We start from the raw sequence: 56,784 nt of genomic DNA, 5'->3' as shown, positions 1-56,784 counted from the left end.
CCATGGAGTAGGAAGGCATGTGCAGGACGGTAGAGCCGCCCGGCTGGCATACGCAAGGCGACACCGGCGATGTGCCTCGCATCCGCGGCTTCCGCTGGTGTCCCCGGGGACCGCGGGACGCGGGCCCCGCGCCGGTAGCGCTGCGCGGTTCAGTGCGGTTCAGTGCGGTTCAGTGCGGCTCTCCGCGGTTCAGAGGGCCTGCCTGCGGGTCAGGTGGGTGAAGGAGAGCCAGCCGGGGAGGACGGGCAGCCAGAAGGTCATCAGCCGGAAGAGCAGCACCGCCGGGGTGGCGATCTCCTTCTCCAGGCCGAAGGCGACCAGGCCCGCGAACAGGGCCGCCTCCACCGCCCCGAGCCCGCCCGGGGTGGGGGCGGCGGAGCCCAGCGCGTTGCCGGCGAGGAAGACCACCGCGATGCTCGCGTAGCTCAGCTCGCCGCCGAAGGCCCGGATCGAGGCGTCCAGGCACATCACGAACGAGACCGTCAGCAGCAGCATCCCGCCGATGCCGCTGAGCAGCTTCTGCGGGCGCTGGAGGACGTCCAGCATCCGGGGGACGACGCCCGCGAACAGCGCCCGCACCCGCTCCACGACGAACTTCCGCAGCACCGGGACCGCCGCCACGACCAGGGCCAGCACGGCCGCCGTCAGCAGCCCCGCGATCACCGTGCGGGACGGGGAGAGGGTCGGGGTGTGCTCCGTGCCCGTCAGATAGCCGAAGAACAGCAGCAGGACGATGTGGCACCCCAGGCCGAAGAGCTGGGACGCGCCGACGCTGGCGACCGCGTGGCCGGGACGGACCCCGGACCGCTGCAGGAACCGCGTGTTGAGCGCGACGCCGCCGACCGCGGCGGGCGCGACCAGCTTGACGAAGGAGCCCGCCACCTGGGCGAGCACCGTGCGCACGAACGGCACCTTCTCGGGCACGAAGCCGAGCAGGCTCAGCGCCGCCGCGACGTACGTCAGCGCGGCGAAGAACAGGGCCGCGGCCACCCACCCCCAGTCCGCCCCGCTGACGACCTGGCGGGGGTCCACATGGGTGAGCTGCGAGAGCAGGAAGTACGCGGCGAGGGCGCCCGCGACGAAGCTGACCACGGTGCGCGGCCTGACCCGCTCCAGACGGGCCGGCTCGACGGGCGCCTGCGGGCGCACCAGCAGCACCTGCCGGCGGATCTGCGAGAGCAGGTCCTCCTCGCGCGCCTCCTCCAGCGCGGCCATGACGGCCTGCTTCTCGGCCCGTTCGGCGTGCTTCTCGGCCCGCGGGGAGCGGCCGCCGGCGGCCTCCAGCTCCCCGGCCTCCCCTTCCCCGGCCGCCTCCCGGCCGGCGCGGGAGGCCTCGATGGCCGCCTCACGCTCGCGCTGGGCGCGCTCCTTGTTCAGCCGGCGCAGGGTGGCGCGGGTGTTGCGGTTGAGGGCGATCGGCTGGAGCAGCGGGAGGCTGTCGGCCACCGCGTCCGGGCCCAGCACCGCGACCGCCGCCGCGACCGAGCGCTCGGCGCCGGCGCGCAGGCCGAAGGTGGTCAGCAGCTGTGCGACGTCCATCCGCAGCACCAGGTCGCCGGCCGCGATCTCGCCGCCGCTGAAGTCGGTGAGGAACACCGTGCCGGAACGGTCCACCAGCACCGCGTCGTCCTCCAGCCGCCGGTGGGCGATCCGCCGCGACTGGAGGGCCTTGACCTGCCGCCAGACCGCCCGCATCAGCTCGTCGGTGATCTCCTCGTCCGGGAGGGTGTCCAGACCCCGTCCGTCGATGTGCTCGTAGACGAGCATCACCGCGTCGGGGCCCAGCTCGGAGGTGGCGATCAGCCGGGGGGCGTTGGCGCCGGCGGCGATGGCCGCGTACGCCAGCAGGGCCTCCTGCTCCAGGGCCTGCCGCAGCGACTGGAGGCTGCGGCGCTGGGTGATGCCGCGCAGCGCGAAGCGGCGCCAGGCGCGGTAGTAGAAGCCGTGCGCCTGCTGCTCGCGGTCCACGAGGATGACGTCGAGCGGAGGGCCGTCCTCCAGGGTGACCAGATAGCGGCGGCCCCGGTCGCTCTGCTCGGAGCGGTCGGTCTCGGGCTGGTCCTCGCGCAGCGCCCGGACCGGCTTGAAGCCGACCCGCCGCAGCCCGCCCAGCAGCTGCTGGGCGGTGGGGCGGACGTTGGGGGAGCCGACCGCGTACAGCGTGCCGTAGGCGACGGTCCAGCCGATCAGCACGGTGACCAGGATCGAGAACGGCGTGGTGTAGCCGCCGACCAGCACCGCGAAGGCGTCCAGCAGCAGCACGGCCCACAGCAGGACGCGCCAGCGGGGGCGGCGGGCCATGCCGACGGCCGTCATGTAGGCGATGACGGGCGCCAGGTAGCCGTGCACCGGGTCGGTGAGCCCGCCGTCCGGCGCCGGGTCGATCAGCGCGTTCCGGACCGACGGCGGTGCCTGCTCGGCGACCCACAGGTCGGTGGCGAGCGAGACGCCGTGCGCCAGGACGGCGGCGAGGACGCCGTCGGCGATCCGCAGCCCGTCCCGTTTGATCAGCCGCTCGACGGCGAAGGCGACCGGCACGATGAGCACGGCGACGCTGGAGGCGAACCCGGCGAAGCGGATCAGCAGCAGCGGCGCCTGCCCCGCGCCCTTGGCGATGTCCTGCTCCAGCCCCGCGGTGGTGCCGTGGGCGAAGGCGGCGACGGTCAGCACGACGGCGATGCCGAGGACGCCCAGCAGCAGCCGCATCAGGTCCGAGGGACGGTGCACCCGGGCGGGGAGGATCGGCTCGTCGCCGTCCAGGTGGTCGGGTCCCGGACCGCCCGTGCGGCGCAAAGCCGCATCGGAGCGGGGCCCCTCCCGCGGAGGGGGCCCGCCCTGCTCTTCGGTCTCTTTTTGCTCTCGTATCACCTGTCACCGCCGGGACGAATGGTGGCACGAGGGAGCCCGGGAGGGACGCACGAGGTCTCTTTTCTCCGCGGAAGGCGGATTTTGTGCGTGTCGCGGGGGCCCCCGCGCACCGCCCTCCGTGGCGGTACCCCCGCCGCGGGACGGTGAACCGGCGCGGGCCGCCGGCGGCGTGGGGCACCATGACGGCCATGGACGGGCCCGCCGGCGAGCTGCCGGAGTACGCGGAGAGGGTGCTGGCCGTGGCGGAGGGCATCCCGCCCGGCCGGGTGATGACGTACGGCGACATCGCCGAGTGGCTGGGGGAGGGAGGGCCGCGGCAGGTGGGCCGGGTGATGGCGCTCTACGGCGGCGCGGTGCCCTGGTGGCGCGTGGTGCGGGCCGACGGGGTGCTGCTGCCCGGCCACGAGCGGCGGGCCCTGGAGCACTACCGCCGGGAGGGCACCCCGCTGCGCGGGGACGCCGGGGGGCCGGGCGGCGCCCCCGGGGACGTGCGCGTCGACATGCGCCGGGCCCGCTGGGACGGCGGTGCGGACGGAGGTGCGGACGGCGCCGCCCTCTGACGGTCCCCGCACGGGTCTCCTCGCGCTCCTCACGCGCACCGGCTTCCGTCGCGGCGCCGCCCGTCCGGGCGGGGTGCGGGGGATGCGGACGGGACGGGCTGCGCCCCGGCTGCCGACTGGCGTACCGTCTGCACCATCCAGCACAGCGACCAGGACCGGCGATCCACGTGAGTTCCTCCCATAAGTCCGATACGTACCGTCTGGTGCGTACCCCGCCCGGTCCGGCGAGCCTCCCTGCCTTGGACGCACGGCAGCGCGCGGTGGTTGCCCACCGGGACGGGCCGCTGCTCGTCCTGGCCGGGCCCGGCACCGGCAAGACCACCACCCTGGTGGAGTCCGTCGCCGAGCGGATCCGGCGCGGAGGCGACCCGGAGCGCATCCTCGTGCTGACCTTCAGCCGCAAGGCGGCGGTCGAGCTGAGGGACCGGATGGCGGCCCGGATCCGGGGGACGGCCCCCCAGGCGACGACGTTCCACTCGTACTGCTACGCGCTGGTCCGGGCCCACCAGGACGCCGACCTGTTCGCCGAACCCCTGCGGCTGCTGTCCGGCCCCGAGCAGGACCTGCGCATCCGCGAGCTGCTGGCCGGACAGGCCTCCCTGGAGGACGCCGGGCGGGTCCGGGCCGGGTGGCCCGACGAGCTGCGCGCCTGCCTGACCACGCGCGGCTTCGCCGACGAGCTGCGGGCGGTCCTGGCCCGCAGCCGGGAGCTGGGCCTGGGCCCGGACGCCCTGGACGCCTTCGCCCGCCGCGCCGGCCGCCCCGACTGGCGGGCCGCGGCCGCCTTCATGGCCGAGTACCTCGACGTGCTGGACCTGCAGGGCGTGCTCGACTACGCCGAACTGGTGCACCGCGCGGTGCTGCTCGCCGAGCGGGACGACGTCGGGGCGCGGCTGGCCGCCCGGTACGACGCGGTCTACGTCGACGAGTACCAGGACACCGACCCGGCGCAGGTCAGGCTGCTGCGCGCGCTGGCCGGCGGCGGCCGCACCCTGATCGCCCTCGGCGATCCCGACCAGTCGATCTACGCCTTCCGCGGCTCCGACGTGAACGGCATCCTCGACTTCCCGACGACCTTCCGGCGGCGCGACGGCGCCCCGGCGCCGGTCGAGGTGCTGCGGGTCAACCGCCGCTCCGGCTCGGTGCTGCTGGAGGCCACGCGGCGGATCGCCCGCCGCATGCCGCTCACCCGGCTGCCCGCCGAGGCCGTCCGCACCCACCGCGAGCAGACCGCCGCCCGGGAGGGCGGCCGGGTGGAGGTCCACACCTACCCCACCCCCGGCTCCGAGCTGGACAACATCGCCGACCTGCTGCGCCGCGCCCACCTGGAGGAGGGCGTCCCGTGGCGGGAGATGGCCGTGCTGGTCCGCGCGGGCCACCGCACGCTCCCCTCCGTGCGGCGGGCGCTGACCTCGGCCGGGGTGCCGGTGGAGATGGACGGCGACGACGTCCCGCTGCGCCAGGAGCCGGCCGTCGTCCCGCTGCTGACCGCGCTGCGCGTGGTGGCCCGCGCCGCCGCGGCCGACACCGCGGGCTCCGCCGTCCCGGAGCCCTGGATCGACGTGGAGACCGCGCTCACCCTGCTGACCTCCCCGCTGGGCGGCATGGACGGCGCCGACCTGCGCCGCCTGGGCCGCGCGCTGCGCGAGGAGGAACGGGCCGCGGGCCGCGCCGTCCCCCGCCCCTCGGACGAACTGCTGGCCGAGGCGCTGTCCGAACCCGAGCGGCTGGTCGCGCACGACCCCTCCTACGCGCGCGGCGCCGAGCGGCTCGGGCTGCTCCTGCGCAAGACGCGCGAGGCGCTGGCCGGGGGCGCCACGGCCGAGGAGGCGCTGTGGCTGCTGTGGAACGACGGCCTCGACGACGACCGGGAGGGCAGGTGGCCCGCCCGGCTGAGGCGTGCCGCCGAGCGCGGCGGCGCCGCGGGCCGCAACGCCGACCGCGACCTGGACGCCGTCTGCGCGCTGTTCGCCGCCGCAGCCCGGGCCGAGGAGCGCGTCGGCGGACGCGGCGCGCTCAACTTCCTGGAGGAGGTGGACGCCCAGGACATCGCCGGCGACACCATCGCCCCCCGGGCGCTGCGCCCCGACGCGGTACGGCTGATGACCGCGCACCGCTCCAAGGGACTGCAGTGGCGGCTGGTGGTCGTCGCCGGGGTGCAGGAGGGACTCTGGCCCGACCTGCGGCGCCGCGGCTCCCTGCTGGAGGCCGACCGCATAGGCCGCGACGGGCTGGCCGAGCCCCTCACGCCCGGCGCGATGCTGGCGGAGGAGCGCCGGCTGTTCTACGTGGCGGCCACCCGCGCCGCCGACCGCCTGGTCGTCACCGCCGTCAAGGCCGCGGCGGAGGACGGCGACCAGCCCTCCCGCTTCCTGGCCGAACTCGGCGTCGAGCCCAGGGACGTCACCGGCCGCCCGAAGCGCCCGCTGTCGGTGCCCGCCCTGGTGGCCGAGCTGCGCGCCACCACCGTGGACCCCGAGGCCTCCCCCGCGCTGCGCGAGGCGGCCGCGAGGCGGCTGGCGAAGCTGGCCGCGCTGCGCGACGACGACGGCAACGCCCTGGTGCCCGCCGCGCATCCGCACCGCTGGTGGGGCCTGTACGAGCCGACCCGCTCGCGGGTGCCGCTGCGCGACCGGGACAAGCCGGTCGTCCTCTCGGGCAGTGCCCTGCACCAACTGGCCGAGGCCTGCTCCCTCCAGTGGTTCCTGGGCCGCGAGGTGAAGGCCGAGCCGCCCGCCACCGCCGCCCAGGGGTTCGGCAACGTGCTGCACGTCCTGGCCGACGAGGTCGCCTCGGGCGGCACCCCCGCCGACCTGTCCGTGCTGCTGGAGCGGCTGGACTCGGTGTGGGACTCGCTCGCCTTCGAGGCCCCCTGGAAGTCCCGCCAGGAGAAGGAGAACGCCCGCGCCGCGCTGGAGCGCTTCCTGCGCTGGCACGTCATGGAGCGGGACCTCGGACGCGAGACGGTCGCCACCGAGCACCGCTTCGACGTGACGCTGGAGGCGGGCGGCCACGAGGTCCGCATCCGCGGCACCATGGACCGCGTCGAGCGCGGCCCGGACGGCCGGGCGTACGTCGTCGACTTCAAGACGGGGAAGAACAAGCCGACCGCCGCCGAGGTCGAACGCCACCCCCAGCTGGCCGTCTACCAGGTGGCGGTGCGCGAGGGCGCCCTGGGCGACGCCGGCGGGCCGCCGGAGCCGGGCGGCGCGGAACTGGTCCACCTGCGGATCGGCGCGCCCAGGAAGGAGGGCGGCGACGAACTCCCGGCCGTGCAGCGGCAGCAGGCCCTGCCGTCCTACGGCGGGGACGGGGACTGGGTCGGCGGCCTGCTGGCCGACGCCGCGGGCCGTGTCCTGGACGAGCGGTTCACCCCCTCCCCCGGGCGGCACTGCGACACCTGCTCCTTCAAGGCGGCGTGCAGCGCCCGGCCGGAGGGACGCCACGTCGTGGACTGACGGCCTCCGCCGACCGGGTGTGACGGACTTCACCGGCCGCGGCGAACCGGGCGGGGAAGCCGGACCCGGACCGGACGAGTCCCCCGCTGCGGGTCAACTCTCCCCATAGCGGCCGGAGTTGACCCCGAGGCTGGCCGCCGGGCGCCCCGCGTCCGGCGGCGCCCGCCCGCCCCCGCAGGCGGACGCGCCGCCGCGGCTGTCGGCGGGTGGCGCTAGCGTCTTGCGGGTGCCCGCACAGCTCACCGACCCCGACGATCTCAGGCGGCTCCTCGGCATCCCCTTCACCGCCGAGCAGTTGGAGTGCATCACCGCTCCGCCCGCCCCGCAGGTCATCGTGGCCGGAGCCGGCTCGGGCAAGACGACGGTGATGGCCGCCCGGGTGGTCTGGCTGGTGGGCACCGGTCAGGTCGCGCCCGAGCGGGTCCTCGGCCTGACCTTCACCAACAAGGCGGCCGGCGAGCTGACCGACCGCGTGCGCAAGGCCCTGGCGAAGGCCGGGGTGCTGGATCCCGACCCCGCCGACCCCGACCGGACGCCCGGCGAGCCGCGGATCTCCACGTACCACTCCTTCGCGGGGCAGCTGCTGACCGAGCACGGCCTGCGGCTGGGGATCGAGCCCTCGGCCCGGCTGCTGGCCGACGCCACGCGCTACCAGCTCGCCGCCTCGGTGCTGCGCACCGCGCCCGGCCCCTTCACGGCGCTGACCAAGTCCGTCGGGGAACTCGTCCGCGACCTGCTCGCGCTCGACGCCGAACTCTCCGAGCACCTGGTGGAGCCCGGCAGGCTGCGGGAGCACGACACGGCGCTGCTGGACCTGCTGACCGGCGGCGGGGTGAAGCTCACCAACGCCGCCCTGCGCAAAGTGCCCGAGACCGTGCGGGGACGCCTGGAGCTGCTGGGGCTCGTCGAGGAGTACCGCAGGCGCAAACGCGAACGCGAACTGCTCGACTTCGGCGACCAGATGGCCCTGTCGGCGAAGCTGGCCCGCGACGTCCCCGAGGTCGGGCGGATCCTCCGCGACGAGTACGCCGTGGTGCTGCTGGACGAGTACCAGGACACCTCCGTCGCCCAGCGCGTCCTGCTCTCCGGCCTGTTCGGGGCGGGGGCGGCCCCGTCGGGGACGGCGGAGGGCGCCGGCCACCCGGTCACCGCCGTCGGCGACCCCTGCCAGGCGATCTACGGCTGGCGCGGCGCCTCCGTGGCCAACCTCGACGACTTCCCCGAGCACTTCCCCCACGCCGACGGCACCCCCGCCCGGCGGTACGCCCTGAGCGAGAACCGCCGCAGCGGCGGGCGGCTGCTCCGCCTGGCCAACACCCTGGCCGCGCCGCTGCGCGCCCGCCACGCCGGGGTGGAGGCGCTGCGCCCCGCCCCCGGCGCCGAGCACGACGGCCTGGTGCGCTGCGCGCTGCTGCGCACCCACGCCGAGGAGATCGCGTGGCTGGCCGACTCCATCGCCCATCTGGTGAACACCGGCACCCCGCCGGGGGAGATCGCCGTGCTGTGCCGTACCGCCGGGGACTTCGCCGAGATCCAGGGCGCGCTGGTGGCCCGCGACGTCCCCGTCGAGGTGGTGGGCCTGTCCGGGCTGCTGCACCTGCCGGAGATCGCCGACCTGGTCGCCACGTGCGAGGTCCTCCAGGACCCGACGGCCAACGCCTCCCTGGTACGGCTGCTCACCGGCCCGCGCTGGCGCATCGGCCCGCGCGACCTGGCCCTGCTGGGGCGCCGCGCCCGGCTGCTGGTGCCCGGCGGGCCCCGCACACCGGACGGGGAGGTGGACGTCGAGAAGCGGCTGGCCGCCGCCGTGGAGGGCACCGACCCGGCCGAGGTGATCTCCCTGGCCGACGCGCTCGACACCTTCCTGGACCCCGCCGGCCACGAGGACTCGCTGCCCTTCTCCCCCGAGGCGCGGGTGCGCTTCGCGCGGCTGGCCGCCGAGATAAGGGAGTTGCGGCGCTCGCTCGCCGACCCGCTGATGGACGTCCTCCACCGGGTGCTGTCCGTCACCGGCCTGGAGGTCGAACTCTCCGCCTCCCCGCACGCGGTGGCAGCCCGCCGGCGCGAGACGCTGGGGACCTTCCTGGACATCGCGGCCGGGTTCGCGTCCCTGGACGGGCAGTCCACCCTGCTGGCCTTCCTCGGCTTCCTGCGCGCCGCCGCCGAGTACGAGAAGGGACTGGACGGCTCCCTGCCCGGCGGCGAGAACACCGTGAAGGTGCTCACCGCCCACAAGTCCAAGGGGCTGGAGTGGAACGTGGTGGCCGTCCCCGGACTGGTGAGGAAGAACTTCCCCAGCGAACAGGCCCGCGAGTCGTGGCTCAGCCGGCCCAGGGTGCTGCCGCCCGCCCTGCGCGGCGACGCGGCCACCCTGCCGGAGCTGGGCGGCTGGACGTCCAGGGACCTGAAGGACTACGACGAGGCGGTCAGGGAGCACCAGTACACCGAGGAACTGCGCCTGGGCTACGTCACCTTCACCCGGCCCCGCTCCCTGCTGCTCGGCTCGGGCCACTGGTGGGGTCCGAGCCAGAAGACGCCGCGCGGACCCTCGTCGTTCCTGACGGCCCTGCGCGAGCACTGCGAGGCCGATCCGCGGCACGGCGAGGTCGAGCACTGGGCCGAGGAGCCCGCGGAGGACGAGGAGAACCCGGCCCTGGCGCAGGCGGCCGAGGAGCGCGCCTGGCCCCTGCCGCTGGACGAGGACGCCCTGGAGCGCCGCCGCGCCGCCGCCGAGCTGGTCACGGCCCACCTGGACGGACGGGACCGCCCGGACGCGGAGGCCGGGGCGGACGCGGAGGCCGGGGCGGGCGCGGAGGCCGGGGCGGACGTCCCGCCGGACGGACGCCCGGCGGACCGGACGCTGCCCCGCCCCCGGGCGGCGTCGGACGACGGGACGGGCGGCACGGAGGGACTGGACCCGGAGGAGGCGCGGCGCGTCGCCTCCTGGGACCGCGATCTGGACGCGCTCACCGCGGAGCTGCGCCGGGCGCGGTCGGGCGTGCGCGAGGTGCCGCTGCCGGCGTCGCTGTCCGCGACCCAGCTCGTGCGTCTCGCCGCCGACCCCGAGGGCTTCGCCAGGGACCTGGTCCGGCCCATGCCGCGCCCGCCGCGGCCCGCCGCGGCCCGCCGCGGCACCCGCTTCCACGCCTGGGTGCAGTCCCGCTTCGAGGAGCTGGAACTGCCCCTGCTCGGCCCCGACGAACTGCCGGGCGGCGAGGAGGACGAGGGCGGGTACGGGCTCGGGGACCCCGCCGGAATCGCCGACGAGCAGGACCTGGCCGCGCTCAAGGAGGCGTTCGCCCGCACGCCCTACGCCCACCGCACCCCCTACCGGGTCGAGGCGCCCTTCCGGATCGTGCTCGCCGGCCGGGTGGTCCGCGGCCGGATCGACGCGGTCTACCGGGACGAGGACGGCCGGGGCTTCGAGATCGTCGACTGGAAGACCGGGCGCACCAGGACCGCCGACCCCCTCCAGCTCGCCGTCTACCGCCTCGCCTGGGCCGAGCGGCACGGGCTGCCGCTCCAGGCCGTGCGCGCCGCCTTCCTGTACGTGCGCAGCGGCGAGCTGGTCCGCCCCCCGCACCTGCCCGGCCGGGCCGAGCTGGAGCGCCTGCTGCTCCACGGAGAGGACGGAAGCGCCCCTTCCGGTCAGGGGGGCGCGAGGCACGCCGCGGGCGCGGAGGGCGGGACGGGGGAGCCGGGCGCCCGGGAGGGCGCGGCGGCCGATTCCGGGACGGGCGGGACGGCCGGATAGGCTCGGGGCATGAGCGCCGCCCCGGCCGCTCGCGGACACCGCGGTCCGCGGGCGCACCACAGGCCGGTACCCCGTCCGCGGGGCCCGCGGGCACCCGGCCTTCCCCGCAGCCGGGCGCCGGACCGCCGCCACAGCCCGCACCCGAACCACCGCTCACGCCGCAGGGGAAGTTGGAAGCAGCCGTGATCACCTGGCCCGACCGCACCGAAGCCCACCGTCCGATCACGCTCACCGCCACCGGCGGCATCGACCGCGCCGCCCACCACCGGGTGGACGAGGCGTGGCTCGCGGCGGCCTGGAGCCACCCCACCACCCGCTGCTTCGTGGTCTCCGGCGGCCAGGTGCTGATCGAGGACACCGGCGACGGCCGTGCCGAGCTGGTGACCATGCCGTCCTTCGACGCCCCGCTGACCGAGGCGCACCGCTACTTCCTCGGCGTCGACGAGGACGGCGTGCGCTACTTCGCGCTGCAGAAGGACTCGCTGCCGGGCCGGATGGACGACGCGGCCCGCCCGGCGGGGCTGCGGGAGGCGGGCGCGCTGCTCTCCGAGCGCGACGCGCAGCTCGTGGTGCACGCGGTGGCCCTGGAGAACTGGCAGCGGATGCACCGCTTCTGCTCGCGCTGCGGGGAGCGCACGGTCATCGCCGCGGCCGGCCACATCCGCCGCTGCCCGGCCTGCGGGGCCGAGCACTACCCGCGCACCGACCCGGCCGTGATCATGCTGGTGACGGACGCCGACGACCGCGCTCTGCTGGGCCGCCAGATGCACTGGCCCAGGGGGCGCTTCTCCACGCTCGCGGGCTTCGTGGAGCCGGGGGAGTCCATCGAGCAGGCGGTCGTGCGGGAGGCCGGCGAGGAGGTCGGCCTGACGATCGGCGAGGTGGAGTACGTCGCCAGCCAGCCGTGGCCCTTCCCGTCCAGCCTGATGCTGGGGTTCGTGGCGCGCGCCACCTCCACCGAGATCCGGGTGGACGGGGAGGAGATCGAGGAGGCCCGCTGGTTCTCGCGCGAGGAGCTGCGGGCCGCGTTCGCCGCCGGCGAGGTCCTGCCGCCGTCCGGGATCTCCATCGCGGCCCGGCTGATCGAGCTGTGGTACGGAGAGCCGCTGCCGTGAGGGCCGTGCCGCGGCGGGTGCCGGAGCCGTCCTCCGGGCGGCCCCGCGGCCGCGGGCTCAGGCCTCCAGGCCCCGCAGCAGGACGGCGAGCCCCTCGCGGAACTCCTGCCCGGCGCTGACGTTCCGGGTGTGGCGTGCGGCCCGCGACAGGTGGGGGAAGTCGGCCGCGGGCGGTCCGGTGCCGGCGTCCCGGCCGGGCAGAGGGGCCAGGTGGTCGAGTTGGATCGCCCCGATGACGTGGGCGAGCAGACAGCGCAGCGCGACGGTCCGCCGCCCGTCCTCGAAGCCCGCCTCGGCCAGGACGGCCAGCACCGTCTCCGACCAGCGCAGCAGGCCGGGAGAGGTGTGCCGGTGGGTGAGCGTCAGCGGAACGGCGGACGGGTGGGCGGCCACGGCGTCGCGCAGCCGCACGGCCAGGATCCCGAGCCGCTCCCGCCACGGCAGCTCTGCGGGGGGCGGCTCGGCGGCGGCGGCGCAGATCACCAGCTCCACGACGAGTTCTTCGAGCTGCTCGCGGTCCTCCACGTACCGGTAGAGGGCCATCGTGCTGACGCCGAGCTCCTTGGCGACCGCGCGCATGGACAGCCCGGCGAGCCCGTCGCGGTCGATGACGGCGAGGGCGGCCGTGGCGAGCTGGGTGGGGGTGAGGGAGCGGGGACGAGGCATGACGGTTGACAGCGTACGGGATACGCCTACGCTGTTTCGTGTACGCCGTACACCTACGGCCTCACGCCCTGGAGGGTGCCCGATGCGCACGTCCCGGAAGCCGCTGGAACCCGGATCGCCCGTTCCCGCCCGTGAACTCACCTCCGTCTTCGGCCCGCCGGTGGCCGTGCCGGACCGCGAACGGCTGGTCCACCTGCAGTTCCGGCGGTTCGCCGGCTGCCCGATCTGCAGCCTCCACCTGCGGTCGGTGGTGCGGCGGCACGCGGAGATCGAGGCCGCGGGCGTCCGCGAGGTCGTGGTCTTCCACTCGCATCCCGAGGAACTGGCGAAGCACGCGGCGGACCTGCCGTTCGCCGTCGTCGCCGACCCTGACAGGCGGCTGTACGCCGAGTTCGGCGTGGAGTCGGCGCCCCGTTCCCTGCTCTCCCCGCGCGCCTGGCCGCCGATCCTCAGGGCGGTCGCGCGCAGCGCGCGGGAGATCGCCCGGGGACGGGAGCGCAGGCCGTCGGCCAGACCGCACGGCGGCCGGTTCGGCCTCCCCGCCGACTTCCTGATCGACGCCGGGGGCCGCGTCGTCGCCCGCAAGTACGGCGAGCACGTCTACGACCAGTGGCCGGTCGACGAACTGCTGGCCCTGGCGGCCCGCGCGCGGCGGACGGACCTCGCGGAGCGGGGGCTGTGACGGACCCCGGCGGAGCCGGACGGACTGCGGTTCCTCGCCGCCGCACGGCCGGGCGCCCGGGAACGCCGGGCCGCATCCCCGGTGCGACGGGCGTCACGGCGTCAGGGGGCGACCGGGACGCGGAGACCACGCACCCGTGGACGGCCGTACGCTCTCCGGCCCCGTCGCTGACCGGCTCGCCGGGCCTTCCGGCGCCCTGACCGTGGCGCCCGGAGGCTCCCGGGCCCGGGGGCGCGGCGGCCCGGCGGCGACCGGAGCCCGGAGGTCCGCTGCCGGGGCGGGTTCGCCCCGGGGACCCACGGGCGGCCGGCCGGAAGAGGTCCCGGGGACCGGCGGCCGGGACGGAGAGGCGTCTGACGGAGTGCCGGCCGCCGGCCGACGCGCACCACCGGCGCCGTGGAGCACCGGACCGCCGCGGCGGAGCAGGCCGCTTCCGCCGCGATCCCCTGACGCCCCGATCCCCTGACGCCGCGATCCCCTGACGCCCCGTTCGCCCGGCCTCCCGAGCCGCCCGGCGGCCGCCGAACCGGCCGCCGACCGGGTGCCGCGCGACGAGCCGGTCCGCCCCGTCCTCTCCGCCGGCGCTGTGCCGGACGGCCGCCGGGCACCGGCGGAACACCGCACGCCTCACCGCGTCCCGCGTCAGGACCGGACACGCGCCGCGCGGCCGGCTCGCCGGCCTCCGCCCGGTGCGGACGCACAGCGGGGCGGCCCCCACGGCTCCGCCGGCCGTGGGGGCCGCCCCGGAAACGGGCGCGCGCGGGCCCGCTCAGGCGCCGATCTTCTGCCTGACCTGTGCGATCGACGGGTTGGGAAGGGCCGAACCGTCGGGGAAGAGCACGGTCGGAACGAGCTGGTTGCCGTTGTTGACCTTCTCGACGAAGGCCGCGGCCTCCGGGTCCTGCTCGATGTTGACCTCGGTGTACGCGATCCCCTCGCGGTCCATCTGGCTCTTGAGCCGGCGGCAGTAGCCGCACCAGGTGGTGCTGTACATCGTCACCGTTCCCGCCATGGGTCCTCGCGCTCCTTCGTCTCGGCGTGTTGGCACCGGTGGAACGTCCGGCCGCCCGGGACCATTCCCGGGAACGGGCCCCGCCGCGGTGAGCCGCGTCTCCCCGGCGCCGTCCGGGCATCCCCGAAGCGCGCCGGGCGTTCCGCGGACTCCGCACGGGACGCCCCGCACGAGGAGCCAGGGGGCACGGGGAGGCGGAGAAGTACGCGGAGAAGTACGACGAACTCCCGCCGCCTGTGGACGGCGGTCACGGGCTTCTCCGGCGACCTGGCAGCATGGCGGGGTGACAGCAGCAACGCCCTCCCCTCTGTTCCCAGCCGTCCCCGACTCGCCGGACGCGGTACTCGAAGGGCTCGACCCCGAGCAGCGCGAGGTGGCCACGGCACTGCACGGCCCGGTGTGCGTCCTGGCAGGGGCCGGTACGGGCAAGACCCGGGCCATCACGCACCGGATCGCGTACGGGGTGCGGGCCGGGGTGTACCAGCCCGCGAGTGTGCTCGCCGTCACCTTCACCAACCGGGCGGCGGGGGAGATGCGCGGGCGGCTGCGCCAACTCGGCGCCGGCGGTGTGCAGGCCCGCACCTTCCACTCCGCCGCGCTGCGGCAGTTGCAGTTCTTCTGGCCCAAGGCGGTCGGCGGCGAGCTTCCACGCCTGCTGGAGCGCAAGGTCCAGCTCGTCGCGGAGGCCGCGGCCCGCTGCCGCGTCCGCCTCGACCGCAACGAACTGCGCGATGTGACGGCCGAGATCGAATGGGCCAAGGTCACGCAGACGGTACCGGAGGACTATCCGGCCGCGGTGGCCAAATCCGTACGCGAGGCACCGAGGGATCCGGCCGAGATCAGCCGGATCTACGGGCTCTACGAGCAGCTCAAGCGCGAGCGCGCGGCGATCGACTTCGAGGACGTGCTGCTGCTCACCGTCGGCATCCTGGAGGAGCGCCCGGACATCGCCGACACCGTGCGGCGGCAGTACCAGCACTTCGTCGTGGACGAGTACCAGGACGTCAGCCCGCTCCAGCAGAGGCTGCTGGAGTTGTGGCTGGGGGAGCGGAACTCGATCTGCGTGGTCGGCGACGCCAGCCAGACGATCTACTCCTTCACCGGCGCCACCCCCGACCACCTGCTGAACTTCCGCGCCCGCCACCCCGATGCCACGGTGGTGAAACTGGTGCGCGACTACCGCTCCACGCCGCAGGTGGTCCACCTGGCCAACGGACTGCTGGCCCAGGCGCGGGGCCGGGCCGCCGAGCACCGGCTCGAACTGGTCTCCCAGCGCGAAGCCGGGCCGGAACCGGTCTACACCGAGTACGCCGACGAGCCCGCCGAGGCCGAGGGTGTCGCCCACCGCATCCGGGAGCTGATGGACGCCGGGGTTCCCGCGAGCGAGATCGCGGTGCTCTACCGCGTCAACGCCCAGTCCGAGGTCTACGAGCAGGCCCTCGCCGACGCGGCGGTGCCCTACCAACTGCGCGGCGCGGAGCGGTTCTTCGAGCGCCCCGAGGTGCGCGAGGCGGGGCTCGCCCTGCGCGGCGCCGCACGCGCCGGCGGCAACGACACGCTGCTGGCCGACGCCGTCGGCCTGCCCTCCCAGGTGCGGGCGGTGCTGGGCGGCACCGGCTGGAGCTCCGAACCGCCCGCCGGATCCGGTGCCGTGCGCGAGCGCTGGGAGTCGCTGGCCGCCCTGGTGCGGCTCGCCGAGGAGTTCGCCGCGGCCCGGCCGCAGGCGACCCTGGCCGACTTCGTGGCCGAACTGGACGAGCGGGCGAACGCCCAGCACGCCCCCACGGTCGAGGGCGTCACCCTGGCGTCGCTGCACGCCGCCAAGGGCCTGGAGTGGGACGCGGTCTTCCTGGTCGGACTGACCGACGGGACGGTGCCGATCACCCACGCCAGGACGGACGAGCAGATCGAGGAGGAGCGCCGGCTGCTCTACGTCGGGGTCACCCGCGCCCGGCGCCACCTGTCCCTGTCCTGGGCGCTGTCCCGCTCGCCGGGCGGCCGGGGCGGGCGCCGCCCGAGCCGGTTCCTGGAAGGGCTGCGTCCCGGTTCCCCGGCGGGCGGCGGCCGCGCGGGCGGCGGGAGCGTCGAGCGCGGTGGTGCGGGCCGGTCGCGCAGGAGGCGCGGTCCGGCACGGTGCCGGGTCTGCGGGCGAACCCTCACCGACCCGGGCGAGATGAAGCTGATGCGCTGCGAGGACTGCCCCTCCGATCTCGACGAGGAGCTGTACGAGCGGCTGCGGGAGTGGCGCTCGGTCCGGGCCCGGGAACTGGGGCAGCCCGCGTACTGCGTCTTCACCGACAAGACCCTCATGGCGATCGCCGAGAACGTGCCCGACAACGAGGCCGAGCTGGCCCGGATCCCGGGCGTGGGCGGTCGCAAGCTCCAGCGGTTCGGCGCCGATGTGCTGGCCCTGTGCGCCGGTGAGGAAGTCGATGCGAACGTCCGTGCGGAAACCGGAGAGGGGTCACTCGTACAAGTGGACGAAGAAGTTCCGGAAAGTGTCACGGAGGCTGTTACGAATCTGCCGGAAAAATAGTTTGCGCGCGCCGTGCAAACCCTCATAGCCTTCCGGACATGGATGGAGGCGGGGTGACCCGTCTCACCCCGTCCATGCTGTACTAGCCCTTGAACATCCGGATCGGCCCACCGGGCCGGTCCCCCAGGACGCCGAGAGGAGGCGAGTTCCATGACCACCCTGATCACCAAAGAGCTGATCGGTCTTGAGACCGCCGCCTCCTGCCTGCTCGGCTCCAGCAGCCTGTCCGGCACCGGTGTCCTCGGTGTCACGGTCGCGCGTCCGGCGTCCCGTGTGGTCCTGCCGACCCGTGAGCGGGCCGAGGAGCGACCGACCCAGGCACCCGCGGCAGCAGCGGTGGCACAGGTGGATGCCCATGCCTTTACCGACGCGGTCAACGGTGCCGAAAACGGACAGAAGCAGTCGCAGTACCACACGATGTGGGCCTTCCGTGGGCTCGAACCCTGGAGAGATCCAGCCTGATCGGCGCGATCAGGTCGGCACCTTCCAGGGCCGCGGAACCCACACCGGGATCCGCGGCCCTTCTGTTTTCCCAACATGGCCCGGCCACCAGCCGGGGCGAAGAGACGACACAGACGAGGAACTCACCGCCGTGCACATCCAGACGCACGCCCCGTCAGTACAGCCCGACCCGATCCGACCGTCCGACACCACGGAGGACTCCTTGACAGCCCTCACCACGCTGACCGAGCTCGACGACGCCATCGAGCGTCTCGGTGTGGCCGTGCCCTGCCGCAGCTACGACCCGGAGGTCTTCTTCGCCGAGTCGCCGGCCGACGTGGAGTACGCCAAGTCCCTGTGCCAGACCTGCCCGCTGCGCGAGGCATGCCTTGCCGGCGCCAAGGACCGCCGCGAGCCCTGGGGCGTCTGGGGCGGCGAGCTGTTCGTCCAGGGCGTCGTCGTGCCCCGCAAGCGGCCGCGTGGCCGTCCCCGCAAGAACCCGGTCACGGCATGAGAACCGCCGGCACGATCGACCGACCCGCGACGCACGGTCCCGCGCTGCGTCCCTTCCCTGCACGGGAGCCCCTGATGACTTTCAACAGCGACAACCACGCAAGCAACCACTCCGACATGGCCGCCTCGCGCCAGAACAGGACCCGCGACATGCAACTCATCCCAGAAGCCATGGCCCGTGCCCATATGGAGCAACGCATGAGGGAGGCCGAGGCCGAACAACGGGTCCACCGGCTGCGCGTTGCCCGCCGTATGCAGCGCCGCGCCGAGCGGGCCTCCATGCGGGCCCGCCGGGCGCTGGCCCTGGCCGTGATGCAGTGACCGACGACGGTCGCCGCTGACGGCGCCGGTGACCGGCGCCGTCAGCCGACCACGGGGGGATGGGGAACCGGGGCGACGCCGCCCCGGTTCCTTCGCTTCCGGGCGCCCTCCGGGCAGCCCGTTCCTCCGGCCGGAGGGGGAACCGCCCCCAGGCCCGGGCAGTCCGGCGCGGCGGACGGCCCGGGCGCTCAGGCAGAGGTCTCCGTCACCTCGTCCTCGTCATCCGCCCCGGGGAGATCCGCCTCGGCGTCCTCCTCCGGCAGGAAACCCGGCACCCAGTCCTCCATCTCCTCGCGCATCCTGATCCGCGCGCCGAGCTGGCACAGCACTCCGATCGTGCTGAGCGTCACCCGGTGGATCAGCAGGTAAGAGGGCGGCAGGTTGAGCTGCTTGCCCAACTGGTAGGCGGGAGAACGCGGATCCGCCAGACGCGCGGCCTGCTCCCGCATCCAGCTCCGGGAGAAGGTGAACTCGTCCGTCTGCGCGGGTTCGATGATGGGGAGGAGGTAGTCCAGCACCGCCTCCGGATCCAGTTCGACGGTCGGCTTGACGAAGCCCTCGCCGCACAGCAGCTCGTACACCGCCTCGGCGTCGCCGTCGAGCGCCATCCGCAGCGCGACCCCGATCGTCGGCGGCAGGCCCTCCGGCAGCCGGTCCACCGTGCCGAAGTCCATCACCCCCAGCCGCCACTTCTCCGGAGGGCCGTCGGGGGCGTCTTTGGTCAGCAGCCGGAAGTTCCCGGGGTGGGGATCGGCATGGAGCAGCCCCGTGCGGGCCGTGCCCGAGAAGAGGAAGCGAGCCAGCAACTGTCCGGCCCGGTCCCGTTCCTCCTGGCTCCCGTCCTTGATCACCTCGGACAGGGGCACGCCCTCCATCCACTCGGTGACCAGCACCTGCTCGCACTGGTACACCACGTCCGGCACGTGCACGTCGGGATCGCCGGCGAACTCCGCCGCGTACTCCCGCTGCGCCTGCGCCTCCAGTCCGTAGTCCAGTTCCTCGCTGACCCGGTCGCGCAGCTCCGACACCAGGGGCTTGATGTCCACCCCGGGAATGAGCGGTCCCAGCAGCCGGACGAAGCGGCCGAGCTGGTTCAAGTCCGACAGCAGTGCCTCGCCCGCGCCCGGGTACTGCACCTTCACCGCGACCGGACGCCCGTCGTGCCAGACACCGCGGTGCACCTGGCCTATCGAGGCCGCGGCGGAGGGCTTGTCCTCGAACTCCTCGAACAGGTCCCGCCAGTCCTCGCCCATCCGCTCGGCCAGCGCGGCATGCACGGTGGACACGGGCATCGGCGGGGCCGCCTCCTGGAGTCTGGTCAGCGCCGCGCGGTACGGCTTGGCCACTTCCTCGGGGAGCGCCGACTCGAAGACCGACAGCGCCTGGCCGAACTTCATGGCACCCCCCTTCAGCTCCCCGAGGACCTTGAAGAGCTGCTCGGCGGTGCGCTGCTGCAGTTCGCTTCCGACCAGATCCGCGGAGTAGCCGCCGATCCGCTTGCCCAGCCCCCAGGTCGCGCGCCCCGCTATCCCCAGCGGCAGCGCGGCCAGCTTGGCGGTACGGGTGACGGCCTTACGCGGAAGATCCGACATGTGCCCCTCCAACTTCCCGACAGCACGACCGAGTGGCAGCGCCGAGGACAGCGGTCATGTGGCCATTGTGGACCTCCGGGCCCCGTCCGCCGAGAGCGGGCGGGGCCCGGGCACGGAAGCCGCACCGCACGGACACTCCGCGTGGGCGGGCACCGGCTCCGACTCGGAACGCAGCCCCGGCAGGACCCACTGTCGCCGGGTGTTCGCCGCCCAGCTCCCGTCCCCGTCCAGGAAGTCCAGCGCACAGGAGGCGGCGGCCCCCGCGACCACCGTCGCCAGTGCCACATCGCAGGCGGGCACCCCCGAGCGCCGGGCGGACCGCCACTGCGCCACCAGCAGCGGCCACGTCGGCTCCCGGTCCGAGCGCTCCCGCAGCAGGCACTCCGCGCACGCCGTGGCGCCCGGCAGCACCAGCGGACCCACGAAACCGGTGCCCTCGACCACGCCCGCGTACAGATGGGGCAGCCCGCCGGCGACCAGTTCCCCTGCCGCGGCGGGGTCCGGGGCGTAGGAGGCCAGCCCGTCGCGCGGTGCGAGGACCACCAGGCCCAGACCCGGTTCGCCCTCCCCGGGACCGGGGCGGGGCGGACGGGCCCCCGGAGCCGCCCGCCGTACGGCCCGGCCCGCAGCCGAGACCCGCCGCTCCCCGGTCCGCTCGGCCTCGATACCCCCCGGGGCGGTGTCCCACGGCGCCACGCACCCCCCGTCCACCACGTCCACCTGTCCCACTCCGGCCGACGACAGCAGCGCCGCCACCGTCGCCCCGACGCGCCCGGCGCCGCGTACCTGCACCCGGCCGGCCGCCCGGGCGGCCAGCCGGCGCACCCCGCCGCCCGGTTCCGGCCGGAGCACCGAGAGCGAGCCCAGGTCCGGGCGGAGCCGGTCGTCCACACGGGCCGCGGCCCGGCGGTGGGCGGTGGCGTCGTCCAGCAGACCGGCGGCCGCCAGCCGTGCCACCAGCCGGTCGGCGGCGTCCGCCCCGAGCCCCATCGCCTCCGCCGCCTCCCTGAGCTGCGGCAGGCTGCGGGTGCCGTCGACCAGGTCCAGGAAACTGCCGGTCGCGGTGTCCACCGGGCCCAGCAGCACCGCGTGCGCGGGCGTCACCCCGTACTGCACGGTGTGCCGGTCCCGCCACGCGCGCCGCAGCGCGGGCTTGATCATCGGATGCATGCCGGACCCCCTGGAATCTCTGTGACCACGGGCGGACCCTCACCCGGCCGCCCACCGAACACCGGACGGGCTCAGCATGGACCCTCCGCCGCGACCGCTTCGGGGAGTTGTCCACAGGCAGTGGCGTTCGTCATACCGCCGTGGTCTCCGGCCCCGGTCCGATGAGTTCCGGGGAGGGGACCGGCCCGCGCGGCGGGTGTTCCCCCGGAAGTGCTCCGGAGCCGGGACTTCCGCCGGCGCCGGCGGGTAACGTCGTGGCGTGCCCGCCGACCCGCTGAACAGCACCGAACCGCCGCACCACGGACCCGGGCCGCACGGTGCGGCGGCGGACGGTGCGGGCCCGGGCGCGGTGGAGGTCCGCCGCAGCTCACGCCGCAGGCGCACGGTCTCCGCCTACCGCGAGGGCGGCCGCACCGTCGTCCTCATCCCGGCCCGGATGTCGGGTGACGAGGAGCGGCGCTGGGTGAGGATCATGCTCGACAAACTGGCCGCCCAGGAGCGCAGGCGAAGGCCCGACGACGGCGAACTGGCCGAGCGCGCGGCACGGCTCTCCGAGCAGTACCTCCAGGGGCGCGCCCGCCCGGCCTCGGTGCGCTGGGTCACGAACCAGAACACCCGCTGGGGTTCGTGCACCCCCGCGGAGGGCAGCATCCGCCTCTCCCACCGGCTGCAGGGCATGCCGGACTACGTTCTGGACTACGTCCTCCTGCACGAACTGGCGCATCTGCTGGTTCCCGGCCACGGCCCGCGATTCTGGCGGTTGTTGGACGCCTATCCGCGTACCGAAAGGGCCCGCGGATTCCTGGAGGGAGTGGTGGCGGCCGCCCGGTTGCCGAATGTTCCCCCTGCCCGGGGCGAGTGAGGCGGGGGAGGGAACCGTTAGCCTGGCGCAACGCACATCATCGCATCGGATGGGGGACGGTCGTTACGCATGGCCAGGGAATTCCAACGCGGCCACAAGGCCAAGATCAGCGATCTCACCGCGGGAACGGATCTGTACGTGGGTGTGCGGATCTCGGCGCCGGGACTGACCTTCGACATCAGTTGTTTCGGTCTCGACGCCGACGAGCGGCTCTCCGACGACCGTTACTTCGTCTTCTTCAACCAGCCCAAAACACCGGAGGAGTCGATTCAGCTCCTGGGGGCGCAGGCGGGCGACACCGAATCCTTCAGAGTGACGCTGGACCGCATTCCCGCGCACATCAAGAAGCTGTCCTTCACGGCGACGATCGACGGCGCCGGGCAGATGTCCCAGATCGATCCGGGTTATCTGCGGATCGTCGCGGGCGGCGAGGAAGTCGCGCGATACGCGTTCGACGGTTCGGAGTTCACCTCCGAGCGGGCCGTGATGCTCGGCGACATCTACCTGAAGGACGTCTGGCGTTTCGCGGCGGTCGGGCAGGGCTTCGACGGCGGGCTGGAGGCGCTGCTGAGGAACTTCGGCGGTGAGGTCCTCGAAGAGGAGCCCACCACCCCGGCCGCCGCTCCCGCCGAAGCACCGGGGTTCGCCCCGCCCGCGGGGCCGGTGCCCGGGTTCGCCCCGCCTGCGGGGCCGGCGCCCGGATTCGCGCCCCCCGCGCCTGCTCCGGTGTCCCAGCCCGCCGCTCCCGCTCCGGTGTCCCAGCCCGCCGCGCCCGCCGCCCCGGCCTTCGGCCCGCCGACGCAGCCCGGTCAGCCCGTCCCGCCCCCCTACGGGAACCAGCCGACCATGCCCGCCCAGCCGGGCTTCCCCGGGCAGGCGGCCCCGCCCGCTCCAGTGCCCCCGCCTGCCCAGCCCGCTCCGGTGCCCAACCCCTTCGGGCAGCCACAGGCCCCGCAGCAGCCCTTCGGACAATTCCCCGGGCAGTCCGGCGCCCAGCCGGTGCCGCAGGGCCCCGCGGCCGGGATCGGCGCCGTACTGGAGAAGTACCGCGAGGCGCCGACCGGCCGGCGCTGGACCTCGCAGAACCCGTCGCTGATCCGCGCCGACCTCGGCGACGGCCAGCCCGTCCTCGCCCGCCAGGGCAGCATGGTGCTGTACCAGGGCAAGGTCGACTTCTCCTACAAGGGCGCCGGGCTCGCCGGGCGGATCGTCGGCAACGCCACCGGCCAGGAGATGCAGCTGATGCGCTGCAGCGGCCGGGGCCAGGTGTTCTTCGCGGAGAACGCCGCCCACGTCCACCCCATCGAGCTCCAGGGCGACGCCATCTGCGTCTCCGCCGACAACGTCCTCGCCTTCGACGAGAGCCTCCAGTACGAGGTCCGCCGGATCGAGGGCCACGGCATCCCCGGCGGCGCGCTGTTCGCCATGCAGTTCCAGGGCACCGGAACCGTCGTGGTCACCACGAGGGGCACCCCGGTCGTCCTGCCCGTCACACCGACCACCTTCGCCGACTGCCAGGCCGTCGTCGCCTGGTCCGCCGGCGCACAGGTGATCATCTCCAGCCAGGTGCGGCTGCGCCGCAACGCCTACCCCGGCCACAGCGGGGAGACCGTGAACCTCCAGTTCCGCGGTGCGCCCGGCAACTTCATCGTCGTCCAGCCCTACGAGGTCTGAGGGAGCCCGCAATGAACCAGTCAGTGATCTCGGGCCACGCCCCGACCCCGCCCGCCGCCCGCATGGAGAACCACGGCGCGCACATGGTGAAGATCGCCATGGCCGGCGGCCAGGACGTCTTCGCCCGCACGGGATCGATGATCGCCTACGAGGGTTTCGTCCAGTACGAACCCAACCCGCCGGCCGTCCGTCAGATGGCCTCCCAGTGGCTCACGGGCGAGAGCGCCCCGCTGATGAAGTGCAGCGGCGACGGGCTGCTCTACCTGGCCGACTACGGGGCCGAGGTCGTCTGCCTCAACCTGAACAACGAGGCCCTCTCCGTCAACGGGACCAACCTCCTCGCCTTCGACGCGCACCTCCAGTGGGGCGTCGAGCGCGTCAAGGGACTGGCGAAGTTCGCCGGGCAGGGCCTGTTCAACGTCGGGATCTCCGGCACCGGCTGGGTCGCCCTCACCTCCCGAGGCACTCCCATCGTCGTGGACTGCGGACGCGGCGAGGACGAGACCTACGTCGACCCCGACGCCCTCGTCGCCTGGTCGTCCGGTCTGAAGATGAAGGGCAAGCGCACCATGAAGGCGGGCGCGCTGATCGGCCGCGGCAGCGGGGAGGCGTACCAGATCGCCTTCTCCGGTCAGGGGTTCGTCGTCGTACAGCCCAGCGAGGACAGCACCGACCGCCTGCGGGTCCGGGGCTGAGGGGGAGGAAGAACCATGCAGAGTCCGCTCTTCGGCCACACCGAGGTCCAGACCCAGGACCGGTACGCCCTGCAGAACCCGCAACTGCTGCGGGTCCTGCTCGGCGGCCACGACGACGTCCTCGCCCGCAAGGGCGCGATGGTCGCCTACCAGGGGCTGCTGGAGTTCGACGGCGAGTACCAGTCGCGCGGGCAGCGCCGCAGGCAGGCGCAGTCCGGCGAGAACCTGGAACTGATGCGCTGCTCCGGGCAGGGCACGGTCTACCTGGCCAACCTCGCCCAGTACATCCACGTCATGGACGTGGAACCGGAGGGGCTGACGGTCGACAGCGCCTACGTCCTGGCCCTCGACTCCTCCCTCCACTGGGAGGTGATCGCGGTGGACAGCCAGTTCGGCATCTCCGGCTCCGGCGCGTACAACCTCAACATCACCGGGCAGGGCAAGGTCGCCCTGATGACCTCCGGACAGCCACTGGCGCTCCAGGTCACCCCGGACAGGTACGTCAACGCCGACTCCGACGCGGTGGTCGCCTGGTCCAGCTCGCTGCGGGTGCAGATGCAGGCCCAGACCAGCTCCCAGAGCGTGTTCCGGCGGCGCGGCAACACCGGGGAGGGCTGGGAGCTGAGCTTCATGGGCCAGGGGTACGCCCTCGTCCAGCCCAGTGAACTCCTCCCCCCGCAGAACGCGGCCATCGGTCAGGGCCTGCGCGCGCAGTACGGCGTGGGGCAGCACGGCTCGCACGGCCAGAACCAGGGCAACCGCTGGGGCTGAGGCACCGCGCGCGGGCCGCACCCGCGCGCGGTGCCTCACAGCAGCGCGCGGGTGCGGTCCACCAGCCGCACGACGGAGTCGTCGGCCACGGACGCCACCTCGTCGTAGGCGAACCAGCCCAGTTCCAGCGACTCCTCACTGACCGCCTCCAGCGCGCCCTCGGGCGCCAGGACGGCGTACTGCACGTCCAGGTGCCAGGCGCAGGGCGTCAGGTGCCGGTCGAGCCGGACGGGACCGCCGGGCAGCAGGGCGAGCCCGGCGATGCCCGACTCCTCGGTGGCCTCCCGGAGGGCGGCGCCGGCGAGCGTGGTGTCGCCGGGCTCGCAGTGCCCGCCGGTCTGGAGCCACATCCGCAGCTTGCGGTGGTGGGTGAGCAGGACCCGGCCGCGGCGCGGGTCCACCACGAGCGCGCTCGCCGTGATGTGCCCGTCCGGGCAGGACTTCCACATGCCGTCCGGGTGGGCGGCCAGATGGTCGCCGTACGCCAGGCGCAGCGCGTCCTGGGCCTCGTCCGGCGCGGACCACTCCTTGAGGACCCGCGCCGCGTCCTCGTGCAGGCTCACCGGGCGCCGCCGTCCGCGTCGTCGCCGCCGTCCTCGCGCTCGTCGTCGTGCTTCCCGCGCTCTTCGGTGCCCTCGTCCTTGCGCAGCAGCCCCTCCAGCTCCGAGAAGTCGAGCTGCTCGCGGTGGACGAAGCCGTCCGGGTCGTCGAGGTCGCCGGCGGTCGGCAGCATGTCCGGGTGCGCCCACAGCCCGTCGCGGCCCTCCAGCCCGCGGGCGTCGGTGAGCGAGGCCCACAGCCGGGAGGCGTCCCGCAGCCGCCGGGGCCGCAGCTCCAGACCGATCAGCGTGGCGAAGGTCTGCTCGGCCGGCCCGCCGCTGGCACGGCGGCGGCGCAGCGTCTCGCGCAGCGCGGACGCGGACGGCAGGCGCGGCCCGGCGGCGGCGTGCACCACCGCGTCCACCCAGCCCTCGACCAGGGCGAGCGCCGTCTCCAGCCGGGCCAGGGCGGCCTTCTGCTCGGGGGTGTCCTCCGGCTGGAACATGCCGTGCTGCAGCGCTTCCTGGAGTTCCTCGGGCCGCGTCGGGTCGAGCTGACCGACGAGGTCCTCCAGCCTGGCGGTGTCCACCTTGATACCGCGGGCGTAGCCCTCGACCGCGCCGAACAGGTGGGAGCGCAGCCACGGCACATGGGCGAACAGCCGCTGGTGCGCGGCCTCGCGGAGGGCGAGGTACAGCCGTACCTCCTCCAGGGGGACGCCCAGGTCACGGCCGAAGGCCGCGATGTTGACCGGCAGCAGCGCGGCCTTGCCCTTGGGCCCCAGCGGCAGCCCGACGTCGGTGGAACCGACGACCTCGCCGGCCAGCACGCCCAGCGCCTGCCCGATCTGGGTGCCGAACATCGCACCGCCCATGGAGCGCATCATGCCGAGCAGCGGGCCGGCCATGGCCTGCATCTCCTCGGGCAGGACGTCCCCCATGGCCGCTCCGACCCGCTCGGCGAGCGGATCCACCAGGTCCTTCCACACCGGGAGGGTGGCCTCCACCCACTCGGCGCGGCTCCAGGCGACCGCCGAGCCCGCTCCGGAGGGCAGCGAGGTCGCGCCGTCCAGCCAGAGGTCGGCCAGCCGCAGGGCCTCCTCCACCTCCCGGCGCTCCTGCGGGCCGACGCTGGCGTCCTTGACGCCGTCCTTGGTGCCCGCCGCGACGGTCTGCCGGGCGATGTCCTTGGCCATGTCCCAGTTGACCGGCCCGCCCTCGTAGCTGAGCATCTGGCCGATGCGCTGGAACGCGGCGCCCAGGTCGTTGGGATCGAAGCCGCCGGGACCGCCGAACGAACCGAACATCGCCGCGAAGGGGTTCTCGGCGCCGCCCTGTCCGCTGCCGAACCCGAAGGGGTTCGGTCCCTGACCGCCCTTCTTCCGGCCGTCGTCGCCCTCCTCCGGCTCCTCGGGCGGAAGGCCGAATCCGAATGGGATGTCACTCACGGGGTTCCTCGGCTCTGGTGGATGGGACGGTGGGACGGTGTGCGAAGTGGTGGGCCTTACGTCCAGCCTAGACACCTCTCGTGCAGGATGGATCCTGCGCACGCCGTACCAGAGACAACCGCGGGAGAAACCCGGTGAGTTCCCAGGAACCAAACGTTCGCGGTCCGCGTAACGGGGCCGCGCGGCCCGCCGTCGCGGTCACCGGCGCCGCGTCGGGGGTGGGCGCGCTGCTCACCGAGCGGCTGGTGGCCTCGCCGGAGGTGGGGCGGGTGATCGCCCTCGACGAGCGCCGCGGGGACGTGGAGGGGGCCCAGTGGCATGTCCTGGACGTGCGGGACCCGGCCATCGCCGACCGGCTGCGGGGCGACGGCGGCCCGGTGGACACCGTGGTGCACCTCGCCCTCGACCTGAACCTGGAGACCGATTCCGCCGCCCGCACCGCCTACAACGTGCGCGGCGCCCAGACCGTGCTGACGGCGGCCGCCGCGGCGGGGGTGCGCCGGGTGGTGCTGTGCACCTCGGCGATGGTCTACGGAGCGCTGCCCGACAACGACGTGCCGCTGGCCGAGGACGCCGAGCTGAGGGCGACCGCCGAGGCCACGGGCGTCGGGGACCTGCTGGAGATCGAGAGGCTCGCCCGGCGCGCGCCCCGCGCGCACCCCGGGCTGAACGTCACCGTGGTGCGCCCCACCGTCCTGGTGGGCGGCACGGACACGGCCCTGACCCGGTACTTCGAGTCACCACGCCTCCTGGTCGTGGCCGGTTCCCGGCCGTGCTGGCAGTTCTGCCACGTGGAGGACCTCGCCCGGGCCCTGGAGTACGCGGCGCTGGAGAAGGTGGACGGCGAGTTGGCGGTCGGCTGCGACGGCTGGCTGGAGCAGGAGGAGGTGGAGGAGCTGTCCGGCATCCGCCGCATGGAGCTCCCCCCGTCCGTCGCGCTGGGGGCGGCCTCCCGGCTGCACCGGCTGGGGCTCACCCCCTCCCCGGCCGGCGACCTGGCCTACACCATGTACCCCTGGGTGGTCAGCGGCTCCCGGCTGCACGAGGCGGGCTGGCGGCCGAAGTGGACCAACGAGGAGGTGCTGGCCGAGCTGCTGAAGGAGGTCGCGGGCCGGCACACGGTCGCGGGCCGTCGCCTGGGCCGCAAGGACGCCACCACCCTCGGCGCCGCGGGCGCCACCGTCGCGCTGGTGGGCACGGCCGCTCTGGTCCGCCGCGCGCGCAAGGCGCGCCGCCGCATGTGACGCCGGAGCGCCGTGGACACCCGGCCGGTTCCCGCGGAAGCGGGCGGGGGGCCGCGCCCGGCCCGGGCCGGTGCGGCACCATGGCCCCATGGCACAGACGCATGACCACCCCGGCGAGCGGGCGGCGCCCGATCCGATCCGCCTCCTCGCGATCCGTGACAGTCCGCTCTCCGTGGACGAGGTCTTCGCGGCCGTCGGCGACTCCGCAGCGGGCGGCACCGCGCTGTTCGTCGGCACCGTGCGCGACCACGACGGCGGTGCCGGTGTGACGCGGCTCGGCTACTCCGCGCATCCCACGGCCGAGGCCGAACTGCGCCGCGTCGCCGAGAAGGTGGCCGCGGACTTCCCGGTACGGGCGCTCGCCGCGGTCCACCGTGTGGGAGACCTGTGGGTCGGCGACCTGGCGGTGGTCGTCGCGGTCTCCTGCCCCCACCGCGCCGAGGCGTTCGAGGCGTGCCGCCGTCTGATCGACGACCTCAAGCACCGGGTGCCGATCTGGAAACACCAGACCTTCACCGACGGCACAGAAGAATGGGTCGGCGCGTAGCGCCGTCTTCTGGGGGTGGTGGTCGGGTGACGGGTGGGAGGGTCGGCGCGTAGCGCCGTCTTCTGGGGGTGGTGGTCGGGTGAGGGGTTACCTCTTCCGGGCCTCCGGGGCGTTCGGGCGGGTGTGCCATGCTCCGGCGGGGAATGCGCGGGCGGTTGCCGGGAACAGTCCACGCATGGCCGGTACCGATGAGCGGTCGGCTTCCGGTTGCGGGGACGGACCCCGCCGGAACTGTTGATCCTTCCGGGATTTAGTCTGCTCATAGGCCGGTTTGGCGTATTCGAGGGATCGGGAGGTCACTGTGGCGGCACTCGCCTGGTTGCTGATTCCGTTCGCCGCCGCGGTGGTGGCGGCCGTATGGGCCGTGTGGGCCTCGCGCAAGCCCAGCGGCATCGGGGACGCCGCCGGCGTCGCCGGTTACGAGGCCTTCCGCGCGGCCATGGAGCGTCCCCACGACCACGGGCGCCGGCGGGAGGGGATCGACGCCGACCCCCGTCCCACGACCACCGCCCCGTGACGGGAGGCCCGGACGGGCGGGCCCCCGCGGCCGGCCGGCGTCCGGTTCCCGTACTGTCGTGCCATGCCACGCCGGACCGCGACGATGCTCACCTCCACCCTGCTGCTCATAGCCGTGCTCTGCGCCGGAGTCCTGATCAGGGTTCCGTACGCGGAGATGTCCCCGGGGCCCACCGTCAACACGCTCGGTGAGCACAACGGCGAACCGGTGCTGAGCATCAAGGGCAGGAAGACGTACGAGGCCTCCGGCCACCTCAACATGACCACCGTCCGGGTCACCAGCGCCGACTACCGGATGCATCTGGTGGAGGCCCTCTACGGCTGGCTGGTGGACGACAGCGCCGTGGTTCCGCACGACACCCTGTACCCGGACGACAAGTCCGCCGAGGAGGTCCGGGAGGAGAACGCGGAGGAGTTCAGCCAGTCCCTGGAGAGCGCCAAGGTCGCGGCGCTGAGGGAGCTGGGGATCCCGGTGGGCGAGAGGGTGGTCGTCGCCTCCGTGATCAAGGGCGGGCCGGCCCAGGGCCGGCTCCACGCCGGTGACGTGATCGAGGCCGTGGACGGCGAGCCGGTGAAGCGGCCGGATGACGTCGCGCGGCTGGTGACCGAGCACGAGCCCGGCGAGAAGGTGGTCTTCACCGTCGTTCCGGCCAAGCGGGCCGAGGCGGCCGAGAAGAGGGGCGAGGAGCCCTCCGGGAGCCGGAAGGTCGCCATCACCACCGTCGAGGCCGACGACGACGAGCGGGCCATCGTCGGCATCCAGGCCGGGCTCGACCACACGTTCCCGTTCGAGATCGACATCGAACTCGCCGACGTCGGCGGGCCCAGTGCCGGTCTGATGTTCGCCCTCGGCATCGTGGACAAGCTCACCGAGGGCGACCTCACCGGCGGCGAGTTCGTGGCCGGCACGGGCACCATCGACGGGGAGGGCGAGGTCGGGCCGATCGGCGGCATCCGGATGAAGACCATCGCCGCCCGGGACAAGGGCGCCGAGTACTTCCTCACCCCCGAGGAGAACTGCCCCACCGCGCTCCGCGGCGTCCCCGACGGCCTGACCCTGGTGAAGGTCGGCACGATCGACGACGCGCTGGACGCCCTGGCGGACATCCGGAAGGGGAACGGGGCCGGCCTGCCGCGCTGCACGGCAGGCTGACCCGGTTCCGGCGTTCCCGCGGACCGCGGCGCGGGCCCGTCCGCGGGCGGGGATCAGTCGGCGAAGGTGGCGGCCAGGGCCTCGGTGAGCCCGGGCACCAGGTCCGGTCCGGTCAGGACCTCGGTCGGCGAGTCCTTCTCGCGCAGCCGCAGTGCCGACTCGCGGGCGCCGTCCCGCAGCACCGCCACGGTCATCCGCACCTCCTGCCGGTCCGGGTGTTCGGCCACCCACCGGGCCAGTTTCTCCTCGGCGCCCTCCTCCTGGAGGTTCTCGGGGACGGACGCCTCCGCCGACGGCGGCAGCATCAGCCGTTCCACCGTCATCGCGCACCCGGCGACCGCGTCGGGCCAGGCGATGGTGCCGAGGAACTCGTCGAGGGGGACTCCGGCGGGCAGCTCGTCCTGCTCGACCGGGGTGAGGGGGGCGGGGGCTTCGCCGGGGAGGCCGCCCTCGCCGTCGAGTCCGAGCTGTTCGGCCAGGGCGGGCTCCTCGGCACGCAGCCGATCGGTGTCGACCAGGGCGAACAGGCGGGCGGGCTGGTTCCAGCCCAGGCCGGCCACGTACTCGTCGATCTCGAGCACGGCGCGGGTCAGGGGGCTGGCGGCGAGAGGTGCGCCGTCGATGGGGAGGTTGTTCATCCTCATATCGTGCCGCCGAACACCCCCGGACCGGGAACCGGGTAAAGGTTGAGTAAGTTGCATGGGTGGGGCCCTAGCATTTCGGGTCCAGTTTCATCCGCTGCGAGTCTTCGAGGTGCGCACCTTGGCTTTCCAGATGCCGGACCGGGGCCCAGGCGGGCCCACCGGACCACGGATCAGTGTCGGCAGGCCCTCCAGGCGCGCCAAGACCCTGCTCATGACAGCGGGCGTGCTCGCCGTTCTGGCCATGCTCTTCGTCATGTTCGCGGGGTTCTGGACCGACTGGCTGTGGTATCGATCGGTCCGCTACACCACCGTCTTCACCACCACCCTGTGGACCAGGATCGGCATGTTCGCCGTCTTCGGTCTGCTGATGGCCGTGGCCGTCGGCTTCAACATCTGGCTGGCCCACCGGCTGCGGCCCCCGCTCAGCGCGATGTCGCTGGAGCAGCAGAGCCTGGACCGGTACCGGATGGGCATCGCCCCGTACAAGAAGTGGGTGCTGCTCGGGGTCACCGCGCTGGTCGGCCTGATCGCCGGCGCCTCCGCCGCCGGTCAGTGGCGCACCTGGCTGATGTGGATCAACGGTGTCCCCTTCGGGACGGAGGACCCGCAGTTCGGCAAGGACGTCTCGTTCTACGCCTTCGACCTCCCCTGGTACCGCTTCCTGCTGAGCTTCGGCTTCGCCGCCACCGTGCTGTCGCTGCTGGCCGCCGCGCTGGTGCACTACCTCTACGGCGGGCTGCGGATCTCCACCCCGGGCGCCCGGGCGACGTCCCAGGCCACCGGTCACCTCTCGGTGCTGCTCGGCGTCTTCGTCGCGCTCAAGGCGGTGGCCTACTGGCTCGACCGCTACGGCCTGGCGGTGAAGTCCGGTGACTTCAAGGCGACGGACAACTGGACGGGACTGCGGTTCGTCGACGCCAACGCCTACCTCCCGGCGAAGACGATCCTGTTCTTCATCGCCGCCATCTGCGCGGTGCTCTTCTTCGCCACCCTGTGGCGCCGCACCTGGCAGCTGCCGGTGATCGGCTTCGGCCTGATGGTGCTGTCGGCGATCCTGATCGGCGGGCTCTACCCGGCGATCGTGCAGAACTTCCAGGTCAAGCCGAACGAGCAGGCCAAGGAAGCGCCGTACATCGAGAAGAACATCAAGGCCACCCGCGAGGCCTACGACATCGACGACGCCAAGGTCTCGAACTACCAGGGCGAGAGCGACGCCAGCAGCGAGGAGCTGCGGGAGGCGGCGAACACCACCGCCAGCATCCGGCTGCTCGACCCGAACGTCGTCTCGCCGAGCTTCCAGCAGCTCCAGCAGGTCCGCAGCTACTACCAGTTCCCGGCCACCCTGGACGTGGACCGGTACACCACCGAGGACGGCGAGGAGCAGGACACCGTCGTCGGGCTGCGCGAGATCAACATCAGCGGCATCACCGAGCGGAACTGGATCAACGACCACTTCAAGTACACCCACGGCTTCGGCATGGTGGCCGGCAAGGGCACCGAGGTGGCCTCGAACGGCGTGCCCGCCTTCGTGGAGAAGGACCTCCCGCCGGAGGGCGAGCTCGAGGACTACGAGCCGCGGGTCTACTACGGGGAGAAGACGACGCAGTACTCGATCGTCGGAGGCCCGCAGAAGGAACTGGACTACATCTCCGGCAACGAGGAGAAGACGTACAGCTACAAGGGCGACGGCGGGGTCGACCTGTCCAACCCGCTCAACCGCGCGGCGTACGCCGTGACCTTCAACGAGCCGCAGATCCTCTACTCGGGCGCGATCGGCGAGGGTTCGCAGATCCTGTACAACCGCACGCCCAAGGAGCGCGTCGAGGCGGTGGCGCCCTGGCTGACGATCGACGGCGACCCGTACCCGGCGGTGGTGGACGGCCGCATCCAGTGGATCGTCGACACCTACACCACGACGAACCAGTACCCGTACTCGTCCCGCACGACCCTGGGCGAGACCACGGCCGACGCGCTGACCGACGGGCAGCGCTCGGTCATCGCCCAGCAGAACCGGGTCAACTACATCCGCAACTCGGTCAAGGCGACGGTGGACGCCTACTCGGGCGAGGTGAAGCTCTACGAGTGGGACACCGAGGACCCGGTGCTGAAGACCTGGATGAAGGCGTTCCCGGGGACGGTCGAGCCGAAGAGCGAGATCAGCGACTCGCTGATGGCCCACTTCCGCTACCCGCAGGACCTGTTCAAGGTCCAGCGCGAGCTGCTGACGCGCTACCACGTCACCAGCGCCGGCCAGTTCTACAGCGGCAGCGAGCGCTGGCAGGTGCCGGACGACCCGACGCACAAGGGCAACGCGGTCCCGCCGTACTACCTCAGCATGAGGATGCCGGACCAGCAGGAGCAGACCTTCTCCCTGACGACGACCTTCAACCCCAGCGGGCGCGAGACGCTGGGAGCCTTCATGGCGGTCAACGCGGACGCCCGCAGCGAGGACTACGGCACGATCAGGATCCTCAAGCTGCCGTCCAACACCACGGTGTCCGGTCCGCAGCAGGTGCAGAGCCGGTTCAACTCCGACACCGAGATCGCGAACGAGATCAACATCCTCCAGCGCGGTGACTCGGAGATCGAGTACGGCAACCTGCTCACCGTGCCACTGGAGGGCGGCCTGCTCTACGTCGAGCCGGTCTACGTCCGCGGCGCGGGCACCAACTACCCGCTGCTGCGGAAGGTGCTGGTGACCTACGGGGACAAGACGGCGTTCGAGAACACCCTCGACGAGGCCCTGGACGTGGTCTTCGGCGTGGACGACGGGCCCGCAGAGGAGGAACGCGGCGAGGAGCCGCCGGCCGAGGAGGAGACTCCGAGGGAGCCGTCCGGGGACGCGACGGTGCAGGAAGCCCTCCAGGACGCCCGGGACGCCTTCGAGGCCGGCCAGAAGGCGCTGGGCGAACAGGACTGGGAGGCCTACGGCCAGGCGCAGGACGACCTGGAGGACGCCCTCCGGCGGGCCGACGAGGCCGAACGGGCGGCCGGAGGCGACGGGAAGAACAACGAGGCCGGCAACGGCGGCAACGACAAGGGACGCAAGGAAGAGTGAATCGGTGGTGAGCAGGCTCCTCCCGCGCCGTGCTAAGATTGAGAACACAACGGCGCGGGGTGGAGCAGCTCGGTAGCTCGCTGGGCTCATAACCCAGAGGTCGCAGGTTCAAATCCTGTCCCCGCTACTAGGAGAAACAGGCCCGGAGTCACCGACTCCGGGCCTGTTTCCGTGTGAAAGGGCGCGGGAACAGGGCGCATGACAGCGCTCCGTGTTTGGGTGATAGCCGTATCGGGAAGTCGACAAAACGCCGAAGTGACTTCCCAGGCGGCTGTATACCAGGTGTACGCGGGGTGCGGGTGGTGCGACGATGGGCCTCATGGGGGACAAGGCAAGGTTTGAGGGAGTGGGTGGTGGTGTGAGCGGTACCGCCCCCCGCGACGTCGAGGCCATCAGCGCACTCGGCGCCCGGCTGCTGCGCCAGGGCGATCTGGAGGGGGCCGAGCCGCACCTGCGTGCCGCGACCGCCGCCGGGGACCGCGCCGCGGCGAACAACCTGGGAGTCCTGCTCCACCAGCGCGGCCAGGCCGAGGAGGCCGCCGGCTGGTGGCGTGTCGCCGCCGTCGCCGGTTCGGCCGCGGCGGCCCACTCCCTGGGACGCCACCACCGTGAGCGCGGCGACGAGACGGCCGCCGAGTACTGGCTGCGGCAGTCCGCGGAGTCCGGTCACCCCCTCGGGGCGTACGCCCTCGCCGACCTGCTGGAGCACCGGGGTGAGGAGGGGGCCGAGGAGTGGTTCCGGGCCGCCGCCGAGCGCGGGCACCGGGAGGCGGCGTACCGCGTCGCGCAGATTCTGATGGAACGGCGGCCGCCGGCCACCGCCGAGGCCGAGCAGTGGTACCGCCAGGCCGCCGCGCGGGGCCACCGGCGTGCCGCGCTGCGGCTGGGCACGCTCCTGGAGGAGCGCGGCGAGCTGCAGGAGGCGGCCCGCTGGTACCTGACGGCGGCCAAGGACGGGGAGCCGCGCGCCGCCTGTGCCCTGGGCTTCCTGCTGCGCGACGCGGGCGACACCGAGAGCGCCGCCGAGTGGTGGCGCCGCGCCGCCCAGGACGGCGACGGCAACGCGGCGAACGCGCTGGGCGCGCTGCACGCCGAGCGCGGCGAGCGGCAGTCCGCGGAGCGCTGGTACCGCGTCGCCCTGGAGGCGGGCGACGTCAACGGGGCCTTCAACCTCGGGCTGCTGTGCGCGGCGCAGGGCCGTACCGCCCAGGCCGAGCAGTGGTACCGGCGCGCCGCCTACGCCGGGCACCGCGAGGCCGCCAACGCGCTCGCCGTCCTGCTCCTCCAGCGCGGCGACGCAGAGGGCGCCGAGCCGTGGTTCTCCAAGGCCGCCGAGGCGGGAAGCGTGGACGCCGCGTTCAACCTCGGCATCCTGTACGCGAGCCGCGGCGAGGAGGGACCGGCCCGGCAGTGGTACGAGCAGGCGGCGGCGGCCGGGCACACCGAGGCCGCGCTCCAGGTGGGCATCGCGCTGCTGCGCGAGGGCGACACGCACACCGCCGAGCGGCACCTGCGCCGCGCGGCGGGCGGCGGCAGCGTGGAGGGCGCCTTCCGCCTCGCGGCGCTGCTGGAGCGCCAGGCTCCGGCGAGCAGCGTCGACGCGCACGGGCCGCCCGAGTACGAGGAGTGGTACGAGCGGGCCGCCGAGCAGGGGCACCGGCGTGCGCAGGTGCGGCTGGGCATGTGCGCGGCGGCGCGCGGCGATGTGGTCCGGGCCGCGCACTGGTACCGGACCGCCGCGGAGGCGGGCAGCCGCAACGGGGCCTTCAACCTCGGGCTGCTGCTGGCCCGTGAGGGCAGTGAGCCGGAGGCCGCGCTGTGGTGGACCCGCGCCGCCGAGGCGGGCCACGGCCGTGCCGCCCTGCGGCTGGCGCTGCTGAGCGCCCGGCGCGGCGACCTGGCGGCGGGCCGCCACTGGTGTGCCCGCGCGGTCGAGCTGGGGCCGCCGGAGGTCGCCGAGCGGGCCGCCCGGCTGAGCGAGGCCCTCCACGAGGAGCTGTCGGCCTGAGCCGGGCGCTCCCCCGCGGCTCCGCACGTGGTGCGGCCGGGCCAGGCCGGCGGTGTCCGGCGGCGGCCGCGGGACGCGATTTGCAACCGGCGGGAAAGTGGGGTTACTGTTGAGCCACAACGACGCGGGGTGGAGCAGCTCGGTAGCTCGCTGGGCTCATAACCCAGAGGTCGCAGGTTCAAATCCTGTCCCCGCTACTGATGAGGCGGTGGCCCGGATCCCAGGGATCCGGGCCACCGCCGTTTCACGGTTCCTGTGCGCCGACCGGGCGTGTGCGTGCGGGGGAGCGGCGCCGCCGAGGTCCTCGGCGGCGGGGCCCACGGTGAGCCGCCGGACCGGGCGGCGGCCGGGACCGGCCGCCGGTTCAGCCGGCGGAGGAGCAGGAGGGGCACAGGCCCCGGTAGGTCACCGTCGCCTCGGAGAGGGTGAACCCGAAGCGCTCCTCCTCGGGGAGGAGGGCGAGCGGGTCGCCGGAGGGGCGGACGTCGCGGATCACGCCGCATCGCGAGCAGACCAGGTGCTGGTGGGAGTGGTGGGCGTTCGGGTCGTACCGCTTGGCCCGGCCGTCCGTGCTGACCTCGACCACCTCGCCGATCGAGACCAGCTCGCCGAGGGTGTTGTAGACGGTGGCGCGGGAGATTTCCGGCAGTCGCTCGGCCGCGCGCGCGTGCACCTCGTCGGCGGTGTAGTGAACATGCTCGCCATCGAGGACCTCGGCGACGACTCGCCGCTGGGCGGTCAGGCGCCAGCCGCGATCCCGCAGACGTTGAAGCAAGTCACTCATATTTCCCACCTTAGCAGCGCGCTTCCACGGTCGGACTCCGTACGGTCTTCAGTCTCTTCTTGACTTAGACATTGTCCAATGTAGGATCGCGTTCGGCTCAAGCCAAGGGGACAGGACAGATTTCAGGAGGCGCACGTGACCGTGCAGAGTGAGTCCAGCGGACCGATGACCACCGAGGCCGGTGCTCCGGTCGCGGACAACCAGAACAGCGAGACCGCGGGCGTCGGCGGCCCGGTCCTGGTCCAGGACCAGCTCCTGCTGGAGAAGCTCGCCCACTTCAACCGCGAGCGCATCCCGGAGCGGGTGGTGCACGCCCGCGGCGCCGGCGCCTACGGCACCTTCACCGTGACCGCGGACGTGACGAAGTACACCCGGGCGAAGTTCCTCTCCCAGGTCGGCAAGGAGACCGAGGTCTTCGTGCGCTTCTCGACCGTCGCCGGCAGCCTGGGCGCGGCCGACGCGGTGCGCGACCCGCGCGGCTTCGCGGTGAAGTTCTACACCGAGGAGGGCAACTACGACCTCGTCGGCAACAACACCCCGGTGTTCTTCATCAAGGACGCCATCAAGTTCCCGGACTTCATCCACACCCAGAAGCGCGACCCGTACACCGGCTCCCAGGAGGCGGACAACGTCTGGGACTTCTGGAGCCTGAGCCCGGAGTCCACCCACCAGGTGACCTGGCTCTTCGGCGACCGCGGCATCCCGGCCTCGTACCGCCACATGGACGGCTTCGGCTCGCACACCTTCCAGTGGAACAACGAGGCGGGCGAGGTCTTCTGGGTCAAGTACCACTTCAAGACCGACCAGGGCATCAAGTGCCTCACCCAGGACGAGGCCGACGTCCTGGCGGGCAAGGACCCCGACAGCCACCAGCGCGACCTGCGCGAGTCCATCGAGCGCGGCGAGTACCCGAGCTGGACCGTCTACGTCCAGATCATGCCGGCGGCCGAGGCGCCCAACTACCGCTTCAACCCGTTCGACCTGACCAAGGTCTGGCCGCACGCGGACTACCCGCTGATCGAGATCGGCAAGATGGAGCTCAACCGCAACCCGCAGAACATCTTCGCGGAGGTCGAGCAGTCCATCTTCTCCCCGCACCACTTCGTGCCGGGCATCGGCCCGTCCCCGGACAAGATGCTCCAGGGCCGGCTGTTCGCCTACGGCGACGCGCACCGCTACCGGGTGGGCATCAACGCCGACCAGCTGCCGGTGAACCGTCCGCACGCCACCGAGGCCCGCAGCCACGGCCGCGACGGCTTCATGTACGACGGCCGCCACAACGGCGCGAAGAACTACGAGCCCAACAGCTTCGGCGGTCCGACCGAGACCGGCCGTCCGCTGTGGCAGCCGGTCGCGGTCGGCGGGCAGACCGGTGACCACCCTGCGCCCTCGCACGCCGAGGACAACGACTTCGTCCAGGCGGGCAACCTCTACCGGCTCATGACGGAGGAGGAGAAGGAGCGGCTGATCAACAACCTGGCCGGTTCGATCTCGCAGGTCTCGCGCGAGGACATCATCAAGCGGGCCATCGAGAACTTCCGCCAGGCGGACGAGGACTACGGCAGGAGGCTGGAGGCCGCGGTCAAGGCCCTGCGCGGCTGACCCCCACCCCTGCCGTCGGCGGCCGGTGCCCCCCACCGGCCGCCGCGGACCCGGAGGGACCGGACGCCATGGGGCTCCGGTCCCTCCGGCGTGTCCGGGCACCGGCCGCCGGGGCGGTGGGGGCCCGGAAGGGTTCAGGCCGCCGCGCCGGCCGCCGTCACGGAGTTTCTCCCGCGCCCGTGCGCCGAGGTCCAGCAGCGGACGATGTCGCGGACCGACACCACCCCCACCGGTTCGCGGTCGTCGAGCACGATCAGGTGGCGGAAGCCGCCGCGCGTCATGGCCAGCGCCGCGTCCTCCAGGGTCCAGCCGGGGGAGGCGAAGACCACGTCGGTGGTGGTGTGGAGGTGCACGGGCTCCCGGTCGGGGTCCTGGCCCGCGCCCAGGGATTCGAGGACGTCGCGTTCGGTGAGGATGCCTATGCCGCAGGTGTCGGGGTCGAGGACGACGGCCGCCCCGACCCGGCGGGCGGCCATCAGCCGGGCGGCCTGGCGGAGGGTGTGGGCGGGACCGATGGTGAGGACCACCGTGCTCATGGCGTCGCGGACGAGGGTGGACATGACTGTGGTGCCACCTCCTTGGAGGAATTCCTCCCACGAGAAGGAATTCACAAGGACACAAGCGGGGGGATTCTCATGTTCACATGCCGCTCGGACCCCAACAAGGGGTGCACAGGGGCGAATTGACGGCGTGGCGGTCCCCGCGGCCCGGAGCCGCGGGGACCCCGTCCACTACCCGCCCAGATAGGCGAGCAGATCCTCGTGGAGCAGTCCGTTGGAGGCCGCCGCGTCCCCGCTGTGCGGGCCCTCCCGACCGTCCAGGCCGGTGAAGGCGCCCCCGGCCTCCTGCACGATGATCGCGTTGGCCGCCATGTCCCACAGCGACAGCTCCGGCTCCGCGCACATGTCCACCGACCCCTCGGCGACCATCATGTACGGCCAGAAATCGCCGTAGCCGCGCGTACGCCAGCAGTCCCGGGTCAGATCGAGGAAACCGCCGAGCCTGCCCCGCTCCTCCCAGCCGGTGAGCGAGGAGTACGCGAACGACGCGTCCTGGATCCGGCTCACCCGTGAGACCGACAGCCGGGTCGCCGAGGACAGGCTGCGGCCGGTGTACGCGCCCAGGCCCAGCGCCGCCCACCAGCGCCGGTTCAGGGCCGGGGCCGACACCACCCCGACCACCGGGCGGTCGCCCTCCTCGCTCCGCTCCATCAGGGCGATCAGCGTGGCCCACACCGGGACGCCGCGCACGTAGTTCTTGGTGCCGTCGATGGGGTCGACCACCCAGCGGCGCGGCCCGTGCCCCTCGCTGCCGAACTCCTCGCCCAGCACCGCGTCCCGCGGCCGTGCCCGCTGCAGGGAGGTGCGGATCAGCTCCTCGGCGGCCTTGTCCGCCTCGCTCACCGGTGTCATGTCGGGCTTGGTCTCGACCTTGAGGTCGAGGGCCTTGAACCGCTCCATCGTCGTGGCGTCCGCGGTGTCGGCCAGTACATGAGCGAGGCGCAGGTCATCGTGGTAGTCGGGCATGACCGAACAGTATCCAGCGGCCCTCGGGGACAACCACAGGGGCGTGGCCAACCGGGTGGCCGCCCGGCCGCCGCGCACCGCGCCGGTCCGTCCCCTCCCGGGCCGGTCCCGCGTCAGTCCCCCTCGCGGCGCTCCCGCGTGGCCAGCAGACGGCGCAGGGAGTGCAGCCGGGCGGGCTCGGCGTGGCCGTCGGTCACCCAGGCGTCCAGCGCGCAGTCCGGCTCGTCGTGGCTGCAGGCGCGCGGGCAGCCGGCCGTTCCCGGCTCCAGGTCGGGGAAGGCGTGGATCACCCGGGACGGATCGATGTGGTTCAGGCCGAACGACCGCACGCCCGGGGTGTCGATCACCCAGCCCCCGTGCTCCGGCGGCGGGAACGCCGTCCCCCCGGGCAGCGGCAGGGCCAGGGCCGAGGTGGTGGTGTGGCGGCCGCGTCCGGTCACCGCGTTGACCTGTCCCGTGGCCCGCTGACGGTCCGGGACGAGCGCGTTGACCAGGGTCGTCTTGCCGACGCCGGAGTGACCCACGAAGGCGGTGACCCGGCCCAGCAGCAGCTCGCGCACCCGCTCGGCGCCGCCGTCGGCCAGCTCGTCGCGGTTGGTCACCACATGGCGCACGCCCAGCGGGGCGTACGTCTCCAGCAGGGGGCCGGCCGGGGCGAGGTCGGCCTTGGTGAGCACCAGGAGCGGCTCCAGGCCCGCGTCGTAGGCGGCCACCAGGCAGCGGTCGATCATCCGGGGCCGCGGTTCGGGGTCGGCCAGGGCGGTGACGATGGCGAGCTGGTCGGCGTTGGCGACGACGACCCGCTCGTAGGGGTCGGTGTCGTCGGCCGTGCGCCGCAGCACCGAGGAGCGCTCCTCGACCCGCACGATCCGCGCCAGGGTGTCCCTCGCCCCCGACAGGTCGCCGACGACCGCCACCCGGTCGCCGACCACCACGCTCTTGCGGCCCAGCTCACGGGCCTTCATCGCGACGACCGTGCGCTCCTCGACCAGGCAGGTGATCCGCCCCCGGTCGACGGTGAGGACGAAGCCCTCGGCGGCGTCCTCGTGCTTGGGCCGGATGTGGGTGCGCGGCCGGCTGCCCCGCCGGTTGGGGCGGACCCTGATGTCGTCCTCGTCGGTGTGCTTGCCGTAGCGTCGCATGGCGGCCGGCCTCTTACGCCCTCTCCCCGGATCCCCCGAGCATGGCGCTCCACAGGCCGGGGAAGTCGGGGAGGGTCTTGGCGGTGGTCGCGACGTTCTCCACCTCCACCCCCCTGACCACGAGGCCGAGCACCGCGCCCGCGGTGGCCAGCCGGTGGTCGTCGTAGGTGTGGAAGACGCCGCCGCGCAGCGGACGGGGGCGGATGACCAGGCCGTCCTCGGTCTCGGTGACGTCGCCGCCGAGCCCGTTGATCTCCTTGGTCAGCGCGGCCAGCCGGTCGGTCTCGTGCAGCCGCAGGTGGGCCACGCCCCGCAGCCTCGACTCGGAGTCGGCCAGCGCCGCGACGGCCGCGATGCCGGGGGTCAGTTCCCCCACGTCGCTCAGGTCCACGTCGATGCCGTGGATCCGGCCGCTTCCGGTGAGGGTCAGACCGCGCTCGTCCAGCTCGCACCGGCCGCCCATCTCGGTGAAGATCTCCCGCAGGGCGTCACCGGGCTGGGTGGTGTGCTCGGGCCAGTCGGGGATGGTCACCCGGCCGCCCGTGACCAGGGCCGCGGCGAGGAAGGGCTGGGCGTTGGACAGGTCGGGTTCGACGACCAGGTCCCGGCCGAGCAGCGCGCCGGCGGTGACGCGCCAGACATTGGGCTCGCCCCCGGACTCGGGGGTGTCCACCTGGGCGCCCGCGGCACGCAGCATGTCGACCGTCATCCGGATGTGCGGCATGGACGGCAGGGGGCCGCCGACATGGCGGACCTCGACGCCCTGGTTGAAGCGGGCGCCGGAGAGCAGCAGCGCGCTGACGAACTGGGAGGAGGACGAGGCGTCGATCTCCACCCGGCCCCCGGTCAGGGAGCCGTTGCCGTGGACGGTCATCGGCAGCGCGCCGCGCCCCCCGTCGTCGATGCGGGCGCCGAGCGCGCGGAGCGCGTCGATCACGCCGCGCAGCGGGCGCTCGTGGGAGCGCTTGTCGCCGTCGAAGCGCACCGGACCGTCGGTGAGGGCGGCGACGGGCGGCAGGAAGCGCATCACGGTGCCCGCGTTCCCGACGTCCACGGCGGCGGGGCCGCGCAGCCCCGAGGGGATGACGCGCCACGCCTCACCGGCGTCGGCGGGAGCGCCGGGCACGGAGGCGGTGCTGGAGGAGACCGTCTCCTCGATGCCCACGCCCATGGCGCGCAGTCCCTCGGCCATCAGCAGGGTGTCGCGCGAGCGCAGCGGGCGGCGCAGCCAGCCCGGCTCGGAGGCCAGGGCGGCGAGCACCAGACCGCGGTTGGTGACCGACTTCGATCCGGGCACGGTGACGGTCGCGTCGACGGCGCCGGAGGCGAACGGCGCGGGCCAGAGGGCGGTGTTGTCGGTCATGGCCCCAACTTTAGTGGCTCGGACGGAACGGGAATCATGGACGGACACCGGGAGAGCCGAGTGGCGGGACGCGACCCGGCGGGGCGGGACCCGGCGGGGCGGAGGACCGCCGGGCGGGTGCCGTGGCGGCCGCGGACGTCAGAGCCCGAGCAGCCACCGTCCGCCGCCGGTCAGCGAGCACAGCGCGACGGCGTGGAAGAGGAGCAGCCACAGCGCCGCGGGCGCGTTGGTCAGCCGGGCGAGCTGGTCGGCGTCGGAGTCCGGCGCCTCGCCCCGGCGCCGCTTGCCCTGGAGCTCGAAGACGGGCCGCACCCCGCCCAGCAGCAGGAACCACACCGCCCCGTACGCGAAGGCCGCCCGCACCTCGGGCCCGGCGAACCAGGACACCAGGAAGAACAGGCCGCCGGTGACGACGACGGACAGGACCCCGTAGACGTTGCGCACCATCACCAGCACCGCCAGCAGCAGCGCCGTGGCCCCCCACAGCAGCGCGGTGACGCGCCCGTCGGCCAGCAGCCACGCCCCGGCCAGCCCGAGCAGCGGCGGAGCGGTGTAGCCGGCGGCGGCCGTCAGGATCATCCCGAACCCGGTCGGCCTGCCCCGGGAGACCGTCAGACCGGAGGTGTCCGAGTGCAGGCGTATGCCCTCCAGGCGTCTGCCGGTCAGCAGCGCGGCGAGGCCGTGTCCCGCCTCGTGGGCGATGGTCACCGCGTTCCGCGCCACCCGCCACGGCCCCCGCGCCGCGACCACGGCCAGGGCCACGAGCCCGGTGGCGACGACGACGGCCGCCGGCGGACCGGGCTGCGTCCCGGTGACGCGGTCCCACACTTCGGCGATGCTGTCCGTGTCCATGCCCGAACGGCCCCCTCTCCCGTCTTCTCCGCGTCTTCTCCGCCGCCGCTCACCCGTCCTCGCGCCGGCCGCGGCGGTGCTCCGCAGTGTGTCACGGACGTCCCGCCGCCCCGGGGCGTACGGCCCCTGCCCGGACGCCGTCCCGGACACCGGAAAGACCGCCCGCGGTGCCGTCCGCGGGCCGGACGTGGCAGGGTGGCAGGCATGTGCGGACGGTTTGCGGCGAGCCGCGGAGCAGAGGAACTGGCAGGGCTGTTCGGCGTGGAGCGGTGGGATCCGGCCGAGACCCTGGCCCCCGACTGGAACGTGGCCCCGACCAAGCAGGTGTACGCGGTCCTCGACCGGCCGCTGAAGGACAGCGACGACCCGCGGCCCGTACGGCAGCTCAGGGTGATGCGCTGGGGGCTGGTGCCGTCCTGGGCGAAGTCCCCGGACACGGCCTCCAAGATGTTCAACGCGCGGGCCGAGACGGTCCACGAGAAGCCCTCCTACCGCCGCGCGTTCGCCGCACGGCGGTGCCTGCTGCCCGCCGACGGCTACTACGAGTGGGTCACCGGCAGGGACGAGCGGCAGGAGGAGGAGAAGGGGAAGCGGAAGCGTCCCCGCAAGCAGCCGTACTTCGTGACGCCGGCCGACGGCTCGGTGATGGCGCTGGCGGGACTCTACGAGTTCTGGCGGGACAGGACGCTGCCCGACGACCACCCCCAGGCGTGGTGGGTGACCTGCTCGGTGATCACCACCGAGGCGGAGACCGAGCCGTTCGCGGACGCCGACGGCGAGGGGGGCGGTGAGGGAGGCCCGAGGTCGCTCGCCGACATCCACCCGCGGATGCCGCTCGTGCTCCCTCCCGACCGCTGGGACGCCTGGCTCGACCCGGCCCGTACCGACGCGGACCGGGTGCGCGAACTGCTGGCCCCGCCGCCCGCCGGGGCGCTGCGGGCCTATCCGGTGGGCAGCGGGGTCAGCAATGTGCGCAACAACGGCCCCGAACTCCTGGAGGAGCTCGACGGCCCCGAGGCCGGGACGCTGTTCTGACGGCGGCGGGGAACGCGTGAGGGACACATGAGGGACGACGGCGGCGCGGCGCCGGCCGGACCCGCCGAGCCGGCCGCGCCGGAGGCCGAGGAGGTGGACACCCCGGCCGGCCCGGCCCGCGTCACCTGGCACCGCGCGGCACGGCCGCGTCTGGTCCTGGCGCTCGGGCACGGCGCCGGGGGCGGCGTCGAGGCGAGGGACCTGCGGGCCCTGGCCGGGACGCTGCCGGGGCACGGGGTCTCCGTCGCCCTGGTGGAGCAGCCGTGGCGGGTGGCGGGGAAGAGGGTGGCGCCCGCCCCCGGAACCCTCGACGCGGGATGGCGGGCGGTGTGGCCCGTCCTCGCCGGGGAAGGGCTGCCGGTCGTCTCCGGCGGGCGCAGCGCCGGGGCGCGGGTGGCCTGCCGGACGGCGGGCGAACTCGGGGCGCACGCCGTCCTCGCCCTGGCCTTCCCCCTCCACCCCCCGGGACGGCCGGAGCGGTCCCGGGCCGGTGAACTGCTCGGGACCGGGGTACGGACCCTGGTCGTCCAGGGCGGGCGGGACCCCTTCGGACGGCCCGCCGAGTTCCCGAAGGACGCGGAGGTCGTGGAGGTGCCCGGCGGCGACCACGGCTTCGCCGTGCCGAGGAGGGGAGCGGGACCGGACGCCCAGGAGGCCGCGCTCGCAGTGATCACCGCTTCCGTACGGGAGTGGCTGGAGCGGGAATGACTCCGCGGGCGGGCGTGTTGTGGCCTGTGCAGGACACGTACAGGCCACGCACGCGCGAGGAGAGGGAGTCCACCCGCCATGGGTTCGATCGCATGCCCGTCCCGCCCTGTGGGTACACCGACCACCGCGGCGGAGACGGACTGGGCGACGCTGAAGCTCGCGGGACTCGTCGGGGAAGACCCCTTCGGAGCGGCGCGGGGAACGGATCGTCGTCTATCCTCCGGTTCGAGTGGGTCCGCCGTTGGGTCCGCAGCAGCCGCATCGGAGGAGGTGGGTCCGGTCGCCGGGACCGATGACGCCGCGCACCAGGAGCCCGTGGAGACCGAGGCCGAACGGAACGCGCGCTTCGAGCGGGACGCCCTGGCCTTCCTGGACCAGATGTACTCCGCGGCACTGCGCATGACGCGCAATCCCGCCGACGCGGAGGACCTGGTGCAGGAGACCTACGCCAAGGCGTACGCGTCCTTCCACCAGTTCCGCGAGGGCACCAACCTCAAGGCGTGGCTGTACCGCATCCTGACCAACACCTTCATCAACTCGTACCGCAAGAAGCAGCGCGAACCCCAGCGCAGCGCGGCCGAGGAGATCGAGGACTGGCAGCTCGCCCGCGCCGAGTCCCACATGTCGACCGGGCTGCGGTCGGCCGAGGCGCAGGCGCTGGACCACCTGCCGGACTCCGACGTGAAGGAGGCCCTCCAGGCCATCCCGGAGGAGTTCCGGATCGCGGTCTACCTCGCGGACGTCGAGGGGTTCGCCTACAAGGAGATCGCGGACATCATGGGGACACCCATCGGAACGGTGATGTCCCGCCTGCACCGCGGTCGCCGCCAGCTCCGCGACCTGCTGGAGGGCTATGCCCGCGAGCGCGGACTGGTACCGGCGGGCGCGAACGGCTCCGCCGCGCCCGACGAGTCGCACGACCGGAAAGGCTCGGGCTCATGAGTTGCGGACAGCCGCACGAGACGGACTGCTCCGAGGTCCTGGAGCACCTCTACGAGTACCTGGACCGGGAGATGCCGGACGGGGACCGCTTGAAATTCGAGCAGCATTTCGAGGAATGCGGTCCGTGTCTGGAGAAGTACGGCCTCGAACAGGCCGTGAAGAAGCTGGTCAAGCGGTGCTGCGGCCATGACGACGTACCGACCGACCTCCGCTCCAAGGTGATGGGGCGCATCGAGCTGATCCGCGCCGGCCAGGCCGTGCCGGAGCAGCCCGTGGTGGATCCCGCGGCGGACCCGGCAGCCCCTCCCGCCCAGGTCCGGGGCGACACCGCCGGAGAGAACCTCCCCTGACGGGGGAGCGTCCCGATCGTCTCCCGCACCACCCGAACGCGTCGGTCCGCCCGGCTTCCGCCGCCGGCCACGACGCGGGGAGCCCTCTCGCGCCCGGGCCGCCTCCGTGACGGACGCGGGAGTGCACCGGCGCCGCCGTGTCCGTGTGGCCCCGGCGGCCCCCCGGTGACGGCGACCGGACGGCCCCCGCGGCCGTGGTGCTCCCGCCCCGGCGTCCGCCGCCCGCCACCCGGACGAGGCCGTTCCCAGGGTGTGCGTCCGCCGTCCGCCCGCGCCGCCCGGTGACGCCGGCCCGTCCCGGGGCCGTCCGGAACCCCACGACCGACGGGTAATGAGCGCGCACCGGGGTGGGCATGGTTGGATGCGAACCGGGAACCGCGGCAGGAAGAAGATCGCGGTGGGCACACCGCGGCGGGGACCGCGACGGAACGGCCGCCCGGTGCGGCCGGGAGCAGCAGGCGGGAGTCAGGCGGGAACATCGTGAGGATCTTCGGCAAGGCACGGCACCGGCCCTCCGCCGACTGGCGGCTGGCCACCGACCGTGCGTTCACGCTCATCGGCGACGGGCGCTACGAGGACGCCGGCGAACTGCTGACCCGCGCCGCCGATCTGGAGCCGTGGCTGTCGGAGTCCTGGTTCAACCTCGCCCTGCTGCACAAGTTCCGGCACGACTGGGAGCAGGCGCGCACGGCCGGACTGCGCGCGGTCGCCCTCCTGGACAAGGCCGCCGGGGCCCCGGACTGGTGGAACGTGGGGATCGCCGCCACCGCCCTGCAGGACTGGCCGCTGGCCCGGCGCGCCTGGCAGGCGTACGGGCTGCGGGTGCCGGACGCCTCCCCGTCCGGCTCCGTCCCCGGCGAGGACGGCCGGACGGGTCCGCCGACCGGCATGGACCTGGGCAGCGCCGCCGTGCGCCTGTCGCCCGAGGGCGAGGCGGAGGTGGTGTGGGGACGGCGTCTGGACCCGGCCCGCATCGAGGTGCAGAACATCCCCCTGCCCTCCTCCGGGCGCCGCTGGGGCGAGGTGGTGCTCCACGACGGCGTGCCGAACGGCGAGCGGACCACGGCCTCGGGACACACCTATCCGGTCTTCGACGAGATAGAGCTGTGGGCGCCCTCCCCGGTGCCGACCTGGGTGGTGCTCCTGGAGGCGGCCACCGAGGCCGACCGGGACGCGCTGGAGCGGCTGGCGGCGGACGCGGGCTACGCGGCCGAGGACTGGTCGTCCTCGGTGCGGCTGCTGTGCCGTTCCTGCTCGGAGAGCCGGATGCCCAGCGACGAGGTCGAGGGCGCGCCCCGGCACGATCCGCACGACCACAGCGTTCCGGGGCATCCGGGACCGCTGGGGCACATGACCTCCGGCGAGCTGTGGGTGCCCGAGCGCGAGTGCGGACTGGCGGCCCCGGCGGCGCTGGTGCGCGGGCTGCTGGACGGCTGGGTCGCCGACAGCCCGGACACCCGGGAGTGGCGCGACCTGGAAGAGGTCTGCTGAGCCGACGGGGCGCGGGCGGGGGGTTGCCCGTGTGCCCGTACTCTGTACGGGTCGTGGTGGAGAACCCAGGAAGGCTTACGGCGAAGATGGCGGAGCACGAGACCGGCCAGCGGGTGGACGACGAGGGGTTCGTCGTCGACACGGAGAACTGCGAAGAGCGCGAGCGGACCCACCGCGAGCGCGGCACCGCCCGTCCGATCACCGTCGTCGGCAACCCGGTGCTGCACCGGGAGTGCAAGGACGTCACCGAGTTCGACGACGAGCTGGCGAAGCTGATCGACGACATGTTCGCCAGCCAGCGCGCGGCCGAGGGCGTCGGCCTGGCGGCCAACCAGATCGGCGTCGACCTGAAGGTCTTCGTCTACGACTGCCAGGACGACGAGGGAGTGCGGCACGTCGGTGTCGTCTGCAACCCGGTGCTGGAGGACCTGCCGGCCGAGCGCCGGGTCCTGGACGACTCCAACGAGGGCTGCCTGTCGGTGCCGGGGGCGTACGCCCCGCTGGCGCGTCCCGACTACGCCGTCGTGCACGGGCAGGACGCCCAGGGGAAGCCGATCAAGGTGCGGGGCACCGGCTACTTCGCCCGCTGCCTCCAGCACGAGACGGACCACCTCTACGGCCGTCTGTACATCGACCGGCTCTCCAAGCGCGAGCGCAAGGACGTCCTGAGGCAGATGGCCGAGGGCACGCCGCGCTACGAGACGGTGCCGAACGACTGAGCACAGAACGAACGGCCACCGAACGGCCGCCGAACGGCCGGGCAGGGTGGAGCGGAGCACTCCGGACATTCGGGTAGCCGTCGCACGCGCCGGTGGGCGGGCCTTCCAATGGCCCGCCCATTGGCGTTTCCGGGGGGTGTTGACGCGGGTAGAGCGCCTCCGCCAATCTCTCACGCGTCCCCCACTTCCCCCTACGGAGGCAGCATGCTCAGGGGCGCCATCCGCCTTGCCCTCAGTATTGTCATGATCGCGGCAGCCGCCTTGGTCGGTACGGTCTCCACGGCCGGCACCGCCCACGCGGACGAGTGCTACACCTGGAACCGGACCCTCTCCCAGGGCATGTCCGGCCAGGACGTCGCCGAACTCCAGATCCGCGTCTCCGGCTACCCCGGCTACGGCGGCGTGCTCGCCATCGACGGCTCCTACGGCCCCGCCACCGCCGCCGCCGTCAAGCGCTTCCAGGCGGCGTACGGCCTGACGGCCGACGGCGTCGCGGGCCCGCAGACCTTCAGCAGGATCTACGCCCTCCAGGACGCCGACTGCACCCCCGCCCACTTCTCCTACGGCGAGCTCAACCAGTGCAACTCCACCTGGAGCGGCGGCGCGGTGAGCGCGGCGACGGCCAAGCGCAACGCACTGGTCTCCATGTGGAAGCTGGAGGCCATGCGGCACGCCCTGGGCGACGAGCCGATCCGCGTCACCAGCGGCTTCCGGTCCCACGCCTGCAACGACGCGGTGGGCGGGGCCTCCAACAGCCGCCACCTCTACGGCGACGGCGTCGACCTGGGAGCCGGCCCCCACAGCCTGTGCAGGCTGGCGCAGCAGGCCCGCAACCACGGCTTCAACGGCATCCTCGGCCCGGGCTACCCCGGCCACGACGACCACACCCACGTCGACCACCGGACCACCCGCTACTGGTCGGCGCCGACCTGCGGCATCTGAGCCCCGCGGGGCCACCCGCCCTCTTCGGAGCCCCTTTCACGGAGTCCCCCACGGATTCCCCTCGGATCCCTCCACGGAAAGGCCATTCCCATGAAGGCCCTCACCAAGAAGTCCCCGTGGCGCGCCGCGGCCGGAGTGCCGGCGCTGTCCCTGGCACTGCTCGCCCTGCCTGGGACGGCCCAGGCCGCGGCGGCGGCCCCGGCGGACACCCGGCCCGAAGCCGTGGTCCAGGCCCCCGCCGCGGCCCTGGTGACCAAGCTGACGCACTCCCAGGCGACCAGCCGCTTCCGGGCGGCGGGCATCACCTGGTCCTCCAGCGGAGGCTGCTCCGACCGCAACAACCCCACCTGCACCTCGTTCGAGCAGATCAACCTGACGACGGTGCAGGGGGCGGAGACGCTCAAGAGCGCCAGCGGCTGCGCGCTCAACGTCACCGGCGGCACGGAGACCGGCCACGCGAGCGGCACGTACAGCCACTGGAACGGCTACAAGCTCGACTTCAGCCTCTCCACCTGCCTGAACAACTACATCACCAGCCGCTTCACCTACATCGGCGGCGACAAGTACCGGTCGGGCTCGGGGAACGTCTACTTCCGCGAGAGCAACCACTGGGACGTCACCTACTACAACTGCGGCGGCTGCTGACCCGGCAGCCCTCTCCGGCCGGGCGCGTCCCCCGGGTCCCGCGCGGGACCCGGGGGACGCGCCCCGTCCCGTTCCCGGCCGCGGGGTGCGGTGCGCGCCGCGGGTCAGGTCAGGGCCAGGGCGAAGGTCAGCAGGGCGGGGAGCCCCGGAACCGGCTCCCAGTCGCGGTGGGGGGTGCGGACGAAGCCCAGCCGCCCGTACAGGCGGTGGGCGGCGCGCATCCGGTCCTGGCTGGAGATCACCACGCGCTCCAGGCCCAGTGCCCGGGCCCGCTCCACGCACTCGCGCACCAGCGCCTCGCCCACTCCGCGCCCGCGCGCCCGCGGGTGCACGGCCAGTGCCCGGAACTCGCCCTCGCCCGGCCCCGCGACGTCCGCGTACCTCCCGCCGCGTCCCACGAAGGTCACCGTGCCCAGCACCTCGCCGGACACGGAACCGGACACGGAACCGGACACGGAGCCGGGCGGCGGTACGGCCACCAGCACCTCGGCGTGCTCGGCGCGGCCCCGCGCGTCGCGCAGCACGGCGAGGTACGGGTCGTCGTCCCCGAAGTCCAGCAGGCCGTCCTCCAGGTACACCCGGGCCGTGAGCTCGCCGACGGCCTCCAGCTCCTCCGGGCGGGCCGTCCTGATCGCGATGTCCATGGCGGCCATCATGCGGCACCCCGCCGGCGGAGCCCAGCGGGTTTCCGTCGGCGGGGTGCGGGGTGGGAATGGGGGAGCGGGGCTCAGTGCCGGGCGTCCACCGCGGGCGGGGGCAGCTCCTCCTGGACGCCGGGGTCACCCGCGTCCGCGGTGTAGTCGCCCGGGGAGGTCTGGTCGGCCCCCTCGGGCGCCTTCACCGCCCGCAGGACGACGGTCATCACGACCGTCACCAGCACGTTGAGCACGAAGGCGGTCAGACCGATGTAGCCGGTCTCGCCGATGAGCGGTATCTCGGCCGAGCTGCCGCCGAAGTGCTTCTGGGTGGGGCTGGAGGTGTTGTACGCCGCCACCGTGCCGTAGACCATGCCGACGGCCCAGCCGGCGAGCAGCGCCCAGCGGTGGAACCACCGGGTGAACAGGCCGCCCACGATGGCCGGGAAGGTCTGGAGGATCCAGATGCCGCCCAGCAGCTGGAAGTTGATCGCCACCGACTTGTCCATGGTCAGGACGAAGACCAGCGCGCCGACCTTCACCAGCAGCGAGGTGACCTTGGAGACCTTGGTCTCCTGCGCGGGCGTCGCGTCCGGCTTGAGGAAGTCCTTGTAGATGTTCCTGGTGAACAGGTTGGCCGCCGCGATCGACATGATGGCCGCCGGGACCAGCGCGCCGATGCCGATGGCCGCGAAGGCCACCCCGGCGAACCAGGCGGGGAACATGTTCTCGAAGAGCTGCGGGATGGCGAGCTGGCCGTTCTCCACCTCGATGCCGGCCGCGATCGCCATGAAGCCCAGCAGCCCCAGCAGGCCGAGCATCAGCGAGTACAGGGGCAGGATGGTGGTGTTGCGGCGGATGACCTCGCGGCTGCGGCTGGAGAGCGTCGCCGTGATCGAGTGCGGGTACATGAACAGCGCCAGCGCCGAGCCGAGCGCCAGCGTGGCGTAGGTCCAGTGCGCTCCCTCGCCGGGGATCACCCCGTCGTTCGGCGCCTCGGTCGCGGAGAACTTCGCCTCGGCGGCGGAGAAGATGTCGCCGAATCCGCCGAGCTTGACCGGTATGTAGATGATCGCCACCGCGATGACGATGTAGATCAGGGCGTCCTTGACGAACGCGATCAGCGCGGGCGCGCGCAGGCCGGACGAGTAGGTGTACGCGGCCAGCACGCCGAAGGCGATCAGGATCGGGAGGTCTTTGACGAACCAGTGCGTCGACTCGCCGCCGCCGACGCCCATCACGTCCAGCACGGCCTGGATGCCCACGAGCTGGAGCGCGATGTAGGGCATCGTGGCGAGGATGCCGGTGAGGGCGATGGCCAGCGACAGGCCCTTGGAACCGAACCGCCCGCCGACGAAGTCCGAGGGCGTCACGTACCCGTGGCGGTGCGAGACCGACCACAGACGGGGCAGGAAGAGGAACATCAGCGGGTAGATGAGGATGGTGTACGGCACCGCGAAGAAGCCCGCCGCTCCCGCCGCGTAGATCGCCGCGGGGACCGCGACGAAGGTGTAGGCGGTGTAGAGGTCGCCGCCGAGCAGGAACCAGGTGATCCAGGTGCCGAAACTCCGTCCGCCCAGGCCCCATTCGTCGAGGTTCTCGGCGTCGGCCGCCCGGCGCCAGCGGGCGGCCATGAAGCCCATGACCGTCACCACGGCGAAGAAGAGGACGAAGACGGCCAGTGCGACGGTGTTGACGCCGTCCTTCACCGCCCCTCACCCCCCGCCGGCCTTCCTTCCCGGGCGCGGCGCGCGGCCTGCTCGCGTCGCACCAGTGCGTAGGCGACGGCGGTCATGGCGGCGGAGAGCGGCACCCAGAGCATCTGGTACCAGTAGAAGAAGGGCAGTCCGGCGAGCGTCGGCCCGGTCTTGGCGTACGAGCCGACCCAGAGCATCGCGACGAAGGGCGCGAAGAGGCAGAGGCCGACCACCACGCGGGCGGGCGTGACGGCCTGGCGGGCTCTCGGGTTCTGCGGTGGTGCGGACATGGCTGCGGCTCCGTCCTGAAGCGATCACCATCGGATTGCGACGACGCAATCTAGGCCAGCGGCCCGGTCCGCGTCACCACCGTCCGCGCGTGGACACGGTGTTTCTTCCCGGGGGCCTCCCGCCGGGGCCGTCCCGCCGGGGAGCGGTGAGGGGGCCGGGAGGCCCGGTCACCCGCCGTCCCTCTCCGGCGGGGGCGGATCACCGCCCGCGGCCGGGACGCTGGAGACGGGCGACGAACTTGTAGCGGTCGCCGCGGTAGACCGAGCGCACCCACTCCACCGGCTCGCCGTCGGTGTCGCGCGAGTGCCGGGAGAGCATCAGCATCGGCAGGCCGACGTCCGTGCCCAGCAGGCCCGCCTCGCGCGGGGTGGCCAGGGAGGTCTCGATGGTCTCCTCGGCCTCGGCGAGGTGGACGTCGTACACCTCGGCCAGGGCCGTGTAGAGGGAGGTGTACTTCACCAGGCTGCGGCGCAGCGCGGGGAAGCGCTTCTGCGACAGGTGCGTGGTCTCGATGGCCATCGGCTCGCCGCTGGCCAGCCGCAGCCGCTCGATGCGCAGGACGCGGTCCCCGGCGGGGATGTCGAGCAGCCCGGCGAGCCGGTCGTCGGCCGTGACGTACCCGATGTCCAGCAACTGGGAGGTGGGCTCCAGGCCCTGGGCGCGCATGTCCTCGGTGTACGAGGTGAGCTGGAGGGCCTGGGAGACCTTGGGCTTGGCCACGAAGGTGCCCTTGCCCTGGATGCGTTCCAGGCGCCCCTCGACGACCAGCTCCTGGAGGGCCTGGCGCACGGTCGTGCGCGAGGTGTCGAACTCGCTGGCGAGCGTGCGTTCCGGGGGGACCGGTGTGCCGGGGGGCATCGTCTCGGTCATCTCCAGGAGATGGCGCTTGAGGCGGTAGTACTTCGGCACGCGCGCGGTGCGGCCGACCACGCCGCCGGACGCGGTGTCCCCCGCGGGCCGTGCGCCCGCGCCCCCGTCGGTCCTCATCGCGCGCCTTCCCGACTCGTGTCGTGCAGTCACCGGCTTCCTCCGTACATAGCGGCTCACATCGTGGCACGGCCCCTGCCCCCGGTGGCGTCCCGCCTCAGGTGTCGGTCCGGTAACGGATGAGGCCGCGAGCTTTATACACCGTTGACAGCGAAATAGGTCTAGGCCAAGCTGCGGGCACTGGTCTAAACCATTAGAGACCGACCCGGCCACATGGGGAGCATTCGCCGAAACCGCCTCGATCACCGGTGCCCGCACGGCACGGCGTCGCCGGCGCGGAGCACCGGCGGGAGCGGAGACCTCGTGCGGTGGACGGGGGATTCCCGTTATCCCGAAGGAGGGGACGTGAAGCGCAAAGGCATGGCGGCGATCGGCGTCGCGGCGATGATGGCCGGCCTCGTGGCCTGCGGATCCGGAGACGGCGGGGCGGCCGGCGGGGATGGGACGCTGACCGTCTGGGTCATGGACGGGTCGGCCCCCGAGGAATGGGTCGAGGCGCTCAACAAGGAGTTCGAGGCCGAGCACAAGGGTGTCACGGTCAAGATCGAGGAACAGCAGTGGAACGGGATCCAGGAGAAGATCACCACCGCGCTCTCCGAGGACGCCCCGCCGGACGTGATCGAACTGGGCAACACCCAGACCGCCGGCTACGCGGTCACCGGCGGCCTCGCCGACCTGACCGGCATCAAGGACGAGCTCAACTACGACAGCTGGAACAAGGGCATGCTCCCGTCCGCCGAACTCGACGGGAAGCTCTACGCCGCCCCCTGGTACGCCGCCAACCGCGTGGTGGTCTACGACAAGAAGATCTATGAGAAGGCCGGCGTCGAGCCCCCGTCCGACCGGGACGAGTGGATCGAGGGCCTGGAGAAGATCCGGAAGTCCGACAAGGACGTCCAGCCGATCTACCTCCCCGGCCAGAGCTGGTACGTCTTCGCGGGATTCCTGTGGGACGAGGGCGGCGACTTCGCGGTCGAGGAGGGCGACCGGTGGAAGGGCGCCCTCGCCACCCCGGAGGCCGGGAGGGCGATCTCCTTCTACAAGAAGCTCCAGTCCTTCTCCGAGGCGCCCAAGGACACGGACGAGGCGACACCGCAGCAGTCCACCGACGTGGTGCCCAAGGGCGGCATCGCCTCCTGGATCGGCCTGGGCTGGGAGGCGGCCGGTGCGGTCGAGGCCATTGAGAAGGCGGGCGGCAAGGCGGACTTCGGCTACTTCCCGATCCCCGGGAAGACCTCCGACAAGCCGGGCAGCGTCTTCTTCGGCGGCTCGAACCTCGCCGTCGCCGAGCGCTCCCCGGACAAGGAACTCGCCCAGGAGTGGCTGAAGAAGGCGACCTCCGAGAAGTGGATGAAGAAGTACGCCGAGGTCACCGCGGGCGGTCTGCTGCCCAACACCGAGGACGCGCAGGTGCGGCCTGAACCCGGTTCCTTCGCCGAGGCCATGGTCAAGGCGTCCGGAGTCGGCCGGATCACCCCCGTCGACCCCGGCTGGGCCAACGTCGAGACCGAGCCCAACCCGGTCAAGGAGTACATGACCAAGGTGCTCGGGGGAGCCGACCCGGCCAAGGCCGGCGCGGAGGCCGACAAGGTGATCGGCGAGCGGATCAACAAGAGCTGACGCCGCCCGGGGGCGCCGCACGGCCCGGCCGGCGGCCGCCCCCGCTCCTGGGACAGAAGTCGATCCGGTGGGGCCGCACGCCCGTGACCGCGAGGAAGCAGACATGACCGTGCACGCCAGGGAAGCGGCGCCCGCAGCCGGAGAGCTGCCGGGGGACGCCGCCCGGGACACAGGGGGAGCCGACGGCGTCCTGCCGCCCGGTGCCCCGGAGCCGAAGACCACCGGGCAGGGGGAGCGCGGTGGGCGGCCGCGCTCGTCGGGGTGGCTGCCGTACGCGCTGACCGCCCCGGCGGCGCTCTCCCTGCTGGTGCTCCTGGGCTACCCGCTGATCCGCAATCTCGTGCTCTCCTTCCAGCAGCTCGGCCGCATCGAGATGATCTCCCGGGCCACCGTGTGGACGGGCCTCGACAACTACGCGGAGCTGCTGGAGGACGAGGCCTTCTGGACGGTCGTCGTCCGGACCTTCGTCTTCACGGTGGTCAACGTGGTGCTGATCATGGGACTCGGCACCCTGGTCGGACTGCTGCTCAACGCCCTCGGCAAGAGGATGCGGCTCGTGCTCTCGCTGGCCCTGGTCATGGCCTGGGCCATGCCGGTCGTCGCGTCCGCCACCGTCTTCCGCTGGCTGTTCGACACCCAGTTCGGCGTCGTGAACTGGGCGATGCGCGCCCTCGGCCTCTCCGACCAGGAGCACCACAGCTGGTTCGACACCGGGTTCTCGACCCTGTCCATCGTCACCCTGATGATCGTCTGGGCGTCGGTGCCGTTCGTCGCCCTCAACCTGTACGCGGGACTGACCACCATCAGCGGCGAGCTGTACGAGGCCGCCCGGGTGGACGGCGCCTCCAACTGGAGGATCTTCCGCTCGGTGGTCTTCCCCATGCTCAGACCCTTCTTCCTGATCACCACCTTCCTGGAGATCATCTGGGTGTTCAAGGCGTTCGCCCAGATCGTCGCCCTCAACAACGGCGGACCCGACCGGGGCTCCGAGACCCTCCCGGTCTTCGCCTACATCGAGGGCATGGCCCAGATGAACTTCGGCCTCGCCGCGGCCGCCTCGGTGCTGACCATCCTGATCCTGCTGGTCGCCATGTCCTTCTACTTCCGCCTGATCCTCAAGCAGGAGGAGGAGCAGTGAGCAACACCATTCCGGCCGGCCCGGCGGGCGCGTCCCCGGCGGACCTCCGGCAGCGGCCTCCGGCCGGCGGGGCGGCCAGGCGCGCCAGGTGGAGGAAGAGCCTGCGCGGCGGTTCGCTGAACGCCGTGGCGCTGGTACTGGCGGCCTTCTTCGTCTTCCCCGTCTACTGGATGCTCTCGACGTCCTTCAAACCGGCGTCCGAGATCCTCACCAAGACGCCCACCTTCCTGTTCACGCCCACCTTCGAGCACTACGGCACCGCCACCGGCGTGGACATGTTCTGGACGTACGTCCGCAACAGCCTCACCGTCGCCTTCGGCGCCGTACTGCTCGCCCTGCTCGTCGCGCTCGCGGCCGGCTTCGCGATCGTGCGGATGAGGTTCAGGGGCCGCAAGGGCCTGGTGCTCGGGGTGATGATGGCGCAGCTCGCCCCCTGGGAGGTCATGGTCATCGTGATGTACCTGATCG

At 73.2% G+C, this 56,784-nt stretch carries 50 protein-coding genes and 2 tRNA genes (2 of these 52 running past the window's edge); 33 read left to right on the top strand and 19 right to left on the bottom strand.

The features are described 5' to 3' along the window. Window positions 1-19, bottom strand: the 5' portion of a protein-coding gene (locus ABD358_RS14980) for a TOBE domain-containing protein (RefSeq protein ID WP_344631487.1). 389 nt of this gene lie to the left of the window's left edge; 19 of the gene's 408 nt are visible here — the first part of the coding sequence; the start codon lies at window positions 17-19; the stop codon falls past the left edge of the window. Between the two features lie 170 nt (window positions 20-189). Continuing rightward, the gene (locus ABD358_RS14975; RefSeq protein ID WP_425576330.1) at window positions 190-2,868 is read right to left on the bottom strand and encodes a flippase-like domain-containing protein; all 2,679 of its coding nucleotides are present in this window, start codon (window positions 2,866-2,868) and stop codon (window positions 190-192) included. Window positions 2,869-3,056: 188 nt separating this feature from the next. Between ABD358_RS14975 and ABD358_RS14970 the strand changes: the two genes are divergently transcribed. From ABD358_RS14970 to nudC, 4 genes are all read left to right on the top strand, one after another. After that, window positions 3,057-3,428 carry an MGMT family protein gene (locus ABD358_RS14970; RefSeq protein ID WP_344631485.1) on the top strand — a complete coding sequence of 124 codons (372 nt, stop codon included), beginning with the start codon at window positions 3,057-3,059 and terminating at the stop codon, window positions 3,426-3,428. A 167-nt stretch (window positions 3,429-3,595) separates the two neighbouring features. Further along, window positions 3,596-6,886 carry an ATP-dependent helicase gene (locus tag ABD358_RS14965; protein WP_344631484.1) on the top strand — a complete coding sequence of 1,097 codons (3,291 nt, stop codon included), beginning with the start codon at window positions 3,596-3,598 and terminating at the stop codon, window positions 6,884-6,886. 226 nt (window positions 6,887-7,112) lie between these two features. Next, window positions 7,113-10,640, top strand: coding sequence for an ATP-dependent DNA helicase (locus ABD358_RS14960; RefSeq protein WP_344631483.1), 3,528 nt, complete (start codon window positions 7,113-7,115; stop codon window positions 10,638-10,640). A gap of 182 nt (window positions 10,641-10,822) precedes the next feature. Further along, window positions 10,823-11,755 (top strand): NAD(+) diphosphatase, encoded by a 933-nt coding sequence (gene nudC, locus ABD358_RS14955; RefSeq protein WP_344631482.1) that lies wholly within the window; start codon window positions 10,823-10,825, stop codon window positions 11,753-11,755. A gap of 57 nt (window positions 11,756-11,812) precedes the next feature. Here nudC and ABD358_RS14950 read toward each other — a convergent pair whose 3' ends face one another. Continuing rightward, window positions 11,813-12,421, bottom strand: coding sequence for a TetR/AcrR family transcriptional regulator (locus ABD358_RS14950; protein WP_344631481.1), 609 nt, complete (start codon window positions 12,419-12,421; stop codon window positions 11,813-11,815). 82 nt (window positions 12,422-12,503) lie between these two features. On the opposite strand from ABD358_RS14950, the gene ABD358_RS14945 reads away from it, so the two are divergent. Continuing rightward, entirely contained in the window at window positions 12,504-13,103 is a 600-nt protein-coding gene (locus ABD358_RS14945; RefSeq protein ID WP_344631480.1) for a peroxiredoxin-like family protein, read from the top strand. Window positions 13,104-13,872: 769 nt separating this feature from the next. Here ABD358_RS14945 and ABD358_RS14940 read toward each other — a convergent pair. Further along, entirely contained in the window at window positions 13,873-14,115 is a 243-nt protein-coding gene (locus ABD358_RS14940; protein WP_344631479.1) for a mycoredoxin, read from the bottom strand. Between the two features lie 283 nt (window positions 14,116-14,398). Between ABD358_RS14940 and ABD358_RS14935 the strand changes: the two genes are divergently transcribed. The 4 genes from ABD358_RS14935 (at window position 14,399) to ABD358_RS14920 (ending at window position 17,926) form a co-directional block, all read left to right on the top strand. Further along, window positions 14,399-16,651, top strand: coding sequence for an ATP-dependent DNA helicase UvrD2 (locus ABD358_RS14935; RefSeq protein ID WP_344631478.1), 2,253 nt, complete (start codon window positions 14,399-14,401; stop codon window positions 16,649-16,651). A 150-nt stretch (window positions 16,652-16,801) separates the two neighbouring features. Beyond that, entirely contained in the window at window positions 16,802-17,113 is a 312-nt protein-coding gene (locus ABD358_RS14930; protein ID WP_344631477.1) for a hypothetical protein, read from the top strand. A gap of 130 nt (window positions 17,114-17,243) precedes the next feature. Further along, window positions 17,244-17,606 carry a WhiB family transcriptional regulator gene (locus ABD358_RS14925; protein ID WP_344631476.1) on the top strand — a complete coding sequence of 121 codons (363 nt, stop codon included), beginning with the start codon at window positions 17,244-17,246 and terminating at the stop codon, window positions 17,604-17,606. Next, on the top strand, window positions 17,603-17,926 hold the full coding sequence (locus ABD358_RS14920) for a hypothetical protein (protein ID WP_344631475.1): 324 nt from the start codon (window positions 17,603-17,605) through the stop codon (window positions 17,924-17,926). The genes ABD358_RS14925 and ABD358_RS14920 overlap by 4 nt, the downstream gene beginning before the upstream one ends. A gap of 188 nt (window positions 17,927-18,114) precedes the next feature. Here ABD358_RS14920 and ABD358_RS14915 read toward each other — a convergent pair whose 3' ends face one another. After that, window positions 18,115-19,518: an ABC1 kinase family protein gene (locus ABD358_RS14915; protein WP_344631474.1), complete on the bottom strand. Its 1,404-nt coding sequence runs from the start codon at window positions 19,516-19,518 to the stop codon at window positions 18,115-18,117. A 54-nt stretch (window positions 19,519-19,572) separates the two neighbouring features. After that, a complete protein-coding gene (locus ABD358_RS14910; RefSeq protein WP_344631473.1) occupies window positions 19,573-20,688 on the bottom strand; it encodes a ThiF family adenylyltransferase in 1,116 nt (371 codons plus the stop codon). Between the two features lie 259 nt (window positions 20,689-20,947). Here ABD358_RS14910 and ABD358_RS14905 point away from each other — a divergent pair, with 259 nt between their 5' ends. The 4 genes from ABD358_RS14905 to ABD358_RS14890 all read left to right on the top strand — a co-directional run bounded on the left by ABD358_RS14905 (window position 20,948) and on the right by ABD358_RS14890 (window position 24,690). Then, complete coding sequence (locus ABD358_RS14905) at window positions 20,948-21,550, top strand: M48 metallopeptidase family protein (RefSeq protein ID WP_425576329.1); 603 nt, start codon at window positions 20,948-20,950, stop codon at window positions 21,548-21,550. A 69-nt stretch (window positions 21,551-21,619) separates the two neighbouring features. Beyond that, entirely contained in the window at window positions 21,620-23,224 is a 1,605-nt protein-coding gene (locus tag ABD358_RS14900; RefSeq protein WP_344631472.1) for a TerD family protein, read from the top strand. Window positions 23,225-23,235: 11 nt separating this feature from the next. Continuing rightward, complete coding sequence (locus ABD358_RS14895; RefSeq protein WP_344631471.1) at window positions 23,236-23,919, top strand: AIM24 family protein; 684 nt, start codon at window positions 23,236-23,238, stop codon at window positions 23,917-23,919. 15 nt (window positions 23,920-23,934) lie between these two features. After that, complete coding sequence (locus ABD358_RS14890) at window positions 23,935-24,690, top strand: AIM24 family protein (protein ID WP_344631470.1); 756 nt, start codon at window positions 23,935-23,937, stop codon at window positions 24,688-24,690. A gap of 35 nt (window positions 24,691-24,725) precedes the next feature. On the opposite strand, the gene ABD358_RS14885 is transcribed toward ABD358_RS14890, so the two are convergent. Together ABD358_RS14885 and ABD358_RS14880 are read right to left on the bottom strand one after the other, a co-directional pair. Continuing rightward, on the bottom strand, window positions 24,726-25,253 hold the full coding sequence (locus ABD358_RS14885) for an NUDIX hydrolase (protein ID WP_344631469.1): 528 nt from the start codon (window positions 25,251-25,253) through the stop codon (window positions 24,726-24,728). After that, a complete protein-coding gene (locus tag ABD358_RS14880; RefSeq protein ID WP_344631468.1) occupies window positions 25,250-26,677 on the bottom strand; it encodes a zinc-dependent metalloprotease in 1,428 nt (475 codons plus the stop codon). Before ABD358_RS14880 ends, ABD358_RS14885 begins: the two co-directional genes overlap by 4 nt. Before the next feature lie 134 nt (window positions 26,678-26,811). Here ABD358_RS14880 and ABD358_RS14875 point away from each other — a divergent pair, with 134 nt between their 5' ends. The 4 genes from ABD358_RS14875 (at window position 26,812) to ABD358_RS14860 (ending at window position 30,137) form a co-directional block, all read left to right on the top strand. Beyond that, a complete protein-coding gene (locus tag ABD358_RS14875) occupies window positions 26,812-27,921 on the top strand; it encodes an SDR family oxidoreductase (protein WP_344631467.1) in 1,110 nt (369 codons plus the stop codon). 88 nt (window positions 27,922-28,009) lie between these two features. Continuing rightward, complete coding sequence (locus ABD358_RS14870; RefSeq protein ID WP_344631466.1) at window positions 28,010-28,468, top strand: molybdenum cofactor biosynthesis protein MoaE; 459 nt, start codon at window positions 28,010-28,012, stop codon at window positions 28,466-28,468. A 301-nt stretch (window positions 28,469-28,769) separates the two neighbouring features. Next, complete coding sequence (locus ABD358_RS14865) at window positions 28,770-28,985, top strand: hypothetical protein (RefSeq protein WP_344631465.1); 216 nt, start codon at window positions 28,770-28,772, stop codon at window positions 28,983-28,985. 63 nt (window positions 28,986-29,048) lie between these two features. Continuing rightward, window positions 29,049-30,137 carry a YlbL family protein gene (locus ABD358_RS14860; RefSeq protein WP_344631464.1) on the top strand — a complete coding sequence of 363 codons (1,089 nt, stop codon included), beginning with the start codon at window positions 29,049-29,051 and terminating at the stop codon, window positions 30,135-30,137. 53 nt (window positions 30,138-30,190) lie between these two features. Here ABD358_RS14860 and ABD358_RS14855 read toward each other — a convergent pair whose 3' ends face one another. Further along, window positions 30,191-30,775 (bottom strand): PPA1309 family protein, encoded by a 585-nt coding sequence (locus ABD358_RS14855; RefSeq protein ID WP_344631463.1) that lies wholly within the window; start codon window positions 30,773-30,775, stop codon window positions 30,191-30,193. Between the two features lie 136 nt (window positions 30,776-30,911). Between ABD358_RS14855 and ABD358_RS14850 the strand changes: the two genes are divergently transcribed. From ABD358_RS14850 to ABD358_RS14835, 4 genes are all read left to right on the top strand, one after another. Next, a complete protein-coding gene (locus ABD358_RS14850; RefSeq protein WP_344631541.1) occupies window positions 30,912-33,839 on the top strand; it encodes a UPF0182 family membrane protein in 2,928 nt (975 codons plus the stop codon). A gap of 53 nt (window positions 33,840-33,892) precedes the next feature. Then, window positions 33,893-33,966 (top strand) — tRNA-Met (locus tag ABD358_RS14845). A 192-nt stretch (window positions 33,967-34,158) separates the two neighbouring features. Next, window positions 34,159-35,847, top strand: coding sequence for an SEL1-like repeat protein (locus tag ABD358_RS14840; RefSeq protein ID WP_344631462.1), 1,689 nt, complete (start codon window positions 34,159-34,161; stop codon window positions 35,845-35,847). 123 nt (window positions 35,848-35,970) lie between these two features. After that, window positions 35,971-36,044: transfer RNA gene (locus ABD358_RS14835), tRNA-Met, on the top strand. A gap of 167 nt (window positions 36,045-36,211) precedes the next feature. Here the strand turns inward: ABD358_RS14835 and ABD358_RS14830 are convergent. Beyond that, window positions 36,212-36,631: a Fur family transcriptional regulator gene (locus ABD358_RS14830; protein ID WP_344631461.1), complete on the bottom strand. Its 420-nt coding sequence runs from the start codon at window positions 36,629-36,631 to the stop codon at window positions 36,212-36,214. 165 nt (window positions 36,632-36,796) lie between these two features. Here ABD358_RS14830 and ABD358_RS14825 point away from each other — a divergent pair, with 165 nt between their 5' ends. Continuing rightward, window positions 36,797-38,233, top strand: coding sequence for a catalase (locus ABD358_RS14825; RefSeq protein ID WP_344631540.1), 1,437 nt, complete (start codon window positions 36,797-36,799; stop codon window positions 38,231-38,233). 134 nt (window positions 38,234-38,367) lie between these two features. On the opposite strand, the gene ABD358_RS14820 is transcribed toward ABD358_RS14825, so the two are convergent. From ABD358_RS14820 to ABD358_RS14800, 5 genes are all read right to left on the bottom strand, one after another. Next, the gene (locus ABD358_RS14820) at window positions 38,368-38,793 is read right to left on the bottom strand and encodes a CBS domain-containing protein (RefSeq protein WP_344631460.1); all 426 of its coding nucleotides are present in this window, start codon (window positions 38,791-38,793) and stop codon (window positions 38,368-38,370) included. 171 nt (window positions 38,794-38,964) lie between these two features. Further along, the gene (hisN, locus tag ABD358_RS14815) at window positions 38,965-39,759 is read right to left on the bottom strand and encodes a histidinol-phosphatase (RefSeq protein WP_344631459.1); all 795 of its coding nucleotides are present in this window, start codon (window positions 39,757-39,759) and stop codon (window positions 38,965-38,967) included. A gap of 113 nt (window positions 39,760-39,872) precedes the next feature. Next, window positions 39,873-40,901: a ribosome small subunit-dependent GTPase A gene (gene rsgA, locus ABD358_RS14810; RefSeq protein ID WP_344631458.1), complete on the bottom strand. Its 1,029-nt coding sequence runs from the start codon at window positions 40,899-40,901 to the stop codon at window positions 39,873-39,875. Between the two features lie 13 nt (window positions 40,902-40,914). Further along, window positions 40,915-42,264 (bottom strand): 3-phosphoshikimate 1-carboxyvinyltransferase, encoded by a 1,350-nt coding sequence (aroA, locus tag ABD358_RS14805; protein ID WP_344631457.1) that lies wholly within the window; start codon window positions 42,262-42,264, stop codon window positions 40,915-40,917. A 138-nt stretch (window positions 42,265-42,402) separates the two neighbouring features. Continuing rightward, entirely contained in the window at window positions 42,403-43,116 is a 714-nt protein-coding gene (locus ABD358_RS14800) for a M50 family metallopeptidase (RefSeq protein WP_344631456.1), read from the bottom strand. A 204-nt stretch (window positions 43,117-43,320) separates the two neighbouring features. On the opposite strand from ABD358_RS14800, the gene ABD358_RS14795 reads away from it, so the two are divergent. The 8 genes from ABD358_RS14795 to ABD358_RS14760 all read left to right on the top strand — a co-directional run bounded on the left by ABD358_RS14795 (window position 43,321) and on the right by ABD358_RS14760 (window position 49,948). After that, window positions 43,321-44,151: an SOS response-associated peptidase gene (locus ABD358_RS14795; protein WP_344631455.1), complete on the top strand. Its 831-nt coding sequence runs from the start codon at window positions 43,321-43,323 to the stop codon at window positions 44,149-44,151. 27 nt (window positions 44,152-44,178) lie between these two features. Next, window positions 44,179-44,859 (top strand): alpha/beta hydrolase family protein, encoded by a 681-nt coding sequence (locus ABD358_RS14790; protein WP_344631454.1) that lies wholly within the window; start codon window positions 44,179-44,181, stop codon window positions 44,857-44,859. Between the two features lie 270 nt (window positions 44,860-45,129). Continuing rightward, window positions 45,130-45,801: a sigma-70 family RNA polymerase sigma factor gene (locus tag ABD358_RS14785; RefSeq protein WP_425576328.1), complete on the top strand. Its 672-nt coding sequence runs from the start codon at window positions 45,130-45,132 to the stop codon at window positions 45,799-45,801. Continuing rightward, the gene (gene rsrA, locus ABD358_RS14780; protein ID WP_344631452.1) at window positions 45,798-46,151 is read left to right on the top strand and encodes a mycothiol system anti-sigma-R factor; all 354 of its coding nucleotides are present in this window, start codon (window positions 45,798-45,800) and stop codon (window positions 46,149-46,151) included. Before ABD358_RS14785 ends, rsrA begins: the two co-directional genes overlap by 4 nt. Window positions 46,152-46,631: 480 nt before the next feature. Beyond that, window positions 46,632-47,642: a tetratricopeptide repeat protein gene (locus ABD358_RS14775; RefSeq protein WP_344631451.1), complete on the top strand. Its 1,011-nt coding sequence runs from the start codon at window positions 46,632-46,634 to the stop codon at window positions 47,640-47,642. 86 nt (window positions 47,643-47,728) lie between these two features. Then, window positions 47,729-48,361, top strand: a complete 633-nt coding sequence (gene def, locus ABD358_RS14770) for a peptide deformylase (protein WP_344631450.1) — start codon at window positions 47,729-47,731, stop codon at window positions 48,359-48,361. A gap of 204 nt (window positions 48,362-48,565) precedes the next feature. After that, window positions 48,566-49,303, top strand: coding sequence for a D-Ala-D-Ala carboxypeptidase family metallohydrolase (locus ABD358_RS14765; protein WP_344631449.1), 738 nt, complete (start codon window positions 48,566-48,568; stop codon window positions 49,301-49,303). Window positions 49,304-49,393: 90 nt separating this feature from the next. Then, entirely contained in the window at window positions 49,394-49,948 is a 555-nt protein-coding gene (locus tag ABD358_RS14760) for a hypothetical protein (RefSeq protein WP_344631448.1), read from the top strand. 104 nt (window positions 49,949-50,052) lie between these two features. Here the strand turns inward: ABD358_RS14760 and ABD358_RS14755 are convergent, their stop codons facing one another. The 4 genes from ABD358_RS14755 to ABD358_RS14740 all read right to left on the bottom strand — a co-directional run bounded on the left by ABD358_RS14755 (window position 50,053) and on the right by ABD358_RS14740 (window position 53,558). Further along, window positions 50,053-50,592 (bottom strand): GNAT family N-acetyltransferase, encoded by a 540-nt coding sequence (locus ABD358_RS14755; protein WP_344631447.1) that lies wholly within the window; start codon window positions 50,590-50,592, stop codon window positions 50,053-50,055. An 83-nt stretch (window positions 50,593-50,675) separates the two neighbouring features. Beyond that, window positions 50,676-52,292 (bottom strand): monocarboxylate uptake permease MctP, encoded by a 1,617-nt coding sequence (gene mctP, locus ABD358_RS14750; protein WP_344631446.1) that lies wholly within the window; start codon window positions 52,290-52,292, stop codon window positions 50,676-50,678. Continuing rightward, on the bottom strand, window positions 52,289-52,570 hold the full coding sequence (locus ABD358_RS14745; RefSeq protein WP_344631445.1) for a DUF3311 domain-containing protein: 282 nt from the start codon (window positions 52,568-52,570) through the stop codon (window positions 52,289-52,291). The genes mctP and ABD358_RS14745 overlap by 4 nt, the downstream gene beginning before the upstream one ends. A gap of 199 nt (window positions 52,571-52,769) precedes the next feature. After that, on the bottom strand, window positions 52,770-53,558 hold the full coding sequence (locus tag ABD358_RS14740) for a GntR family transcriptional regulator (RefSeq protein ID WP_344631444.1): 789 nt from the start codon (window positions 53,556-53,558) through the stop codon (window positions 52,770-52,772). 345 nt (window positions 53,559-53,903) lie between these two features. Here ABD358_RS14740 and ABD358_RS14735 point away from each other — a divergent pair, with 345 nt between their 5' ends. The 3 genes from ABD358_RS14735 to ABD358_RS14725 all read left to right on the top strand — a co-directional run. Next, entirely contained in the window at window positions 53,904-55,178 is a 1,275-nt protein-coding gene (locus ABD358_RS14735; RefSeq protein WP_344631443.1) for an extracellular solute-binding protein, read from the top strand. Window positions 55,179-55,281: 103 nt separating this feature from the next. Further along, window positions 55,282-56,316 (top strand): carbohydrate ABC transporter permease, encoded by a 1,035-nt coding sequence (locus ABD358_RS14730; RefSeq protein ID WP_344631442.1) that lies wholly within the window; start codon window positions 55,282-55,284, stop codon window positions 56,314-56,316. Between the two features lie 101 nt (window positions 56,317-56,417). Next, window positions 56,418-56,784: the beginning of a carbohydrate ABC transporter permease gene (locus ABD358_RS14725; RefSeq protein ID WP_344631539.1), read on the top strand. It continues 446 nt past the right edge of the window; only the first 367 of its 813 coding nucleotides appear in the window; the start codon lies at window positions 56,418-56,420; its stop codon lies beyond the right edge, outside the window.

The organism is Streptomyces glaucosporus (genome assembly GCF_039533345.1).
GTDB classification, from domain to species: Bacteria; Actinomycetota; Actinomycetes; order Streptomycetales; family Streptomycetaceae; genus Streptomyces; species Streptomyces glaucosporus.
This window is presented reverse-complemented; position numbering and strand designations above follow the sequence as displayed.

Excerpts from the sequence above, each read along its gene's own strand:
- ABD358_RS14970 (WP_344631485.1), top strand. The coding sequence starts at position 3,057 with ATGGACGGGCCCGCCGGCGAGCTGCCGGAGTACGCGGAGAGGGTGCTG.
- ABD358_RS14950 (WP_344631481.1), bottom strand. The coding sequence starts at position 12,421 with ATGCCTCGTCCCCGCTCCCTCACCCCCACCCAGCTCGCCACGGCCGCC.
- ABD358_RS14945 (WP_344631480.1), top strand. The coding sequence starts at position 12,504 with ATGCGCACGTCCCGGAAGCCGCTGGAACCCGGATCGCCCGTTCCCGCC.
- ABD358_RS14940 (WP_344631479.1), bottom strand. The coding sequence starts at position 14,115 with ATGGCGGGAACGGTGACGATGTACAGCACCACCTGGTGCGGCTACTGC.
- ABD358_RS14930 (WP_344631477.1), top strand. The coding sequence starts at position 16,802 with ATGACCACCCTGATCACCAAAGAGCTGATCGGTCTTGAGACCGCCGCC.
- ABD358_RS14920 (WP_344631475.1), top strand. The coding sequence starts at position 17,603 with ATGAGAACCGCCGGCACGATCGACCGACCCGCGACGCACGGTCCCGCG.
- ABD358_RS14915 (WP_344631474.1), bottom strand. The coding sequence starts at position 19,518 with ATGTCGGATCTTCCGCGTAAGGCCGTCACCCGTACCGCCAAGCTGGCC.
- ABD358_RS14910 (WP_344631473.1), bottom strand. The coding sequence starts at position 20,688 with ATGCATCCGATGATCAAGCCCGCGCTGCGGCGCGCGTGGCGGGACCGG.
- ABD358_RS14900 (WP_344631472.1), top strand. The coding sequence starts at position 21,620 with ATGGCCAGGGAATTCCAACGCGGCCACAAGGCCAAGATCAGCGATCTC.
- ABD358_RS14895 (WP_344631471.1), top strand. The coding sequence starts at position 23,236 with ATGAACCAGTCAGTGATCTCGGGCCACGCCCCGACCCCGCCCGCCGCC.
- ABD358_RS14890 (WP_344631470.1), top strand. The coding sequence starts at position 23,935 with ATGCAGAGTCCGCTCTTCGGCCACACCGAGGTCCAGACCCAGGACCGG.
- ABD358_RS14870 (WP_344631466.1), top strand. The coding sequence starts at position 28,010 with ATGGCACAGACGCATGACCACCCCGGCGAGCGGGCGGCGCCCGATCCG.
- ABD358_RS14860 (WP_344631464.1), top strand. The coding sequence starts at position 29,049 with ATGCCACGCCGGACCGCGACGATGCTCACCTCCACCCTGCTGCTCATA.
- ABD358_RS14855 (WP_344631463.1), bottom strand. The coding sequence starts at position 30,775 with ATGAACAACCTCCCCATCGACGGCGCACCTCTCGCCGCCAGCCCCCTG.
- ABD358_RS14850 (WP_344631541.1), top strand. The coding sequence starts at position 30,912 with ATGCCGGACCGGGGCCCAGGCGGGCCCACCGGACCACGGATCAGTGTC.
- ABD358_RS14840 (WP_344631462.1), top strand. The coding sequence starts at position 34,159 with ATGGGGGACAAGGCAAGGTTTGAGGGAGTGGGTGGTGGTGTGAGCGGT.
- ABD358_RS14830 (WP_344631461.1), bottom strand. The coding sequence starts at position 36,631 with ATGAGTGACTTGCTTCAACGTCTGCGGGATCGCGGCTGGCGCCTGACC.
- ABD358_RS14825 (WP_344631540.1), top strand. The coding sequence starts at position 36,797 with ATGACCACCGAGGCCGGTGCTCCGGTCGCGGACAACCAGAACAGCGAG.
- ABD358_RS14820 (WP_344631460.1), bottom strand. The coding sequence starts at position 38,793 with ATGTCCACCCTCGTCCGCGACGCCATGAGCACGGTGGTCCTCACCATC.
- hisN (WP_344631459.1), bottom strand. The coding sequence starts at position 39,759 with ATGCCCGACTACCACGATGACCTGCGCCTCGCTCATGTACTGGCCGAC.
- rsgA (WP_344631458.1), bottom strand. The coding sequence starts at position 40,901 with ATGCGACGCTACGGCAAGCACACCGACGAGGACGACATCAGGGTCCGC.
- aroA (WP_344631457.1), bottom strand. The coding sequence starts at position 42,264 with ATGACCGACAACACCGCCCTCTGGCCCGCGCCGTTCGCCTCCGGCGCC.
- ABD358_RS14800 (WP_344631456.1), bottom strand. The coding sequence starts at position 43,116 with ATGGACACGGACAGCATCGCCGAAGTGTGGGACCGCGTCACCGGGACG.
- ABD358_RS14795 (WP_344631455.1), top strand. The coding sequence starts at position 43,321 with ATGTGCGGACGGTTTGCGGCGAGCCGCGGAGCAGAGGAACTGGCAGGG.
- ABD358_RS14790 (WP_344631454.1), top strand. The coding sequence starts at position 44,179 with ATGAGGGACGACGGCGGCGCGGCGCCGGCCGGACCCGCCGAGCCGGCC.
- rsrA (WP_344631452.1), top strand. The coding sequence starts at position 45,798 with ATGAGTTGCGGACAGCCGCACGAGACGGACTGCTCCGAGGTCCTGGAG.
- def (WP_344631450.1), top strand. The coding sequence starts at position 47,729 with ATGGCGGAGCACGAGACCGGCCAGCGGGTGGACGACGAGGGGTTCGTC.
- ABD358_RS14765 (WP_344631449.1), top strand. The coding sequence starts at position 48,566 with ATGCTCAGGGGCGCCATCCGCCTTGCCCTCAGTATTGTCATGATCGCG.
- ABD358_RS14760 (WP_344631448.1), top strand. The coding sequence starts at position 49,394 with ATGAAGGCCCTCACCAAGAAGTCCCCGTGGCGCGCCGCGGCCGGAGTG.
- ABD358_RS14755 (WP_344631447.1), bottom strand. The coding sequence starts at position 50,592 with ATGGACATCGCGATCAGGACGGCCCGCCCGGAGGAGCTGGAGGCCGTC.
- ABD358_RS14745 (WP_344631445.1), bottom strand. The coding sequence starts at position 52,570 with ATGTCCGCACCACCGCAGAACCCGAGAGCCCGCCAGGCCGTCACGCCC.
- ABD358_RS14740 (WP_344631444.1), bottom strand. The coding sequence starts at position 53,558 with ATGAGGACCGACGGGGGCGCGGGCGCACGGCCCGCGGGGGACACCGCG.
- ABD358_RS14730 (WP_344631442.1), top strand. The coding sequence starts at position 55,282 with ATGACCGTGCACGCCAGGGAAGCGGCGCCCGCAGCCGGAGAGCTGCCG.